Below are 56,634 nucleotides of genomic sequence, written 5' to 3' on the forward strand. Positions count from 1 at the left end.
TCCTCGAGCGCGGCCAGGGTCCCCTCGCTGACCCGCATGCCGGCTGCGTCGTGATGAGCCCGTGCCGTGGTGGAGTCCACGCTGACCAGGGACATGTCGATCTCGTCTCTGCGGGCCGCCTCGGCGATCGCCTCTTCGAGCAGGGCCTGGAAGACGCCCGCTTCCCGCCATCGCATGAAGCGGTTGTAGACCGTCTGCCAGGCGCCGAACCCCCTCGGGCATCTCGCGCCACTGACTGCCGGTGCGGAACCTCCAGAGCACCCCCTCGAACTGCTCACGCAGCCGCTCGGGGTAGGGGCCGAACCTGCCGACCGGGAAGAACGACCCGATGAACTCCCACTCTCTGTCCGTAAGTTGCGCACATGTCACACGTCACAACTACAGACAGTCCCTAGGTCAACGTCGACTCCGCCACCAAGTCGGACAGTACATCCCACGATCGTGTCCCACCGGGAACCCATCCATGCCACGCGCCGGCTCCGGCTACCTCCAGTCGGCGCAGCTCGACAGTCAGCGGGCGATTGAGATCGCGAAGGGTGTGAATCCGGTGGAACGGATGACGTGAGGTACGAACAGGATCGCGGCCTCTGTGGCGCGGGCGGTCTGGATCCCGCCGAGGTCGGTGATCCATTCCTTTTGCCAGCCGAGGTCGGTGAGCAGGTCGCGGACGCTCTGCTTGGCCTGCGCGTCCTCGCCGGAGAGGAACACGGTCGGTGTTTGGGCGAGCGTGTCCGGCGAGGTCATCACCGGGAAGAGCATGGTGTTGAGTGTCTTGACGACGCGCGTTTCGGGGAGCGCCTTCTGGAGCTGTTCGGCCAGGCTCGAGCCGGGGTAGATCAGATCGGCGGGCAGTCCGTCCGGTCCGTCGGTGGTGGCGTTGGAGACGTCGACGAGGATCTTGTCCCGGAGTTCTTCGCGCAGAGCAGCGAGCCGGTCCAGCGAGCCGGCGCCCGGGGTGGCGTTGATGACGATCCGGGCAGTCCGGGCGGCGTCGGCGGCGGCGCCCGGCGTGCGGTCCGCCACTGTCACTTCGTGTCCTGCCCGGGCGAGGGCTGCGGCCAGGTTGCCGCCGACGCGGCCGTTTCCGAGAACTGCGATCTTGGTCATGATGATCTGGTCCTTCCGTGGGCGTGCGGGTTGTAGTGCGCGCTCAGCGCGAGAGCGTGGACACGGCCTCGGCGTGGACGCCCGGCGCGGCGGCCACAAAGCTCTGGCTCTGGGGGGTCCAGGGGCGGCCCTCGGCGTCGGAGATCCGTCCGCCGGCCTCGGTGACGAGCAGCGCTCCGGGAAGCAGGTCCGCGCGGGCGCCGGCGAACTGCCAGAAGGCGTCGATCCGGCCGGCGGCTACGTTCAGCAGGTGCAGGGTCGCGGGCACGGCGACGCGGACGACGAGCGCGTCGAAGAGCATCGCGGTGATCGAGGAGCCGACCCGCCGCACGACCCTTTCGTCCTCGTCCGGCCGGGCCTGGCTGGTGGCCACGATGCTCAGGCCGAGGTCGGCGGTCTGGGAGACGTGCAGCGGCCGGCCGTCGAGGTGGGCGCCCGCGCCGGTGAGCGCGGTGTAGGTCTCGCCGGTCAACGGCAGGTGCACTGCGGTGAGCACCGGCTGGTTCTCCCGCACGAGGGTGGCGGTCACCGCCCACTCCGGCAGGGCGTGCAGGTGGTTGACGTTGCCCTCGGCCGGATCCACGACCCACCACTCGCCGGCCGGCAGCGCCCCGCCGTCCAGTTCGTCCTCCACCCAGCCGGCCTGCGGGCGCAGGCTCGTGAGACGGGGACGCAGGATGTCGAGAGCCGCGTCGTCGTTGACGGCCAGCGCGCGCATCAGCTCTTCGCGGCTCTGGTAGCGGACCACCTCGCTGAAGCGCTCGCGCAGCGCCGAACCCGCCTCACGTACGGCGATCGCGGTCTGGGCGAGCAGGTCGGCGTCGGAGGCGGCGACGTCGGTGGTCTGGAGCGTTTCGGACATGGCGGTATTCCCGTCTGAGGAGGGGTGCTGGGGCCGGTCGAGGGCCGAACTGCGCGTTACTTCTTGCGCTTTCGCCTCAACGGTAGGCAGCCCAGCGATTAACTTCAAATGCATGTCAGGCACAGCTAGGATTACTCACATGCAATTGGATTTGAACCTGCTCGCCGCGCTCGACGCGCTGCTGGAGGAGGGCAGCGTGGCCGGGGCGGCGGCGCGCCTGCATGTCACCGCCCCCGCGATGAGCCGGAGTCTGGGCCGGATCCGGCGCACGACCGGGGATCAGATCCTCGTGCCCACTGGCCGCACGATGACCCCGACGCCGCATGCGATCGCCGTCCGGGAACAGGTGCACGAGCCGCTGCACCAGGTCCAGGGGGTGCTGGCACCGAGCCGTGAACTGGCGAGACGGTAGAAGTCCTCGCGGGCCTTGTAAGAAGGACGGTTCTCCTCGTACTGAGTGACGACCCTGCCCTCGACGGATGCCCGGGTGTGAACCTTGTAGCGCCGTATCACCGACTCCAGGGTCGGCCAGCCCTGCGCCGTGATGTAGTCCCGCGTTTACTCGAGGTCAGCCTTGCCGTCGCGGGGGTCCCAATTAGTACTGCAACGACGTCTGTCTGATTGCTGGGCAGTTTTCAGGGACTGTGGCCTCGCCGTTTGTAGTGACTGACGCGGGCTTGGTGTTGGCGTCTTCTGCGCCAGGTCGACCAGTGCAGGATGTGGCCGACCGGGGTGGGTTGGCGGGTGATCAGGCGTCGGATCTCGGCGAGGCTGAGGTGGATGAGCTGGGAGGATCCGTTGCTGCTTTCTCCGTGTCCAGCTCTCTGGCGCGCAGGACGGTGAGGCAGGCGTGGGCGGCCATGGCGAGGGTCATGTGGCGGTGCCAGCCGGGGTAGCGGCGGACCTGGTAGTCGTCCAGGCCGCATTCCTGCTTCGCCGTCTGGAAGCATTCCTCGACGGCCCAGCGGCTGCCCGCGATGCGGATCAGCTCGTCCAGCGTCGTGTCGGCGGGGCAGTAGGCGATGTAGTAGGAGATCTGATCGGGCCGGCTGACGCTGCGGCGGGCGGGAACCCAGTGCCGGCGGTCTTCGCGGTGCCAGGGCCTCACTTCGACGCGGGCCCAGTCGTAGATCCGCCGGCCGTGGGCTCCCTCGCCGCAGGAACGGCGTTTCCACTTCTGCCGGGGCAGGCCGGGGAACAGGTCGTGGACGGGATGGTCGAGTGCCCAGCGGGTGACGACGGTGTCGTGCCTCGTTGTGGCCATGACGTGGAAGACGTCGGTCTGCTCGAGTTCGTATCGCCAGCCCTTGCTGAAGCCGTAGGCGGCATCCGCGGTCACCCAGGTGAACGGGATCTTCTCGGCGATCGCCTTGCGGACCATTGCCTTGGCCATGGCCACCTTGGTCTCGAACACGACCTCGTCGCCGATGCCCGCGCGGCGACAGCGTTCCCGGTCGTCCGTCCAGGACGTGGGCAGATACAGGCGCCGGTCGATCAGGGTGTGTGCGCGGCCGGTGGCGTAAGCCAGGAAGACGCCGACGCGGCAGCGACACGGCGGCCCGTGCGCCGACCGCCGCCATGGCCGTGGCCGGGGACTCCTCGGCCACAGGCGCGGCAGCAGCTTCCGGCGCCCGGCCCGTGGGCTCAGGGCCGTGCTGCGGGCGCTGCGGGGGTGACGGTCTGCGCCGCCGCGACGTCCGTGTCCTCCTGTGGGGCGCCGGTGCTCTCGGGGGCGGGGTAGAGCGCGGCGAGCTGCTGGAGCATGCGCGCGTACGCCTCCCGCTCCGGCGGCCGTGGCTCGGTCCTGCCCGACTCCCAGCCGCCGACGGTCGCCCGCCGCACGTCCAGGGCAGCGGCCACTTCGTCCAAGGTGAGTGCGTGCACCTGGCGCAGCCGCCTGCGCTCGGCCGGCGGCGGCAGCGGGGAGCGGGACGCGACCAGCGCGTCGACCGCGTCGAACAACTCGGACATAAGACACCTCCGCCCCTCACCCTACCCTGAAACGCCCCTACAGCGTACGAATCGCGTACGAACAGCGCCCGGGTGATAAAGTCCGGTCACCGAGACCTGGGCTGTGTGCCAGCGGTGGAGAGCGTATGTGCTCGTGCCGTTGCCCTGTTCCCGGGCGGGAGCGTGCATGCGACGTGTTCGAGGGGGAGCGGGTGGCAGCAGAGAGGGATGGCTGGGCTGGCATGAGCTGGGACTGGACGGATGCCGACGACATCCGCCGCCGCCTCGACGAAGGCGCCGATCCAGAGAAATGGAGCGGAGGTCGGCCCCTGCATCGGGCAGCGGTGTTCGGCTCCCCGGAGGCCGTCGCGGAGCTGGCCCGCCGGGTTGCGGATGTGGACGCGCTGGAGCACGGGGTGACGGCACTGTGGAAAGCCGTCATGTCCAGGAACCCGGAGAACGCACGAGCGCTCGCCGCCGCCGGGGCCGATCCCTGGCGGCTGTCACTCGGCGGCTGGTCACCGGGGCGACTGAGCCTGGCCGGACCGACGCCCGAGCTGTTCCCGGTACCGGAAGGGGTATCCCTGAGCGACACCGAGCGTGCGGCAGCGCAGGAGGCCCATCGACTCACCACGGCATTGGGCGAGTTCTACTACGACGGCACGGGCCTGGCCTGCGTGGCCGATATCGACGCGGCTGAGGCGGTGCGCCGTCTTCACGCGACGCCGGTGGACGGCGAACTCATCGACGAGCTGCTGGAGGATCCCTACGCGTACGACATGGACGAGAGCCTGCAGATCATCGGCGTGACGTCCGTGCCGGGCGGCTGCGTCGTCACCCAGCCCTGGGGATACGCGCCGAGCATGCCGGGCGTGCTGGCCCGGTTGTCCGCCGGCACCCTCTGCTACGGCCTGTACGCCAATCCCAAGAGCGGCAACCAGGGCAGCATCGCCCGTCATGGAATCATCGAGGGCTCGGACCTGCACCCCGGCGGAGGACCGGACGAGAGCGACACCTCCGCGGAGGTGCTGGCCTCGTACCTCTACCAGCACAACGCCGTCGCCTACGCCTGCGCCTTCGCAGACCTGCGCCTCGCCGACAGGCGCGCCGTGGCCGGATCTCCCGATGCGTGGGTCGAACTGCCCCGCCGCGACTACTGGAGTCACGGACTCGGAGAAGAGCTGTCATGACTGTGGTGGAACGGCCGCGTCCCGGCCGCCCCGAGCGCGCGGCTCTTTCCCGACCAGGCGGAGGCGGTCAAGCGGCTGGCCGGGCATCTGCGGCGGGCGGGGACGCGGGGTCTGTTCGTGTCGGCGACGGGGACCGGCAAGACGTTGGTGTCGATCCGGGCGGCGGACGAACTCGGCGCGCGGCTGGTGCTGTTCGTGGTGCCCACCCTGGACCTGGCGGCCCAGACGGCTCTGGCGTGGCGGCGTGACGGCCATCTGGAGCACATGGTGATCGTCTCCTCCATGGACACCAGCGGCCGGGACGACCTGGTCGCGGCCCCCTCATGTCGACCACCGACCCGCACGCGCTGGGCGGGCTGATGTCGGTAGTGGGCCAGGGCGAGGACCAGATCCCTGCTTTGACGGTGATCTGCACCTACGACTCCCTGGACAAGATCGAACAGACCCAGAGGACGGGGTACGCGGTGCCGCCGTTCGAGCTGGCGGTCATGGACGAGGCGCACCGGATCGCGGGCCGGGCCGACAAGAAGTGGGCGCTCGTCAACGACGCCCAGCGCATCCGCGCTGACCGCCGCCTCTACATGACCGCCACCCCCCGCATCTTCGCCGCGCCGGAACTGGCCGAGTCCGCCGACACCACCCGCCCGCGCCGCCGTCCCCCGGCCGGCGCGGACGCGGAGGCCTTCGCCAACTCCATGGACAACGAGCAGGTGTACGGCAAGAAGGTCTTCGAGTACCCCCTCGCACAGGCCGTCGAAGACGGCCGCGCCGCGGACTACCGCATCGTGGTGCCCACCCTCACCGACGCCGACCTGCGCCGCCGCCTGAACCTCCGACCCCAGGCGCCACCGCCCCGGCCCCCGGGGAGGAGACGGACGGCGCGCTGCGCACCACCGCCCTGCACCTGTCCGTCCTGCGCGCCATGAGCGAACACCGCCTGAAGAAGGTCCTCGTCTACTTCAACCTCGTCTCCGACGCGCGCCGCTTCGCCCGCGAACTCCCGCACACCCTACGCCTGTTGCCAGGACCGACCCCGGCCTCGTCCCGGACATCACCCCCGAGCTGTTCTTCGCCCATGGCGAGCACACCCCCGCCCAGCGCGCCGGCATCTTCGCCGACTTCGCGGCGGCCGACTGCGCGGTCCTGGCCAACTCCCGCCTGATCGCCGAGGGCGTCGACATCCCCAGCGTGGATGCCGTCGTCTTCGCCGACCCCACCCGCAGCGTCATTCGCTGCGTTCAGGCCCTTGGTCGCCTGGACGTCTCCGGCAAGACCGCCTCACTGATCGTCCCCGTCTACGTCCCGCCCGGCGCCGACAGCGAAAAGATCCTCGGCACCGCCTACGAGCTGCTGGGCACGGGCCACCCGCATCAGAGCGCCGCGCACCCCTGCGGCCGCCGCGGCGAGGGTTTCGTCCGGCAGGCCTGCGGCAGGGCGCGGGACGTGCCCTGAGGGCGCCGTCTCGTCCACGGCGTACCTCTCCCTCAGCGCCCGGATCTGCCGCAGGAGTCTGCCGGTCAGGGCACCGTCAGCTGCGGTCACGGCGTCTTGGAGTTCCCGGAGCTTCTCCTCGCGGCATCTGGGTGACATGTGCGTCTGCTGGTGCTCGGCCACCAGACGCTGGCCCCTCAGCACCGCTGCCTGCTGCTGCCATCGCACGCGTGCGTCGTCTGCATCGGGCCGAGGCGGCATCACGGCTCCTGCGCGCGGCGGGGCCGGAGCGAGTCGGCCGAGCGCCTGGCGTCGACGGGCGGCCGTGTCAGGCGCCGGCTGGTGTTCTTCTCCTGAAGGAAGAGGCGAGCTTTCTGCAGCACCTGCAGTTCGGCGTCGCTGGCACCGCGCCGGGTCAGGGCGGTGGCCCGGTTGTAGTGCTCGCGCACATCCCAGGCACGCTTGTCGTCCACCGCGCGCTCTAGGTGTTCTGTCCACGGAGGTTGGTGACAGCGATCACTGAAGAGTGATCTTGAACGGGTGAGGGCCTTCCGGGTTCGGTGTGGATTGCTCCACCGAACGATCAGAAGGCCCTCATGCCCCACCGTAATGCACCCCTGTCCGAGACCGGCCGTCTGCGTCTGGCCCGCTGTGTCGTCGAGGACGGCTGGCCGCTGCGGCGGGCCGCCGAACGCTGCCAGGTCTCGCCGACCACCGCCCAGCGCTGGGCCGACCGCTACCGCCAGTTCGGCGAATCCGGGATGTGCGACCGGTCCTCCCGCCCGTGCACCAGCCCGCGCCGGACCCCGACCCGCACCGAGCGCCGGATCATCAAGGTCCGTGTCCTGCGCCGGTGGGGTCCCGCCCGTATCGCGCACCTGCTGCGGCTGGTGCCCTCGACCGTGCACCGCGTGCTGACCCGGTTCGGCCTGGCCCGCCTCACCCACCTGGACCGGGCCACCGGCCGCGTCATACGCCGCTACGAACGCGCCAAGCCCGGCGAGCTGGTGCACGTCGACATCAAGAAGCTCGGCAACATCCCCGACGGCGGCTGACACAAGGTCCTGGGCCGCCAGGCAGGCCGCAAGAACGCAAGAACGCCGGCTACAGCTACCTGCACACCGCCGTCGACGACCACTCCCGCCTCGCCTACAGCGAGATCCTCGGCGACGAGAAGAAGGAAACCGCAACCGCCTTCTGGACCCGAGCCCAGGCGTTCTCACCCAGGCCGGGATCACCGTCGAGCGCGTCCTGACCGACAACGGCTCCGGAGGCCGCTTCGGACCCGGGCAACGCGGCAGGTTAAGGCCCTGTACGCGGCAACTCAGAGCGAACGAGTCCACGGATAGTCCACGGGTGGCTGAGCACAGCACTAAGAGTTCGATCATTCCCCGGTACTCTCCGGGAGTCACTTGGCCATGCTGCCCGTGTCAACCGTCCAAGAGCGCCAGCGTCCGGCGCCGTTGATGTCAGAACGGCTCATCCGTACGCACTCGCCTCCTCATGCGACCCGGCGACGTCCCAGCCACCGGAGCCTCGAGTTCGGTCTCAAACGGCGCCAACTCCGGCCGGGCCGTCCCCGTCGTCGGTGCTCAGGGTCGTGTCCCTTGTCGTGGTGTAGCCGATCATCCGGCGGTCGTGTTGGTGGTGTTGGGTAGTGCGGGGGCGCTTTCGGGGCGCTCGGCGGGGTAGAGCTGATCCATGCTTCCCTCGGGCAGGTAGCGGCGGGGGAAGGCGATCCACTCGTCGTGCAGTTCGAAGAGCACGGCGGTGGCCAGCCGCAGGAGTGCGTCGTCGTTGGGGAAGACCTGGACGACGTCGGTGCGGCGCTTGACCTCGCGGTTGATCCGCTCCAGCGGGTTGGTGGACTGGATCTTCTTCAATGTCGCTCGGGGAAGGCGGCGAAGGCGGTCAGGTCGTCCTTCGTCTCCAGCAGCATGTCTTTGACCTTGGGGAACTGTGTGCCGAGCATGTCTGCGACGGTGTCGAGCTGGGTGCGGACCGCATCCGCGGTGGGCTGGGCGAAGATCGTGCGGATCGTGGCGGCGGCCATCTCGGCCGCTTCCTTGTTGATCACACTGAACACGTTGCGCAGGAAGTGAACCCTGCAGCGCCGGTACGCGCCCCCGAGCATGACCTTGCGGATGGCTTTGACCAGCCCCAAGTGGTGGTCGCCGATGACGAGCCGGACCCCGGTCAGACCGCGTTCGCGCAGGTGACGCAGGAACTCGGTCCAGAACACCTCGGTCTCGCTGTCGCCGACCATCACGCCCAGCACCTCGCGGCCGCCGTCCTCGGTGATCCCGGTGGCGATCACCACGGCCCGGGACACGATCTGGTGCTCGACCCGCGCCTTGCAGTAGGTCGCGTCCAGATAGACGTACGGGAAGCGGACGTGGTCCAGTGGCCGGGCACGGAACGCGGTCAGCTGGCCGTCCAGGTCCTGGCAGATCCGCGAGACCTCGCTTTTGGAGATCCCGGTGTCCGCGCCGAGGGCCTTGACCAGGTCGTCGACCGACCGCGTGGACACGCCGTGGACGTAAGCCTCCATGATGACGGCATACAGGGCCTGGTCGATGCGGCGGCGCCGCTCCAGCAGGGCGGGGAAGAAGCTGCCCGACCGCAGCTTGGGGATCGCGAGGTCCAGGTCGCCGGCCTGGGTACTGAGCGTCTTGTCGCGGTGGCCGTTGCGAAGCGCGGTGCGCGTGTCGCTGTGCTCGTTCCACTCCGCGCCGATCCGGACCGTGGCCTCGGCCTCGATCAGCTCCTGGAGCATCCGCTCGGCCACATTGCGGACGAGTTCGAGCCCGTCCGCCGAACGTAGTGACTCAAGCAGCCGGAGTAAGTCATGCTGAGACAGGGCCATCCTGCACCTCCCGCGTTGAACTGCCCGTTCACTACGGAGAGTTGCACGATGGCCCACCTTGCGGGCAGGGAGCGAAAACCCATCGACATACGCCCCCGGCGCACTCCCTCACCTTGATCGGCTACACCACGTCAAGGGACGCCATCGTGCTCAGATAAGCAGGGCTTTCCTTCGGCGCCTCGGGGCCGACCTCTCCTGGAGCCTGCTCGATCTCTGCGCGTAGGCAGTGTCGCCCCAGCGCAGTAGTTCGGAGTCGTCGAACAACCTAGTCGACTCGTCCAATTGAGAGGAAGCCTAGATCAATGCAACTCGCTTCGGCTATTTTGTGGGTCCGGCATAGTTCCTAGAGGAGTGCTTGCTTGACATATGGGAATCATGAAAAAGGCTCAGGCCGATGTTGGTCGAATCAGTCGAACCATCTGAACGTGCTGCTCATCGCTAATGGCGATAGATCGGACCGGATCGCGGAAATCCTTGCGTCCAATCCATTTGTGTCCAGAGTCGAGCGAAGTGAATCGGCGGAGTATTCATTCGGGTTGATCCGTCGACTGCAGAGCCGCGGCGTTCCTGTAGATGCCGTATTCATCGACCCATTCGCCGATTCGTACGACCCGCACCAATCATCCCTCTTCATTCTTTCGACTCGTGGCCAGTACCCGCGGGTCGTGTTCGTGCTGATCATCGATTCGGCGCAGTTCGCGATCCGGTCGCACGAGTTTCTTCCAGAGTTGCGTCAGCGGGTGAAGCACTATTACCAACTCGACTGGACGATTTCTGATGGCCAGCTCACAGGCGAGGTGGAACGAGCGCTCCGCGGATGTCTGGAATGGCATGGCGTTCCAGCCCTACAGCAGGACCGAAGAGGATACGAGTTCGATGTGGCCATATCCTTCGCGGGCGAGGACAGGGGTTTTGCCCGGGTTCTTGAAAGGGAACTCGCTGCGCATGGTGTGCGCGTATTCTATGACGAGAATGAGCGGCCCCATCTATGGGGGCGAGACCTCTACAGCGACCTGTTGGACATTTACTCGCGTCGGTCTCGGTATTGCATAATGCTGGTGTCTCATGCTTACAGAGAGAAAGCTTGGACGGTGCATGAGAGAAGGGCTGCCCAGTCCAGGGCGCTGGAGATGAGGGAGGAAGAGTACGTACTTCCTGTTCGCCTTGAAGACTGCGATATACCGGGACTGCCCTCGACGATCGCTTACCTGCCCGGAGAGCTAGGGCCCACCAAGGTCGCTGAGCATTTCCTCAGGAAAATCGGAAGCACTGGATCCGGTTGAGGTTGTCCGGCCCTAAAGGCATCCGATTTGATGGCAGAGGTACAGAACAAAAGCGATTGCTTTGGCGAGCAAACGCTACTAGGGCCGCGACACTGACCAGAAATTCCATATGTAACAGCGATTATACGCGCCGCACAAGTCAAACAATCACCGAAGCAGTCGCGCTAGAGGCGGGGGCCTTCAGTGGAAATGCGAACCAACATGCTACTAAGGGGCACCGAGAAGACCCTGTCGCTAGAGTCTGCGCTCGCCCAAAGAAGGGCGATTAATGTCGCTAACGATACAAGCGACATCTTTGCAAAGAATATCGCCACTGTTTCCGAAGAGCAATTGAGAGCCATTCATTCCATCGATGGCCCCAGCGGCTTGTTCAGGCTATTCGAGCTGGCCAAAACTAACGGCTCGGGTGATTTTCGTCATTTCTTTCGGTTAATTGCCGAAGATATAGACCCCGGGCAACACGCTGCGCGCGAAATACTGCTGCAGTTTTTGGTAGCCGTCTCGGATATGGCATCACAGCCACAAGAGCTTCGGTACGATAACGCCAGACTTCCGCAAGGGGAAGATCTTGACAGGTTCAACTCAAATGTGCTCTACCCGTCACTCTCGGAAATATTTTACCACCCCGGGTGTAATCCGGGATATCTGGTCTACGGCTTGGGAGGGCCGAAGATACTTATCTCGCACCCCTATAGAGGCATCAACGGTCAAATTTACAATCTTTACGCGAACTCGGTCGATGTCGTAACCAGTCTGACGATGCGTGGCTACAAGGGGAGATTCCTTTTCCTGGACTACTTGCCTGGCCTCAACAACGAGAAGGACGGAGTGAAGGCCTGGGTATTACTATTCTCAATGATGGCCGCACACTCTGATGTTGTATTTTTCATCAAAGAATACGATGGGGGGTTTAGCGAGTCGCAGAAAATGGAGATCACATTCGCGCCGGACAGGGTTCAGAAGAAGATCATTGAAATACCTCACTCGGAGTTGGTGTGGGCAAAGAAGCCCGAGATTGGCACCGTGGACTTCTATTTCACCGGCAAGCCCGACTCTTCGAAGGAGGCATTTGAGGCTCTGGAGGCTGAGCACGCTACTCCGCTAATTGGATTATACTCGAGACCCGGCTTCCCTCGGAATACCCTGCTCCGTGTAGACGAATCAGGGAGCTTCTCCTCCTACCCGTTGGATTTCCCTATCTATGGCGTCACGCAGTGATGCACGAGACCCCGCGCAAAGACACCTTTGCCGCCCGCCTGCGGGAGCAGTCGGGCGAAGACAGGTGCCCAACCGCCGCTGAGGCGGGCCGACCCACTTGGGCACGAGCCACTCGGTTGCCGTCAAGTCGATGGATGTCGTTCCGTCCCATCGGAGGGCTTACGCCGGTTAAGGGTAGTTACAGTAGCGCCCTGATGGAATGGGGAGAGTTCTACTGCGCTCTCATGGACCTGCTATGTCTGGTCCCGGGAGCTGCTTGACACTTCCCACCTGGTGCAAGCCCAGGACCGCACGCCGCCGAGATCCCGCACAGTCTTGGCTGGGACCGAGTACTTGTCGAAACCGTCACGGTGCCGCAAAGTGTCCCATTAGAGGGCAAGTTGGCGTCGGGAGGCGTCGGCTCGGTCGATGACGACCACCAGCCGCGGAGAGCCCCCTCAGGGGTGTGGCTCCGACGACGCGCCCGCGGCATGCCATCTAGGGACCGAGCCCATGCGCCAGGCACGGCCCGGAGGGCGATCCCACCTACGCGAGGCACTGTTGCGGCGCGGCAACGGACGGCATGGTGCCGTGATGCAGGGTAAGTGATCAATGACGACAGACCCGTTCACGCAGCGTGTTCGGTACACGCGCATCGCGAGGTTCTGCGGAATCGTAGCGATCATCTCCATGCTCCTTTCGACGGCGGACCTTGGACTGGCCCTGGACGGTGACTGGGGGTACCTGCCGATCTCTCTCATGTGGGGGATCGGTTCTCTGATGTGGCTGTGGCACGCCCGCCGGTACATCACGAAAGCCAGGCGGCAGAAATCGTCCGAGCTGAGCTCGCTCACGGAGTGCCGCGCCCTGACCTACTCGCTCTATCTCCGCCCGTTCGCCGAGGACGACAGGCTCGCGGAGACAGACCCTCTCGTGCGTGGCAGGCGGAGCCTCCCCTACGGGCGCTTGCTGGGGTTCGCCGACTTCGCCGGGGCCGAGGACAGTTGGGAGGAGCAGATCGTCGGGCTCTTCCGCCCGTGCGGCGAGGTCATCGCCGTGGGCCGCCCCGACATGCGGCTCGCCCTCCCCGGCGCGAAACGCTTCCTCCTGCCACGAGGCGACTGGCAGGGACCTGTCAGCGTGGGGGTGGAACGCGCGCGCCTCGTCCTGCTGGCGGCCGGCATCGGCGAACACACCGGGAGCGCTCGGGGCACCCTGTGGGAGTTCACCGAAGCGGTACGGCTGTTGCCGCCCTCCCGTCTGCTCCTGCTGGTCTGCGGTGAGCCCGAGGACTACCGGTGCTTCTGCGAGGCGGCCGCCGCGACGTTCGAGGAGACCTCCGAGCGCTTGTCGGGGGACGACGGAACGCGGCTCTCGATGCCGGTGATGCCCCGTCACCCCGTTTCTGACAAGGCCGAGTGGGGGCATCCGCTGCGAGGCGTCGTGCAATTCGACGACACGTGGACGGGCCACTTCATCGCTTTCGATCCCGCCGCCGAGAAGGGCGGGGCGCGGAGGAGAAAGCGTGCCGTGGTCCGCCACCAGATCGAACCGTTCATCGCGAGGCTGGAAGCACGCTTGCCCGGCGAAGCTCGCAGCGCCGGCACGTTCCGCCACGCGGACGTCGCATACACGTTGCTGACCTATGCGTTGTCCTTCGGCTTCGCAGGCTGGACCGTGGCACACACCCAGGCGCCCTACGCGGCGACGGTCCTGGCCATCGCCGCCCTGTCCTCGGTGTTCCTCGGCGAGGTTCGCACGGCGATCTCGACCGAACGTGAACGGGTCCGCAGGGACATCGAGGTCCACCCACCACCCTCGGCACCGGCCGCTGGGTGAGCCCGCAGGAGCTGACGACGCGCGCATGGAATCGTTGCGGGGACGCAGTTTCATTGCAACGATTTCTGCGCCGCTGGCTGCAACGCCGCAGCGCAATAAAGAAGATGCGGGCGCGCCTTGGTGAGGCGGTCGGATCGTTTCCCGTGCCGCTACCGTGCCGGGCCGCGGAGCGCTGCTTGCCGTCCGCCGTTGCCGTCAGCGTTGCCGCCGGACACGCCGTGTGTGGCCCTGACATGCCGATCTACTGATCAAGGGTCTCGCCCACCAGCGAGGCTGACGAAGCCCACGGCTCTGAGCTGCTCAGATGCCGTGGGCTTCTGTCGTTGTTGGTCGGCTCCGAGCAGCCTTGCGCGGCCCAGAGGCGGCCCGCGTGCTGGCGGCTGACCGTGAACCCGCAACGAAGCGGTCTCGTAGGGATCGGTTTCGTTGCAACGAAGCCGCCAGTCCTTTTGAAGCCTTTCGTTAGCCCGGCGATTTTTTCGCATTCATGGCTGACTCGCTCGCTGTCCAGTATCATCTCTCCAAGCCGTAGCAGTATATGGCAAAGAGGTGGGGGGCGATGGTTGCTGCGGAGGGGCGGAGAGCCTACGAGTCTGTGGCTGCAGTCGTGAAAGACTACGCAAATGGACAGCGGAACTTCCCGAAGGCCAGGCTCGAAGGTGCCGACTTTTCGGGATGCAACCTAGAGGGCGCCAGGTTCTATGAGGCCTCGCTTGCTGGCGCGAATTTTGAAGGGACATATCTGCTCCATGCGCAATTCAAGGGCGCTGACGCATCCAATGCGTGCTTCAAAGATGCAGTGCTCGGCAGTACAGACCTGATTTTCGCGAACTTTCAGCACGCGGATTTCACGAACGTGGACTTCACTGGCGCTTCACTCGACATGGCCAATTGTGAGGGGGCGAATTTTCAGCGCGCCCGCTTGAGCAATGCCGATGTTTGCAACGGAATCTTCCGTCGAGCAAACCTTGAGGGAGTCAGTCTGAGTAGTGCCAATCTCTGTGACGCAGATCTTTGGGACTTTTGTGAGGCTGACGACGTGCGCCATCAAGGGCCCTCTGATGTCGATGCCCGTGCTGTTATGAAGACGTATCGGCACCCCCGCCTAAAATCATTTCTCGTCGATTGTGGAGTGCCTCACCTTTTCGCTGAGTACATGATTGAATGTGCACGGGCCCTGGGGGACTCGCTGGCAAGGAGACTTATGCAGAGCACATTCATTAGCTATGGCACTCCCGATGTCGGCCTCGCCAAGCGCCTTTACGACGTCCTTAGGAAGCATGGTGTAGTGGTATTTTTCTTCCCTGAAACTGCCACATTTGGCGAGCGGATTGATACGGAATTCTACCGTCGCCTGCATGAGCATGACCGCGTGATTCTAATCTGCTCGAAGGCCTCACTCAATCGTCCTGGCGTGCTACATGAGATCCAGGAAACTTTTGATCGGGAATCCCGAGATGATGGGGGCAACCTATCTCCTTCCCGTCATGCTTGACGACTACGTACTGACTGACTGGAAGCGGCACCATCCTGTCCTCGCGGAAAAGATTAGAAGGCGGGTGGTTGGTGACTTCCGGGGAGGCGCTGACAAGTTCGGATGCCTTTGATGTATCTGTCGGTCGACTGCTGGATGCGCTGAAGGCGGAGCGGCCGACACTCTGAATTTATGACGTCGCGTCAAGTAGGCTGCATCCCCAAAGCAGAGAGGTGGAGATCAATGGCAAAGCAACGCGTTTTCGTTAGCTTCGATTATGACAATGATGCTACGCTCAAAAATTCCTGGTGGGTCAAGCAAAGCTTCCGGACAGTCCTTTCGAAATTGCAGATTGGTCCATCAAGGTGGCCTCTCCTGGATGGAAGGCCGAGGCGCGCCGGCGTATCAGGGCGAGTGACGTGGTCGCAGTGATCTGCGGTCGATTTACTGACACGACCGTTGGTGTTGATATCGAAGTAGAGATTGCGCGACAGAAGAATATCCTTTGCTTTACGCTGAAGGGATATTCTTCTGTTCCATGCGTGAAGCCTAAGGTGGCGAAGTCGACCGATAAGTTGTATGCATGGACTTGGAAGAACTTGAAACTCCTGATTGGTGTAGCGCGATGAGTCAGGCGCAATCGCGGGATCCTCGAGTGATTGAGCTGTATAAGCTGTCTGTCGAGATGGCTGACCGCGTCTCGGCTAGGCGCGGAACGGCCAACGCCTTCTTCTTGTCAGCCCAAACCGCCATGGTTTCTGTGCTCGGTTTGGCGCAGCGTCAGTTGGCGCAGATACACTGGCTGGCCTATCTCGCAATTTCAGTGGCAGGAGTAACCATGTCCCTTTCCTGGTGGCTGCAACTCAGAAGCTACAGGGATCTCAACGCCGCAAAATTCACTGTCATCAATAATATCGAAAAGAACCTACCTGTTAAGATATTCACGGAGGAATGGGAGGCTTTGAAGAGGGACCCGCTGCCGCCCCTGAGGAAGCGGTACGCGGAACTCGGGCTAGTTGAAAGGGTCGTTCCTTTCGTCTTTGCGGCCCTTTACTTGCTGCTTTTTGCTGGTAGGGTTGCGCTGTGACAAACTATCTAGAGGCTGAAGCTCGCCTGATCAGAGAGCATCTACCTGCGGGCGCCTCGATCCCCGAAAATGCTGATTTGCTGTTCCTTATTTATGCTGTACTGAAGCGTGCTAAGGGCGACGCCGTGACTAATTCTGACGTCCACGACGCCTGGGCCGCCTGGATGACCTACACCCGAGGCGAGCACCCCGCCATCGTTCCTTATGAGGATCTGACACCTTCTACGCAGCGGGAGGATGCACCCTTCAGAGCGGCGATTCGAGCAGCGGGGCGTGATTAGGTTGGCGGAGCGGCTTTGGGCTGGAGCTGCTTTGGGGCGAGTGATCATGGCCCCGTAAGCTTCCGGCGCGTCGGGCAGTCTGTGGACCTGCCCGGTAAAGCACGACGTTGGGGCCATGATCTTAGAGGCTCGCCCCAAAGTGGCTGCCTAAGGGCCCGTAAAGAATCAACACGTTGCTTCACGGTCTGCCTGTCGTTGGTGTGGTATGTCTATACCGAACGAGGTTCGTGATCAACTTGCCCTGAGGTTTGGGGTGTTGTTACCTCATCTGAATGAGCGCCAGCAGCGGCTGGCGCTGGCCGCCGAGGCCCGGCTGCTGGGGCACGGCGGGGTCCGGGCTGTCGCTCGTGCCGCGGGGGTGAGCGAGACGACGGTGCGGAAGGGTGTCTTCGAGCTGGAGGGCGGTGAGGACCCGCTGCCCGATGGCCGGGTCCGCCGGGACGGCGGCGGCCGCAAGAGCGCCGAGGAGCTTGACCCGCTGCTCGTTCCGGCGTTGTTGGCGCTGGTCGAGCCGGAGGAGCGGGGCGATCCGATGTCGCCGCTGCGGTGGACGACCAGGTCGCTGCGGTCTCTGGCCGGGGCGCTGACGCGGCAGGGCCATGCCGCCTCGGCGCCGACCGTGGGCAGGCTGCTGCGGGAGAACGGTTTCAGTCTGCAGGCCAATACCAAGACCTTTGAGGGAGCTCAGCACCCTGACCGGGACGCGCAGTTCGGGTACATCAACGACCAGGTCAAGGACCATCAGGCGGACGGCGAGCCGGTGGTCAGTGTGGACACGAAAAAGAAGGAAGTCGTCGGAGAGTTCAAGAATGCGGGACGTCAATGGCGGCCGGCCGGTGAACCCGTGCGGGTCGACGTCCACGACTTCCCCGGTGACGCGCTGGGTAAAGCCCTGCCCTACGGCATCTACGACCTGGCGGCGGACACCGGCTGGGTGAACGTCGGTACGGATCACGACACCGCAGCCTTCGCGGTCGAATCGATCCGCCGTTGGTGGAACGGGCAAGGACGTCTCGACTATCCGCAGGCCAGACGTCTGCTGATCACCGCCGATGCCGGCGGCTCCAACGGCTACCGCACCCGGGCCTTCAAGACCGAGCTGGCTGCGTTCGCCGCCCGGACCGGCCTGGCCGTCACGGTCTGCCACATGCCGCCGGGCACATCGAAGTGAAACAAGGTGGAACATCGGCTGTTCTCCGCGATCACCATGAACTGGCGCGGCAGACCGCTGAACAGCCACGAGGTCGTCGTGCAGTCCATCGCCGCGACCACCAACCCGCACCGGTCTCACCGTCCACGCCGAACTCGACACCGGCGCCTATCCCACCGGTGTGAAGGTCAGCGACGCTGAGCTGAACGCAGTGCCGGTCACCGGACATGCCTTCCACGGCGAATGGAACTACACCGTGCACCCCCACCCCGCCGGCCCGGCAGGCCCCACCGGACCAACGCCCGGGCCGACGGCGGTCTTCGACTGCGGTGCTCTGTCACATCCCGCGCTGACCGGCATGACCTGCACCGCACTGACCGAACTGACCGAGACCCTGACCGCCGACTGGCAGACGCTGCAGAAACAGGACCCCGCCGCCCGACGTGACGGCGGCGAGCGACGCCGGGCCCCGGGCGGCGGCCGCAAAGCCAAACTCGACCTGGCCGACCGGGTCCTGGTCACCGTGCTGCAACAAAACCTCGCCCTGCCGCCTACCGTGCTGGCCCACCTCTTCGCCGTCAGCAAGGACACCATCCGCCACACCACCAGCGAGATCCGGCGACTGATGGACCAGCACGCACACACACCCCGGCCCCCAGCAGCACACCTCAACACCCTGGCAGGACTCCTCATCCACGCCGATACACACGGCGCGACCCTCACGACAAGACCAAACCAACGGGTTGATTCTTTACGGGCCCTTAGGCCGGAGTTCGCCGACCAGTTCGGTCTCGATATCGTGGGACCGAGACCCCGGCGTCACACGGGGCCCAGTTGAGGCTCGTCGAAGGCGGCAGACCTTGCGCCATCGTGACGCGTGCACGAGCCGGTCGGGATCCCGTCTCCACTGGCTCGGCCGTCGGCTGCCGTCGCCAACAGCAAGGACTAGAACAACCCGGGCATCGCGCCAGCGAACCCGGCCATGACACAATCACAACTGATCCGTGGTCAATGTCCGCCACGGTCGCTGAGGTACCCGACGACGCGCTGCTGCGCCCCATGCCCGCCCACCCTCTCCTGGGCGAGCCGACTGTACGGACACGTACGGTCCCTGCGTGGACCGCCGCCCAGCGCGCCGCCCCACAACTCGGGTATCGGAACGTCCAAGCAAACTACCCCTGGCTGGGAGCTCGTAATGGCGCGGATAGTCCTGCGTGACAAGACCGCGAAGGATCCTGGGGAGTGGGTTCCCGGAAAACCTCCCCTGTCTACGTTCGGTCGGGTGCTGGCCATGATGCTGGCTTTCGCGGGGACGGTCGTATTTGCGGTGGTTCTGGCCCGGCTGACTCTGGAACCCTCGGCAGCATCCGTGCCGCTGACGCACAATAACCTGCGCCCTGGCGACTCCATCCGTGCGTACCTCGCGCATCCCATGGCCCCGGACACAGTCAAGCAGCTCGGCGGCAATATCGTGATGGGGATACCGTTCGGTGTGCTCCTGCCGGTACTGGTACCCCGAACGCGAGGACTGGTCCGCGTAGCGGCGGCCACCGCTCTCGTGATGATCCTCGTCGAACTCGTCCAAGGCGCCCTCATTACCGGGCGCGCCTTCGACGTCGATGATGTACTGCTCAACACCACGGGTGCCCTCATCGGTTACCTGCTGATCGGCCGCCGGATGGGTCTCGCAGTGCATCCCCGACGCCGCCACTGGTGGCACCGGTTCACCAAACGCCAGGTGGCTGCTGAAGACCCGGCGTAGGTGCGCCACGCCCCCTGTTCCGCCACCCTTCGCCGGGCGCACCATGGAGTTTGATGCTCGGGCCCGGCCCGGGGGTGGGGGCGACGGCGGGATCCTCAGCCGGCTCGCTCCTCCACACAGCTCCCTACCTGTTCGCTGGCCGGGGTGCCTGCTACGCCCGGCCGATCGCCCTACGGTGGGCCCCGCCCTGAACGTCAGCCCGGAGCACGCGGTATTCGTCGGGGACAGCCCTACCGACATGACCGCGGCCTGCGCCGCCGGAGTCCTTGCGCTCGGTGCGGTCTGGGGCTGGCACCCTCCCGCCGCTCTCCGCGCGGCCGGAGCCGACCACCTCCTGCCCGAGCCCACCAGCATCGGACCGTCCCTCCTGCGCCACCTGCCCCTAATCATCGCCCACCTGGACGGCCCGCACCCCGATCTCTCCCCGGCCTCCGGCGACGCCGAACAGACCTGGGCGCTGCTGGACAAGCTCACCTCCAGCCCCGCCACGGCCCCCTACGCCGCGGCAGTGAGCACCACGCCCTCCACCACGGCGGCCCTGCACGGCTGGGACGAACTGCTCGCCGATCCGCCGGCCGACCTCGCCCCCGCCGCCCGCGCACACCTGCCGCAGCTCGCCGCACTGGAAGCCGCCTGGCCCGCCCTCGCCCACGGCAACCGCATCGTCCACGGCGACCTGCGGGCCGACAACATGGTCCGCGACCACCACCTTGGCGTGACCTTCGTGGACTGGGCACACGCCACCACCGGTCCGGCCTGCATCGACGCCGCCTCCCTCGCCCCGCAGCTCATCCTCGCCGGACAGACGCCCGCAGACATCGCCCGTCTGCTCCGCGACCACCCCGCCACCGCCGGCAGCCCCGAGACCACCACAGCGTTCCTCGCCGCACTCACCGGCCACTGGCACCGCAACGCCCGCAAGCCCGCACCCCCCGGCGCCCCAGGACTGCGCGCCTACCAGCACCGCGCTGCGGCAGCCGGTCTCGCGCTCCTCGGCTACCGCCTGAGCTGAAAGCGCAGCTGCCTCGCTCTCGTGTCAGTGGCTGGTCGACCCCGTGTCAGTGACGTGGGCCTCTCGCGTCAGCAGAAAACCAGGCGTCAGCCCACCCACCCGATGTCCCGGACCTCGATCGCCCCGGCGTGCGGCATGAACTGGATCCAGCAGCGCCGTCCGAACGCCTCCCGGATCTCCTCCACGGAGCCCGGGTCACGGACATCGGGCCAGGCCCGCGGATCCATCCGCGCGACCTCCACGAGCGCCATCACCTCCCGCCGGGCCCGGTCGTCCGGCAGCTGCGCCAGGACCTCCACCGCGAGCTCCTCCACCACCACGCCGTAACGCATCCGCACCCCGGTCTGATCGACTCGGGCAGCAGCGTACGAACCGCCGATCACGTTCCGGCCTGTGGATAAACTGATCGGGCGGCGAGGGGTACATCCCTGGACGACAATCAGCCGTACCGGAGTCGGTGGGCTGACCGCCTCCGACCCCGGTACGCACGCGGCGGACGTCCTACCGGGCGACCGCGCCGGTCGCCTTGCTCACCGCCGAACCGTCCAGATGTCCGGTACGGCGCGCGACCACCTTCACAGTGATCTTCTTGCCCTTCTGTGCCGACTTCAGCACCAGCGAGGACTTGGTCGCCCCGCTGATCGCTGTGCCGCTCGCGTACCACTGGTACACGTACGACGTGGCCGCCGGGCTCCAGGTACCGTTGGCGGCCTTCAGCGTCCTGCCGACCTTCGCCGTGCCGCTGATCACCGGCATCCTGGTCGCCCTGGGCGCGTCACCCTTGGCGACGGTCACCGCCGCGGAGGTCCCCGACGCGGTCGTCCAGCCGCTGCGGGCCGCCGTCACGGTCACCGTGAGCTTCTTGCCGAGCAGCGCCGCGGGCAGGGTGTACGAGGAGGCCGTCGCTCCCGCGATCGCCTTGCCGTCGGCGTTCCACTGGTAGGTGTAGGAGGACGGCGCCGTCGACCAGCTGCCGGGAGCCGCGGTGACCTTGGCGGCCACCTTGGCCGTGCCGGTCACCTTGGGGACCGCGGTGTTCGCCAGGGCCGGCGGGGTCACCGTGAACGACCCGCACGGGTACTGGATGCCCCGCTGGATCACGCTGACGCTCCACGTCGTGCCCGAGGCGACGCCCGACAGGTCCACGGTCGCGGTCAGTGTCCGGTTGTCCGCGGACACCGATGCCGTCGTGGCGACCAGCCTCGTAGCGCCGTTGTCCAGCCGGACCACGGCGTCGGCGCCGAGCGCGGTACCGGTCACCTTCAGAGTGACCTTGCTGCCGGCGGTACCCGTCTGGGGAGTCACCGCCGTCGCGCTCGGACGGTCCGTGCCGCACAGTGACGCCGTGCAGGTCAGATTGGTGCTGTAGGAGGTGGTGGACGCCTTCTCGGGAAGGCCGAGCAGGAACACCGTCGGACTGGCCGCGGTGTCCGTGCCGGCGGCACAGTTATAGGAGGTGGTCCACAGCTGGCAGCCGTTGACCCACTTGCTGCTGTAGAGGGCGGGCACCGCCGTCGTCGTGGCCCCGGACGTGTCCTTGATGTCGGCGGTGAAGCGGTCGAACCAGGCGGTCGGCAGCACCGCGCACACCGCGCTGTGCGCCTCGTCGAGGGCGCCGGTGACCGGCCCGTAGCCGTAGGCGACCGACGGGACCCGGGTGCACTCGGGCGCCGGACCCTCGGCGGTCGCGATCCGCAGGGCGTCCAGCCGGTACTCGGGTGCGGCTTTCAGCGTGACCGGGGTCTGCACGAGCACCTGGTGGGTGGTGAAGCCGGTGACCGCGCAGGAGACGTTGCGGAAAGCGCATTCCAGCACTCCGTCGCCGCCTATGACGGCCGAGTTGGCGGTGCCCAGGGCGTCCCGCACGTTGACGTGCACGACGTCGGTGGCCGCGCCGGTGGTGATCTGGTGGCAGGTGAGGGTGCCGGGTACGCCGGCCGTGCCCGGCACGGACGGCCCGCCGACCTTGGCCGCCGCGGTCTTCGCGCAGCCCGCCGAGGATGCGGTGGCGGTGACGTCGCGCCGGGCCAGCGTGTACGTGGCCGCCTGGTCCCGGCCGGTCACCAGCACGGTGTGGGCCTCGCCCGGTGTCAGCGGGCATACCGTCCAGCCGTTGGTGGTGGCCAGGCGCTCGCAGACCTTCTTACCGGCGGCGTCAACCACCGAGAAACCGGCGCTCGCGGTTCCGGAAGTGGCGACCAACTGAAAGACCTCGGCGGCCGTGTGGGCGTTCGCCGGGATGCCCAGGCACTGGGAGAAGACTCCGTCGCCCGTGCCGAACGTGGCCTTCGCGCCGTTGGCGGTGAAGCCACCGGCGGGCAGCACGGCGCAGCCGTCGGAGGTGTCGGTGCGATGGAGGGCCAACGTGTACGCGCCGATGGCGTCGTCGCCGCCGTCCTCGGTGTGCACCAGCGCTCGGTAGGGGGCCGTTCCGGTCAGCGCGCAGTCGCCACCGGCGAGCCTGCCCGCGCCGCACTGCGGGGTGCCTTCCCGGTCGACGACCTCCACGTCGGCGTCCACGCCGGGCGAGGAGAGCGGGGTGAGGGCAGCGATCCGCGCGCCCTGCGGATAGGGCAGCGTCAGGCAGTCGTACTGCCCCGCCGTGGTCAGCTCGCCCCGGTACGAACCGGTCCCGACGGCGACACACCCGGCGTCCGACGCGCGGTCGAGGACGACCAGCCCGTCCCGCAGGTCACGGAAGGGGTAGGACCCGTCGAGGACGGCGGTGTAGGTTCCCGCGGCCGGGAGGGCGCAGGGGCCGGCCGCGGCCTGGCACACCGTCAGCCCGGCGGCGTCGTACACCCGGACCGGGCCGGTGTCCTGGTTCTCGCTCAGGTAGTGCACGTCGTACGGGCCGGCCCGGTCGGCGGTGAACGTGAAGCAGGGGTTGGTGGTCGCGTCCTGCGCGGCCAGCGGCCCGAACGGCCGGACCGGGGCGGTGGTGCACCCCTGCGGACCATCGAGCCGACGGGCCTTCACCGCGTACTCGGCGGGAAAACCCCGCTCCGTGTAGGAGACGCGGGAAACGACCCGGTAGGGACCGTCACCGGGCAGCGCGCACGTGTTCTCGTCGTTCTCGGGAAAGTGCGGGCAGATACGGGTGCCGGTCTCGTCGGTGATCCAGGCGATGGACTCGCCGTACACCTTCGAACCCCGGGTGAGCCGGATCCGCTCGCCGGGCGCGGCCTCGAAGGGCTGACAGTCGACCTCCACGGGGCTGACCGTCGTACGGGCGAGGTCCGGCTGGTCCCAACGGGTGCCGACCGGGTCGGCGCAGCCGCGGGTGGAGGCGAGCGACACGAAGGTGACGGCGGTGTCCTGAGGCTGCCAGTCACGGTTGAAGACCGACAGCGTGTACGTGCCCGCCGCGGGGACCGTGCACATCTCGTAGATGGTCCAGCTGTCTCCGTCGCAGTCCACGGGGGTGCCGTCCGCGGCCAGGAGGCTGGTGTATCCCTGGTAGCTGCTGTCGTTCAGCGACACCTGGTAGAGGCCAGGCGTCTCGGCGGTGACGGTGTAGCAGGTGCTCGCGTCGCCCGCGACGGTCGCCTCTCCAACGGCGTCCCCCGGGTCACCGAACGGCGCGGTCGCGAGCGTCGCGCACGCCGGGTCGACAGGATCGTCGGCCTGCGCGGTGCCCGCCACGGTGAGGCCGAGCAGCGAGGCGAGCAGCGGGACGGCGGCGAGTAGCGCGACGGCCCGCCGCCGTCTCGCCGGCGGACAGGAATCCGCTTCGGTCATCTGAATCCCCCCTGTATCAGCGGTCATTGAGGCGATGGTCGCACACAGGTACGACACAGCACTCGCGGGTTTCCCGGGGGGAGAGGGAGCCGAGGGTGGGGTGGGTGCGCTGCCGCTTCAGCAGATGACGACGAGGGGCAGCGCCTGCTGCGGATCATCCGCCGGGGCAGCGGGTCGGTGGTGACGTGGCGGCGGGCGCAGATGGTGCTGCTGTCCGCGCAGGGCGTGCCCGTGGCGAAGATTGCCGAGGTGACGTTCACCAGCGCGGACCTGGTCCGGGATGTGATCCACAACTTCAATGCCGATGGCTTCGACTCCCTCTACCCGAAGTACAAAGGCGGTCGGCCCAGGACATTCACCCTGCCCGAGCGGCGCGAGATCAAGAAGATCGTCAAGTCCAGGCCGGCCGAGCACGGCCTGCCGTTCTCGACCTGGAGCCTGGCCAAGCTGGCCGACTTCTTGGTCGCCGAGGGGGTGGTCGACGACATCAGCCACGAGGGCCTTCGGGTCCTGCTCCGCGAGGAGGGCGTGTCGTTTCAACGCATAAAGACCTGGAAGACCTCCCGTGATCCCGACTATGCCGCGAAGAGAGCTCGCGTCGAGCACCTCTACGCGATCGCCGACGGCGAGGTCATACCCGAGGAAGGCGAACCCGAAGTCGTCTTATGCCTGGACGAGTTCGGCCCGCTCAACCTCCAGCCCCACCCCGGGCGGCAGTGGGCCGAGCGCGGCGGACGGCACAAGGATCCCGACCGGGAACCGAGGCCCCGCAGGCGGGCGACCTACACCCGTCCGCACGGGGTCAGGCACCTGTTCGCCGCCTACGACCTCGGCAGGGACAAGCTCTACGGCCACATCAAGCCGAAGAAGAACCGGACGAGGTTCCTGGAGTTCTGCCGCTACCTGCGCAGCCTTTACCCGCCGGAGATCCGCATCGTGATCGTGCTCGACAACTTCTCCCCGCACCTGACCACGAAGAAGGACAGCCGGGTCGGCGACTGGGCCGCGGCCAACAACGTCGAGTTCGCCTACACGCCCACGAACAGCTCGTGGCTGAACCGCATCGAGGCCCAGTTCACCGCCCTGCGCTACTTCACCCTCGACGGCACCGACCATGCCAGCCACAAGGAGCAGGGCAGCATGATCCGCCGCTACATCATCTGGCGAAACCGCCACGCCGACGATCAACGGCTACTCGCCGTGGTCGACAGGGCCAACGTTGCCTGATGCGGCACTAGTCTAGTGACGTGCCGGGCGCCGCGACACGATGAACCATTCCGGTCACGGCACTAGCCACCCCGGCCACCCCCGAGTTCACGAGGGAACGGCCCGCTCCGGACCCAGAGTGCCAGCGCGCGTTCGGCCGCCGTGTTTCGCGGGCGGAGTGCCGGTACCCGGGGGCGGCGCGTCCCACGGGTTTGTCAGGCGTCGGCGAGGAGGGGGTCATACGGGGTGTTCGTGCGGCGGCCTGCCATGAAGGAAAGGAAGTCCCCCACGAAGGCGCTGCGGCCGTAGGTGCCGTCGGTGGTGGTGAGGTCGCGATGGAAGGCGGTGCGGAAGAGCGCCCGGTGCTCGTCCGCGTCGATGGTCCCGCTGCCGTCTTTGTCGGTGGCGTCGAAGAGCACCTCAGCGACGCGGATGAGCGCGGGCCCGGCGAGGGAGGGGACGGCGGCAGCGTACTCGTCGGCGCTGACGCGGCCGTCGCCGTCCGTGTCGAGGGTGGCCTGGAGTTCGCGCCACCAGGCGGCGAAGGCGTCGTAGAGGCGGGTCTCCTCGGGTTCGTCCAGGTCGAGGCGGGTGGCCATTTCGCGTGCCATGGCGGCGAGGTCAGGCCAGTCAAGGTGGCCGTCGCCGGTCTGGTCCAGCACCTGACGGAAGAACTCCTCCGCCGAGCGCCGGCCCTCTCCCATGACCCGCGAGGCGGCCGGGACTGGGTCGGGGCCGGTCTCATCGCTCAGTGGTGTGAGGAGGCGGAGCAGGGCCAAGGCCCGCTTCGTGCGGGCGCGCAGCGCGGCCACGGTCCGGGCGCGGGGGTCGTCGCTGTCGGGTGAGAGGGAGAGGGTCTCGATGATGGTTTCGGCATCGATCCAGCCCTCGGGCAGGAATCGAGTGAGCCCGGCGGCCAGGTAGGCGCCCTGCATGAGGGTCGGCGCGCCAGGCATCTCGGGCAGGCCGGCCCTGCGCCGGTAGGGCTCGGGGAGCGAGGCGACGGTGATCGCGCCGAGAAGCGGACCGACGACGGCCCGGCCCGCCGCCCACAGTGTCGGTGCGCCGGCGAGCAGCGCGGGGGCGGGCAGGTGGTCGAAGAGCCGGTAGAGGATAACGCGGGCCGCCTCGGTGTTCTCCAGCTCCTCCTCGACGACCCTGTCGAAGTACCGCCAGAAGTCGTTCAGGTCGTCGGGGAGTTCTCCGGCGTCACCGTCTAGCGCGGCGAGGAACACGCGGTACTCGGCGTACATGCGCTCCATGGTGTCCTGGTCGAGCGGCTGGCCGCTCAGTCGGCACATGGTGACAGCGCTCTCGAAGAGGGCGGCGACCACCCAGGCGCGGGTCGCGCGGTCCATGGCGTCGTAGGCGCGGCCGCGAGAGTCGGAGCCGCTCATGCGGGCGTGCAGTCTGTTGAGGCGGGCCGCCTCCCGTTCGCGTACCGCCGGATCGGCGTCGAACATGCGCCGCATGCTGAGGAAGGTGTTGCGCAGCCGACGCCAGGGGTGGGCGACGAAGGTGGAGTTGTCGGCGAGGGCGGCACCGATCTGCGGGTGGGCGGCCTCCAGCACGGTGGCGCGGATCATGGCCAGCGCCCAGCGCGGGTCGTCGAAGAAGGCGCGGAACTGCGACTCCGGCCCAAACAGAGGTGCTTCGTCGGCCGTTGTGGTGGTTCCAGTCGTCATGACGGGTCTCCGTTCGTCTGGGGCGGCACGCCGCCGAAGCGGCGGTCACGGCGCCGGTAGGTGTGCAGGCAGGCGAGGAAGTCCGGGGCCCGGAAATCCGGCCAGAGCGCCTCGGGGAAGACCCACTCGGCGTAGGCGACCTGCCAGAGCATGAAGTTCGAGATGCGCTGCTCGCCGGAGGTGCGGATGACGAGGTCCACGTCGGGGGTGTCGGGGAACGGCAGGTGATCCGCGAAGAGCCGCTCGGTCACCTCCTCGGCGGGCGTCCCGCTTCGGATCAGCGACCTAGCGGCGTCCACGATGTCCCGGCGTCCGCCGTGGTCGAAGGCGACGGTCAGCGTCATCCCACGGCTGTCGGCGGTCAGCGTCGCCAGATCCTCGAAATCCTGAGCCAGCTCACGTGGGATGCGCGGGTCCGCAGCCCCGAGGAAGCGGCAGCGGATGCCGCGGGCGAGCAGCAGCGGCGCGTGCTTGCGCACAACCCGGCGGACCAGGCGCATCAGGTAGTCGACCTCAGAACCAGGACGGTTCCAGTTCTCGGTGGAGAAGGCGTACAAGCTGAGCCACTCGACGCCGGCCGCCCGGGCCGCCTCGATGATGTCGATGACGGTGGTCTCCGCAGCCCGATGGCCCGCCGTCCGGGGAAGCGAGCGCCGCTGAGCCCAACGGCCGTTGCCGTCCATCACACAGGCCACGTGCCGCGGCACCGCACGCACCGGCCCGTCGACTCGCCGCTGCTCGTCGCTGTCCTGTCGCCCACCCGGCCGGTCCCCCGTCGCCGCGCGTGCCCGCTGGACGCCCTGGTCCCTCACACCTAGCCCCGTTTCACCCGCAGCGGCACGGTCGGCCCTACCGCGCTCGGTCACGCCCACCCCGTATCGCCCATACGCCCCACCGGAGCGTCCCTCTCCAGGAGTCTGGCGTGAATGGAAGGGTCCTGACCGGCCAAACGAGGGCCCGTCACCCCTGACTCATCTGCACGATTCCCTTCGGCATCGGCTCCCGACCCCGGAGTCGTCTGCGCGGACGACGGCCCGAAGTTCACCGCCCTGCATGAACAGGCCCGGGAGACGTTCGAGAAGAATTCCGCAAGAAACCCAAGATGCCCCGACACAACGGCCGTGCGCTGTGCGACGGCTGCACCGCCCACAGTTGACATCCGCGTGTTCCGGGCGGATCTGTTCGGACCCGGCCCGGCACACGTCGTTTCACAGTGGATGAAGGAGATGACCATGGACACCAACCCCACCGCCCTGCTTCTCGACCTCGCCGCCAGCGCCCAGGATGTGAGCGACCGGGACGCGGTGCAGGACCTTCTCGCCAGGGGCCACCGCGCCTGGTGCGAGGGCCTCGCCGACGTCCAGTCCGGCATCCGCCGGAAGGCCGCGAACCTTTCCGACGCCCAGCTCGCCGAGTGGTGCGCTGCCGCGGGTACGCCGTGGGAGCAGGGGATGACACGCGGCGAGGCGCTCTCCGCGCTCGCGTTCGCGACCTGGGATGCCGCGCCGGCCGCCATGGCCTATACGGAGCTGGAAGAACGCGCCGCGCTCTTCGGTGTCTGCCTTCTAAAGTTGTCCCGTAAGTGGGTTCCGTGGTCGGTGGGCGTCAGAAGGAGGCCAGCGGGATGTCCTTCTCGATGCAGAGCCGCAGGACGCCCGCCAGCTGGCGGGCGTCCTCGATGTGCTGCTGGAGGAGCTGGTCGCCGCCCTCCCGTGCCCAGTGGTCGGTGATCGCCTCCAGCCGGACCAGAATGGACGCGCACTCGGCCGGCGAGAGGTCGTCAGCGCTGTCATCCGGATGATGGAGGAGTGGCTTCAGAGCGGTGGACACGTCGCTCCAGGGGCGCTCGCCGCCGAAGCCCCACATCTCGGAGAGGACGAACCCCTCGGTCTCCGCCAGACGCCGCCGGAACGCGGCAATGCCGCTGTAGGACCAGGAGACATCCGGACTTGCTGCTGTCTCCGTCGCCCGGGAAAAGAACCAGCCCCATGTGCCCTCCCTGCTTGCCGCGCACACAGGATCGAGGACTTGGGGCAGCGTTCAGAGCACGAACCCGTGCTCTGACGCCGCGGAAGACGCGTCTCGGCTCAACTATGCCGAAGCGCGATGATTGTCATCGTCGGCCCGCATCGGCCTACGGTTCCTGCAAGGCAAGGCAACGTGGTTGTCACGGGGGCGGCGAGCTACTTGTCACTTGCAGCACAGAAGCACTGTTGTTGTCATTGGCTTGGGAGACCGTCGACCGCCTGAGCAGCACGGGGAGCTCCAGGCACTGTGCGGCCATGTGTCCGTGAATTCTGCAGAATGCGTCCAGGAGCCATGACGACCAGCCGGATGATGTGCCCCCGCTCCAGGCCGCCCCCGACCCGGCGCCCGCCCCTGCCGGGAAGATCTCGAAGAACGGCACCCGGGCGAGGTGCCGATGAGCGCGCAGCCGAACAAGCCCCCGCCCCGCCGCCCCCGGCCGCCGCCGCCCAACTGCGCGCCGACCGCCGCGCCGACACCTGGGTGCCGGCGTTCGAGCGGGACTGGGCGAAGGCCCTGGAGGACTCCCGCCACAGCTACAGCCTCACCCCCCTGCACGACGTCGTGCGTGCCTGGCAGCTGCGTGTCGCCGCGGCCCCGGCCATCGACGCCTACATGGGCTCCGGCCGGGACGAGTCCGGCTTCGTAGACCTGGACGACGTCCTCGGCGCCCGCCGGTGACCGCTCAGCCGTGGACGGTACGCCTGTCCCCGCAGGCCGGGTGCTCCCCGAGCTCCCTGCGCCCGCCAACTCCGCGACGTCCTGGACATCACCGTGCGTTCCCCGTGGGGCTGACCCCAGTGGAACGCCGGGGACCCGGAAGGTGAGGACGTCCGCGCCGCCACCATCGGGCAGCTGTCCGTCGTCTACGTGATCAACCGGCTGACCCGGCGTCTGTCCGTCCTGGATGTCGAACCTCCTGCTGGCCACCACCTGATTTCTCGTCAATGCCGTCTGGCTCCGAGCCCTGCGGTTCAAAAACACCTACTGAGCTTGTTCTTTATCTACCAAGATCTTCCGGGCTTGCCGATGGCCTTGAGGGTCTCGGGGCGCTTGACGGTTTTACCGACGTCGTAGCGGGGTGCCCGGTGCTTGTTCTTGGTGCCGGGTGGCCGTCCGGGGCCGGTGCCTCGGGGTTTGGGAACACGGGCCGGGCAGGCAAGGTGAGGGCGGATGTTCCGGAACCCTCTGCGGACCCGGGCCGGAGTGAGCCGGTTGAGCAAGGCAGGTTTCTCCCAGGGCCGGCGGAGGTCTTCGGCGGGTGGTCGGGCGAGCCGGAGCTGGGTGTGGGCGATCCAGGTCCAGCGGTCCGCCGCCTCGGGAGTGCGCAGTTTCGGGGTGGTCCATCCGAGGGTCTGCTTCGCGAAGCGGAAGGTGTGCTCCAGATCGAAGCGGCGGAGAAAGACCTGCCGGAATCGGTCCACGTCGTCGGGGGGTGGCACCGGTCTTGGAGGACCATGACCACACTGGCGGGGCATCCCGTTCTTTCGACAGGTACTCGACCTTCAGCCTGATCAACATCCCCTCAACCAGGGGAAGTTCACCGTCGTGGTCGAGCGGCGTCGATGGTCGCAGTTCCGAACGGCAGCAGCAGCGCGCTGGTCCTCATGCGGCTGCAAGAGTGACCGTCGGTGCTCGGTCTGGCGGCGGGGGCGGGCCAGGCGGGACATGAGGGTGATGAATACCCAGATCGCGCCCATCTGGGCCATGACGGTGCGAATATAGGGGTCGTGGGGGGTCTTGGTCTGGTGCGGTAGGAGGATCCCGGCGATGAAGTTGGCAACGCGGTGGTGCACGGTGCCGAAGAAGGCCCGCTCGTAGCCGATCCACACCTCCGGCGCGTCGTCCAGCAGCCGGTATCCCCACTTCCGGTCCCAGGTCACGGGCGGCAGACCGCGCGCGGCGGCGACCTGGCGCAGGTGCGCGAGCCCGGTGTGGATCTGCGCGCGGGTGCGTTCGGTGGCGGCCATCAGCTGGGTGACGGTCAGTCCGGCGGGGCGGGCCTCCTGCACGGCGCTGAGGATCGCTTCGGCGTGGACGTGAGCGGGGACACCCCGCCCCATCGCCTACTCACCCGAGCCCTTCAGCAGCTTCTGGAGCTGCTCGTCCAGGTCGACCTCGGAAACCGTCAGAGCGCACGGCCCCACGGTGAAACACTATGACAGCCGCCGTATACGCGGGCTCACAACCCGGCGTCCACCGCGCGCCGCCTGTGCCAGGCCGCTTGCGGCAGGCGGGAGAGCAGTACGTTGCCGAGGCAGGATATTCAACCCCGACCGTCCAGGACGCCCCGCACTCCGGACATCTGGACGTCACACCGACCTGGACTGCCTCGGCCCTCGCCCGCGCCCGCCGCATCCGCCGCCAGTGCCGCGACCGGCAAGCAGACGAACAGAACACCGCCGTAGCCTTCGCCGAAGGCATCAGCGGGCCACCGCACCCGCGACACGATCGCGGCCCCGAGTCGTCGTCCGTGGTCACGACCAGCCGCAGCCGGGGCACTCCGTCCCTGCACATGCCCGCTCCGTACGACTGGTGCGGATGCCTGCCGACCACCCGATGACCTCAGCGAAGCGGATCTCCGCGTGCACCACTGGAAGACCCGACGAGCGTCGTGGTCAGCGAGTGCCCGCCTCGGCGCGCGTGTAGAACGCGGCGAGTTCGTGGGGGTTCTTGGTGTAGACGTCGATCTTGCGGACCATGCCGTCCTCGACCTGGTGGATCTCAACCATGGTCAGCGGGAACTTCTCACCGGTGGTGTGGGCTGTGAGCGTTCCGGTGAGCGTTCCGATGACGCCGGCCGGGCCCTCGAATACCTCGGCATCGGTAATGGCGACGTTGGCGTAGCCCATCATCGCGCCGAGGATCGACTGCACGAACACCTCGCGGCCCTGGTGCACGCCGCCGTAGGGGAGCTGGTTCGGCTCATCGACGATCACCTCGGGGGCGAGCTTTGCCAGGACACCCGGCACATCGCCCTTGCTCAACGCGTCATACAGCCCTCGCACGACATCCGCGGGGCTCTCCGTCACCATCTCGATCTGGTTGCTCATCTGGTGTGTCCTGTCAGTGTTCAGGTGCTGCCGACCGGGGCGCGTGCGTCCTCGCACCGGTCGGGCCCCGGGAGGACCGGGGCACGCACCATGCAACGCGAGACGGCCGTGACGGGGGAGTCCTTGCTGTGAGGGGTACTGGCAGGGCCCCCCACCTGTCACGCAGCCTGCCTACCCTGGCCTCATGGACAACAGGGACGCAGTCAGCGCATTCCTCCGCTCCCGACGCGACAAGATCACCCCGGAGCAGGCCGGTCTGCCGACGTACGGTCAGCGCCGGGTGCCCGGACTGCGCAGGGGAGAGGTCGCCACACTCGCCGGCGTGAGCGTCGAGTACTACACGCGCCTGGAGCGCGGCAACCTCCAAGGGGTCTCCGACAGTGTGCTCGACACCCTCGCCCACGCCCTGCGGCTCGACGACACCGAGCGCATGTACCTGTACGACCTCGCCCGCGCTGCCGGACCGGCGCCGCAAACGCGGGCACCGCGGCGGGAGAGCCGACCGACGGTGCGGCCGAGTGTGGCGCGGATCGTCGATGGCATGCCGGAGCTGCCGGCGTACGTGATGAACAACCGCCTCGATACGCTGGCCGCCAACCCGTTGGGCCGGGCCCTGTACTCGGAGATGTATGCCGACCCGACATGCGGGGCGAACGTCGTCCGGTTCGCGTTCTTCAACTCCGCAGCCAGGCGGTTCTACACCGACTGGGAGCGCATGGCACGCTTCGCCGTGGGCGCGCTGCGCATCGAGGCGGGGAAAAACCCCTACGACCGGGAGCTGTCGAACCTGATCGGTGAACTGTCCACCCGCAGCGACGCCTTCCGCCTGATGTGGGGCTCGCACGACGTGCATGTCTTCCGCGAGAGCACCAAACGCCTCAACCATCCGCTCGTCGGCGAACTGGAACTCGATCAGGAGACCCTGAGCCTGCCGGACGAAAGCGGCCTGAGCGTTGTCGTCTACAGCGCGCCCCCCAGAACCGCCGCGGAGGACGGCCTGAAGCTACTCGCCAGTTGGTCCGCCACGACCGGACAGGAGCAGGACGCGCAATCCACGAGCAACCCGCCGCCCCGGCAGGCCTGACGGGGCCGTACTGGCCCCTTTCCGGCGCTCAGTCGAGACTGTCACCCGGCGCGAGCAAGCCAGTGAGTTCGGCGATCGCCTCCGGTTACGGCTTGAAATAGCGGCACCCGTTCCAAGTCGCACTGACCTGCACCGAAGGCACGCCCACCTTGTCATGTCAGGACCCGACACAGCGTCTCACCGACCTGCCGGGTCATGACCGGCCCGCCGACCCGTGTGACGACGGCGAGAATGGGCTGGTACTCCGGCGGAAGCGCAGACTCCTCCACGCCCGGCGCGCACTCGGGGACCATCCGTACTGTCTGCCCGGCCACAGACGCCGTCACCGGTGCGGCCGCCGCCCGCTCCTGGACCACCTGCTCGCTCATCCGCGCCAGGACCCGTTCGGCCACGGCGAGTTCGTCCCGCTCGGCACGCCGGTATGTAGCGACTCAACGCGCCGCCCCTCCATCTGAGTCCACGCGTGTTCCGTCATGAACGGATGATCGATGGCCACCAGAAAGATCGCTCGCCGCGGCAACCATTTCCGCGGCGGCGGCAACTTGCCGGTGGGCTCTGAAAGCTGACCCGGTGCTGGATCTTGGTTCCGTCACTGGACTTTTCAGAGCCCACTGACAGCAACTGGTGATTGGATCCGGCGCGAACGTCCCCGGGTCGCACATCAGGCGACCGTGACAACCCGGCTGACCTGCGTCCGGCCACACGTGCCGATGGCGGCGGCAGCGAGGAGGACTTCCCCATGAGCGACACCCCCGAGCACGGCACACCTACCCGCCGAAGAGAGCAGGAGACTCCGCGTAAGCGCGGTCGCCACCGCCGCCGCTGGATGGGAACCGGGCTCCTGCTGTTCGTCGCCGCTCTGGTAGTGCCCTCCTACTTCCTGCTCTCCCAGCAGAAGTCGCAGGCAGCAACGATCACCAGTGGCGCCTACTACCGGCTTGCGGCCGTACACAGCGGCAAGGTCCTTGACGTCCCGGGCTTCTCCACCGCGAGCGGCACGACCCTGCAGCAGTGGACCGACCAGGGCAGCATCAACCAGCAGTGGCAGCTCAAGGCCACCGACGACGGCTACTACGAGCTGGTCAACCGCAACAGCGGCTTGGTCATGGGCGTCCACGACGCCTCGACGGCGAACAAGGCGGCCGTCGAGCAGCAGACCGAGACCGGTGCCACCAGCCAGCAGTGGAAGATCGATGACGCGAGCGGCGACGCGGTCACGCTCACCTCACGAGCCAGCGGTAAGCTGCTCGATGTCTCGGCGAAGTCCAAGGCCGACGGCGCCGGGGTCATCCAGTACAGGGACACCGGCCGCACCAACCAGCGCTGGAAGCTCGTTCAGCAGCCCACGACCACCAGCGCCACGGGGACGTACGCCTGGCGCAACGCGCAGATCAACGGCGGCGGCTTCGTCAACGGGCTGGTCTTCAACGCCAGCCGTAAGAACCTGCTGTACGCGCGCACCGACATGGGCGGCGCCTACCGCTGGGACGCCTCGGCCGGGGTGTGGACGCCGCTGAGCGACTGGGTCAGTGCCGAGGACTGGAACCTGATGGGAATCGAGTCCCTGGCCACCGACTCCGTCGATCCCGACCGGCTCTACCTGGCCGCGGGCACGTACACCAACGACTGGGCCGGCAACGGCGCGATCCTGCGCTCCACCGACCAGGGCGCGACCTTCAAGCGAACCGACCTGCCCTTCAAGCTCGGCGGTAACGAGGACGGCCGCACGATGGGCGAGCGTCTGGTCGTCGACCCGAACGACAACAGCACGCTCTACCTCGGCACGCGCAAGAACGGCCTGTGGCGCAGCACCGACTACGGCGTCACCTGGAGCCAGGTCACCTCGTTCCCGGTCACCGACGGCGCGAGCAGCGGAGTCGGCATCTCCTTCGTCACCTTCGACCCGAAGAACGCCAAGACCGTCTACGCGGGAGTGGCCGACAAGACCACCAGCCTCTACCGGTCCACCGACAACGGCGCCACCTGGAAGGCCGTGTCCGGCCAGCCCACAGGCCAACTGCCGCAGCACGGCGTCTTCTCCTCCGACGGCACGCTGTACCTGTCGTACACGGACGGCACCGGCCCCAACGGCGTGACCGCCGGCTCAGTGTGGAAGTACACCTCCACCAGCGGGACCTGGAAGAACATCTCCCCGTCCAGTGGCAGTTACGGGTTCGCCGGGCTCGCGGTCGATCCGGAGCACCCGTCCACCGTCATGGTCGCCACCCTCGACCGCTGGTGGCCCTCCGACGAGCTGTACCGCTCCACCGACGGCGGCTCCAACTGGACCGCGCTCGGCGCCACATCCGAGCGTGACGACTCCGCGGCGCCCTACGTCGGCACCGGCATCGGCCACTGGATGGGTGCCCTGGCCATCGACCCCTTCGCGTCGGGCCACGTGCTCTACGGCACCGGCGCGGGCATCTGGGGCAGCGACGACGTGACGAACGCGGACAGCGGATCCGCCACCCACTGGACGGTACGGGCCAAGGGGCTGGAGGAGACCGCGGTCTTCTCCCTGATCGCCCCGCCCGGCGGCGCATCGGTGGTCAGCGGCCTGGCGGACGTCAGCGGCTTCCGTCACGACGACCTGACCGAGGTCCCCGACAGCGCGCTGAGCAGCCCGAAGTTCACCGCGACCACCAGCTTGGACTTTGCCCAGGACAAGCCCGACGTGATGGTCCGCGTCGGTCGCGGCGGCACCCAGGACGGCGCCTACTCCGCAGACGGCGGCAGCACCTGGACCGCGTTCGCCGGCGAGCCGGTCAGTGCCGCTGAAAGCGGCACTGTCGCGATATCCGCCGACGGAGCCACGATCATCTGGACCGAGTCAGGCCAGGACCCTTACCGCTCCACCGACAAGGGCACAACCTGGACCAAGGTCAGCGGACTGGGCACCGACGCCGCCGTGGTCGCCGACCGCTCCACCGCCGGCACCTTCTACTCCCTGTCCGGTGGCACCCTCTACGCGAGCACCGACGGCGGCGAGACATTCGGCGCCCGCGCCACCGGACTCGGCAGCGGCCAGCTCAAGACCGTGCCGGGCCTCGCCAAGGACCTGTGGATCGCCGGCGGCAGCAAGGGACTCCTGCACTCCACCGACGGCGGCACCAGCTTCACCACGCTCGGCACGGTCCAGGACGCCAACGCCATCGGCTTCGGCAAGGCCGCCTCGGGCGCCGACTACCAGGCTCTCTACCTGGTCGGCACGGTGAAGGACACCTTCGGCGTCTTCCGCTCCACGGACAAGGGGGCCACCTGGGTGCGGGTCAACGACGACCAGCACCAGTTCGGCAACATCGACGGCACCGCCGTCATCACCGGCGACCCGGACGTCTACGGCCGGGTGTACCTCGGCACCAACGGCCGAGGCGTCCAGTACGGCGACCCGTCCTGACCCGTGTGGGGTGGGGGCGGCTCACCCCGAGTGCCGCCCCCCCCCCCCCGCCGAGTGGTACCGCACTACCCGCAGCAGAAGACAGCCGGGCGGGCGGGGACGGTTCGGCAGGTGTGCTGGAACGCTGAACTGCGCCGATGACGATCGACGACGACTGGATGATGCCCGAGGGCCAACACGGTCCCGTTTCAAGGGCATTGACAACCGCGGTCTCGCCTTAACTACGCGGCCTTGGAAGTACTCGTTGGAGTTGCGTGAGCGTGCGGTGCGGATTTATCGCACCACGGACCCGAAGCCGCAGATCAAGAAGCTGGCCGTCGACCTCGGTGTGCATCCCGAGGCCCTGCGCGGCTGGATCCGTCAGGCCGAGGCGGACGCCGGGGAAGTGCGATGACCGGCTGACCACCGACGAGCGGGCCGAGCTCGCCGCGCTGCGGAAGGAGAACGCCCTGTCACCAGAACACGGTGGTCTGGGCCCTGACCTGATGGGGCCGCAGGTGTGTCGGACCTGGGTCCGCGTTGGCCGATCTTGGACCGAACGCCCGGTGACCGACCGCACCATCGGGCGATGACCGTGTTCAGCCCAGCGTCCATTGCTGGTTGCTCTGGCCGTTGTAGGTCCAGAGTTCGGCGAGGTGCCGTTGGCGGTGGAGGCGCCGGAGACGTCCAGGCACAGCGTGGTACCGGCCACTGTCAGGAAGCTGTGAGAAACAGGTAGGCCGATCTCGGCTGCATCGGCCTCAACGACGAGGCCGATGACCCCGTGGTCGTCACCGGCTTCAAGGCCACCCGCGCCCGCAAACTCACCCCAGGCCAGAAGGAAGCCAACCGGGTACTCGCCGCCGGACGGGCCCCGGTCGAACACGGCTTCGCCCACCTCAAGAACTGGCGGACGCTCACCAAGCTCCGCACGAATCCAGCCCGCGCCACCCACCTCCTGCGCGCCCTGCTTGTCCTGACGAACCTCGAAGTCAACCGCTGACGGACGATCTACACGACAGACTGCTGCCCACGACCAGCCCAAGCACCCCGAGCGACCGTCACGGAATCCCACCTGACCAGCCAACTTCAAGATGGCGGGGTCTCACTGAGTGGAGTCCACCGGCAGGAGTAGTGGACAGCATCGTGTGGGAGTGCGCGACATCGACGGGGGCGATGCCGCGCAACCACTCGGTGCGCGCCCGTCGCGTTTCTCCTTGACCTCGGCTCAGGTCAAGGAGAAACGCGCCGCCCTCAACCGGTCCACTTCACCGCACAGACCCCACCCGATGCGCACCACTGAGCCTCCGCCAACTTGAAGTCGCAGGTCAAAGGGCTGGTGTGACCGGCTCTCGGGGGTGCTCACGCTGGTCGTCGGCGGCTGTCTGCGGAGTAGATCATCTGGCGGAGTTGTCTCGGGGGCGGATCAAGCGTCAGGACAAGAGCGTTGGAGGTAGCGATCGTGCAGGGTGGACGGATGTCTGAGTCGTTTTTGCCTGGAGGTTTTGTCAATGCGGTTGTTCGTGTCGGGGAGACGGTGCGCCGTCCAGCGTCGGCTCGCACGAAGTTCATGGGTGATCTGCTGAGGTTGTTTGAAGCCAGTGGCTGGAGTGGTGCTCCGCGGTATCTCGGTGTGGACGACGAGGGCCGTGAGGTCCTCAGTTACCTCGATGGCCATGTGGCATGGGAGCCGCAACAACCTGCCGCCGTGTCATCGGACGAGAGTCTGGTGACGGTCGCCCGGCTCGTGCGGGAGTTCCACGACCTGTCGGCCGGCACCCCGCTGGCCGGAGACCAAGAGGTCGTGTGTCACAACGACCTGTCGCCCAAGAACACCGTCTATCGCCAGTCCAGTGGCGAGCTTCGCCCGACGGCATTCATCGACTGGGACCTTGCTGCGCCTGGCGCGCGGATCCACGACATCGCTCATGTCTGCTGGCAGTACCTCGATCTGGGCCCTTCGGTTACCGACGTCGAGGAGACAGCCCGGCGCATGAGACTGATCGTTGACAGCTACGTGCTGTTGGACCGGCACCGTCTCGTGTCCACGATCTTGTGGTGGCAGGACCGGTGCTGGCGGGGCATCAAGGCCCAGGCCGATGCGGGTGACGTCGCCATGGCCCGGCTCCGGGACGCAGGGGCGGTGACGCAAGTTCAGACGGCCTATCAGTGGGTTTCCGATCATCGGGCTGCATTGGAACGCTCAGTGCGGTGAGCGCGTGGGCAACGGCCGCAGCCGGTTCGCTGATTGCATCCCGTGGCAGTCGGACGGCCTTCTACGATCCGACGCATGCTGGATCCCGAACTCCTGGAACGGATCACCGCGCGCCGTGCGGAACTGGACGAACTCGAAGAGCAGCTGGCCAAGCAGCTGGCGGAGGTGCGGGCCGAGCGGGACGAACTCGCCGTCGCCGAACGTGTCCTTGACCGGGTGAGCGAGCAGCTCGCCGACGAACGCGCCTCGGCCGCGCCGGCGCCCGGGCAGGTGGGCGGCCGGGCGGTGATGCTGATCCCGCACCGCACGCCGGATGTGGAGGAGACCATGCTCCCGCCGGACTACCAGCGCATCCTGGCTGCCGTGCGGCAGGCCGCCGGACCGGTCATGGCCCGCCAGGTCGGCGAGATGCTGGGCGTCGACGTCACTGTGCGGGCCAGGCTGGAACCGCTGCGGGGGAGGCCAGTCAGACTCGTTGATCGCGGCTGGCTGCGCAAACTGCCCGACGGTCGCTTCACCACCCGCCTGTGACCGGGGACGCCATCGCCCAGGGTGCTGCGCCACGGGCGTAACCGCGGTGCCCCCGGCGGCCGTTGGAATTGTGTGACGAAAACCAAAGAACGCGCCGAGGGCACCTGCCCGCTTGTCTACCAGTGCCGTCTGCCGCTGTCCACGCGGACCGTCAACCACCTCGCCGGTCTGCTGCGTCGCCATCTGAAGGCGATACGGTCCAGGTGGCGGGTCCTGCCGCCCGGACGGATCGCGGTGATCGTCCTGGCCGTGCTGCGCCACGACCAGCGCCTGGCCGACATGGCCGCCGGCAACAACGTCTCCGAGTCCACCGTCCGCCGATGGCGCGACGAGCTGATCGCCCTTCTCGCCGCTCAGGCACCGCGCCTGAACCGCGTCCTGAAGAAGGTCGCCAAACGGGGCGGGGAGGTGGTCCTGATCGACGGCACCCTCATCCCCACCCAGCGCCGCACCAGGAAGGCCGACCGGCGGAACTACTCGGGCAAACACCACCATCACGGCCTGCACTTCCTCGCCCTGACAGACGAGAAGCGCCGCCTGATCTGGATATCCGCCGCCCGGCCCGGCCGCACCCACGACATCACCGCCGCCCGCCACGACCGCATCCTGGCCCACCTGCGCGCCGCCGGCCTCGGCGCCCTCGCGGACCTCGGCTTCCGCGGCCTGGACAACGACGTACGCGACCCCGTGATCATCACCGGCTTCCACGCCAGCCGCACCCACAAGCTCACACCCGGCCGGAAGACCGCCAACCGCGTCCTCGCCGTCGGACGCGCACCGGTTGAACACGGCTTCGCCCACCTCAAGAACTGGCGGACCCTCACCAAGCTCCGAACCGACCCCGCCCATGCGACCCGCCTCCTGCGCGCCTTGCTCGTTCTGACGAACCTCGAAGTCAACCGCTGACAGACGATCTACTCCGCAGACAGCCGCCGACGACCAGCGTGAGCACCCCGAGAGCCGGTCACACCAGCCCTTTGACCTGCGACTTCAAGTTGGCGGAGGCTCACTCCCGCGCCGCCGGCCGCACCGGTGCGCACCACCCACCGAGTGGATGCGCCCCGGATGGACGGTGGTGCGCATCGTGGTGCGCACCGGATGGACTCGGTGCGCACCCACCCGCACGGTGGTGCGGTCACCGGTGCAGAGCCACCACGGTCTCCACTGGGAGTCCGGGAGGATCAACCGGACATGCCCTGTGGGTGCTGGGACGGCTGCTGGTCATAGCCACTCGTTGATGGCTGCGACCAGTACGGTTGCCTCGTAACGGACGGCGAGCTTGTCATATCGCGTGGCGACGGATCGGTGGCGCTTCAGCCGATTGATCCCGCATTCCACCGCGTGGCGCTCCTTGTAGTCGGCCGTGTCGAATTTGGGCGGTCGGCCGCCTCGGGAGCCGAGCTTCTTGCGGTTGCGGACCTGGTCGGCCTTCTCCGGAATGGTGCACGCGACACCTCGTCTGCGCAGGTAGGCGCGGTTCGCGCGAGAGCCGTAGGCCTTATCGGCACGGACCTTGTCCGGCTTGGTGCGGGGCCGGCCCGGGCCAATGCGGGGTACCCGGATGCCCTCCAGCACGGGCTGGAACTGCGGGCTGTCGTGCCTCTGTCCGGCGGTCACGAGCAGGGACAGAGGCTTCTGTCCCTGCTCGACCGCAAGGTGCAGCTTGGTGATCAGTCCGCCGCGCGAGCGTCCGAGGCCGTGGTCGTCAGGCTCGGCGTCGACGCCACCAGGAGGCTCCTTCTGCAGATCCCCCTTTTGCGAGCCCCGGCGGCGTGTTGGTGCACGCGGGCGATCGTGGAGTCCACGCTGACATCCCACGTGATCAGGCCCTTCGCATCGGCCTCGGCCTGCAGTTGCTCGAAGATCCGCTTCCACGTGCCGTCGCGTTGCCACCGCCGGAAGAGGTCGTAGGCCCGATCCCACGGCCCGTACCGCTCGGGGAGATCCCGCCACGGCGCACCAGTCCTGGTCCGCCACCGTATGCCGTCGATCAGCTGCCGACGGGGCCACGTCGGCAGCCGTCCTGGCTTCTTGCCCGTCGGCAACAGCGGTTCAAGCCGGGCCCACTGGCCATGCGTCAGATCACCACGCCTCACGGCAAGTGATCATTTCACGACCTTGATCCACTTTCGCAACAGACCCTAGTTGGCCATCGGCAACGCCAGTGGGCCAACCACACGTCATTCGGACATTCGGACACTGCGACTTGGTTACGGATCTCCCGCGTTCTGGTGGCTGTGCGGTGAGCTGGTCATGATGGGCGCATGACGTTGGCCGCGCATGCGTTCACACAGCTGGCGACTTGGCCCGATCTCGCTGAGGTGGAGCCGAGCTGCGGCATCGGTCGTGCACTCGCCTCAGCCCATGGCGAGATTGCGCACTTCCATTCCGGCATGGACGTTGACCTGTACCTCACGGCAAGGGCCATCCGGCAGTTCGAAGACCACCTCACGGGCGCCTCCGCCGTCCGGCTCGTGCCTGGCTCACATTGGGTGACGCTCCACCTGGATGTCTCCGCAGACATCGACCTGCTCATGACCTTGGTCAGCCTTGCCTTGCAAGCTCAACAGGCATGGCCGGTTCCAGGCGACGGCCCACGCACACGATGCAATGATCAACACAGCGGGACACTTCCGCATGAGAATCTCAGCGGAAACTGAGCAGCGCCCTTCCAGACAGGTGGCACCGTGGCAGACAAGGCACGCGAAGAAGACGCCATTCGCGCAATCGTGGAGCGCCTGAACAACGCCTTCAAGGCGAGCCACAGCCCGGCCGAGGTCGAAGCAGCCGTAGCCAAAGCTCACGCCTCGTTCACCGACCGGCCTGTACGCGAGTTCGTCCCCGTGCTGGTCGAACGCCAGGCACGGAGCATCCTCAACGATCATTCGGCTGACGAAGCGTAGCCAGAAAGCTGTACGGCTGACCACCAGAGGGTCGCCCCTTGCGCACCCGCTGGCCATCTATCGGTGAACACAATGGCCAACCACGAGCGAGCGCCGGCCGCCCACCTGCCGTTCCACGCCCCGGCCTGGGCAACTATCACTGAGCTTGCTCTTTAACCTTTGGCGGAGCCTCAGTGACACCGGTAGGTTCTCCGCGGTGACCTTGATGGAGACGCAGGGCCTCACGTCGATGACCGACGAGGCGCAGTTACGTTGGATGGCGCTGGGGGACACGACTCGGCAGCCGGCCGTGATCCTGCTCCATGGCGGTCCGGGGCTGCCGGATTATCTGGGCGATGTCGCCCCCATGATCGCGGACCTCGCGCCCGTGTACCGGTACGACCAGCGTGGCACAGGCCAATCCCCGTGGCAGGGCCGCCATGCCTTCGCCCGGCATATCGACGATCTTGCTGAGCTGCTCGACGCATGGGGCGTGCCCAAGGCCGTGCTGATCGGGCACTCCTACGGCACGGATCTGGCGAGCCGGTTCTGTCTGACGCATCCTGACCGGGTTGCCGCGATGCTGCTGATGTGCGGGCCGTTCGCCGGTGATTGGCGTACCGGGGACCGAGCGGAGCGCGGCCGCCGCATGTCCGCAGCGCAGCAGGAGCAGCTCCGTGCCTTGGAGGAGTTGCCGCACCGCACGGAGGAGCAGGAAGTCGAGCTGCTCACACTGGCCTGGTTCACCGACCACGCCGATCCCGAACGGGGGTGGCACTGGGCCGCGCAGGGTGCCCGGCGGCGGCGCCCCGTCAACTGGGCTATGAACAGCGAGCTCGGCAAGGAGGGCCGCGCGGACCCGCTCGATGAGCATCTTGCCGAGCTCCGCGCATGCCTGCCCGCGCGGGCGGAGCTCCTCGGTGGGGCCGACGACCCCCGTCCTGTGTCGGCGCTTGAAGCACTCGCGCTCAGGCTCGATCTTCCGCTGACCCGGGTCGAAGACGCTGGGCACGAGCCCTGGCTGGAGCAGCCCAACACCGTGCGTGCGCACCTTCGGCGCTTCGTGCAAGGCACGGTGGGCTCATAGGGCTTCGACCGGATTGCCGGCCGGCCTCATCCCCGGCTGTCGGCACCGCGGCAGGGCCGGTGTCGAAATGGTCCTCGAACTAGGTCGCTCACCTGGGTGTTCGCCGGACGCCGAGGCGGCCTTCATCTGATCATGTGCTCCGACCAAGGACACGCATGACCACGACGAAGGCCGTTGAAGGTGAGTTTGCTGCCTGATCATGTTCCGGGGGAGGCGTTCGCGAAAGCGTCACGCTTCCGGGAGAACTTATTCGACTGCCTGACCGCGCGCGGGGACGAACTGTTCGACCTCGCCGACGCGTTGCTGTGCGCGGACGGACCGGTGACGGCGCCGGTCGACCCGACGCTGGTAGCTGAGCACCGGCGCGGACACGGCGCGATGTACGACGCGCTCAACAGCGGAAACGTGGACGCGCCCCGGCTGCGGCAGGTGCTGGCCGGCCTGCCCATGCCGCAGGCCGCCGACGGCCGCCTGGTCCTCGCGGTCGACGTGAGCAACTGGCTCCGCCCGGACGCGCCGACCAGCGCGGATCGTCTGTTCTGTCACGTCTACGGCCGCAGCGGACGGTCCTCGGATCAGTTCGTGCCCGGCTGGCCGTACTCGTTCGTCGCGGCCCTGGAATCGGGCCGGACGTCGTGGTGCCAGCTCCTGGACGCCGTGCGTCTCGGGCCGGACGACGACGTCGCCGAGGTCACCGCCGCCCAGGTCCGCCGGGTGGTCGTGGATCTGATCGAGATGGGCCGCTGGCACGCGGGTGACCGCGACATAGTGATTGTCTTCGACGCCGGCTACGACGCCCCGCGCATGGCCCACCTCCTCGACGGCCTCCCGGTCGAGGTCCTGGGACGGATGCGCTCCGACCGCGTCATGCGACGGCCGACGCCCTCGCTCAAGGAGTACGCCCTGTCCTGCCCCCAGGGCGGGCGACCACCGAAGCACGGCAAGGAGTTCCGCTTCGCCAAGCCGGAGACCTGGGGCGAGCCGGATGCGGCGACGGTCCAGGTCACCGATCGGTACGGCACTGCCCGCGCAATGGCCTGGGACCGCATCCACCCGAGGCTGACCACCCGTTCCGCCTGGATCGACCACACCGGTGAACTCCCCATCATCGAGGCCACGTTGCTCCGCCTCCAGGTCGACCGCCTGCCCGGTGGTGGAGACCCGCTGCCCCTCTGGCTGTGGTCGTCGGCCACCGGGCTGAGCGGTGAGGACGTCGGCGTCCGCTGGCAGGCGTTCCTGCGCAGGTTCGACATCGAGCACACCTTCCGGCTGATGAAACAGACCCTCGGCTGGACCCGGCCGAGACTCCGCACCCCCGAGGCCGGAGATCGCTGGACGTGGCTGATCATCGCCGCCCACACACAGCTCCGGCTCACCCGTGAAGCCGCGGCGGATCTCCGCCGCCCCTGGGAGAAGCCGGCCGAGCCCGCACGGCTCACCCCTGCCCGAGTTCGCCGAGGGTTTCGGAACCTCCGCCCGCACCTGCACTGTCCGGCCAGTGCAACGAAACCCTCAACACCTGGACCATGAAGGCCACTTGGCTCCAAGAACCGCCGCCCCACGACCCGCTATGACGTCGGGAAAACGACCAGGCGCCCTGAGAGCATCATCGAGCGCAACAGCCGCAGAGGTTAAGACGTCGTCTCATTTGGCGAGTCGGCGGTAGCAGATGAGGCTGCAGGCGATGGCGGTGAAGGCCAGGAAGTGCTCGGCCTTGCGTTCGTAGCGGCGGTGCAAACGGCGGCAGCCGCCCAGCCAGGACATCGTGTGCTCGATCGTCCAGCGATGCCGGCCCAGCCGGGTGGAGGACTCGATGCCCTTGCGGGCGATGCGGTGCCGGATGCCTCGCTTGCGTAGCCATCGGCGCAGGTGGTCGTAGTCGTAGCCGTTGTCCGCGTGCAGCTTGGCGGGCCGTCGTCTGCGCGGGCCGCGGCGGGAGCGGATCGGCGGGATGCCGCGCACGAGCGGCTCGAGTGCCTGGCTGTCGTGCAGGTTCGCGCCGGAGATGCCGATCGAGAGGGGTAAACCGGTCCGCTCGGTGATCAAGTGGACCTTTGAGCCCTTCTTGCCCCGGTCTACAGGATTCGGACCTGTCAGGTCCCCCCTTTCAGGGCCCGCATGTTCACCGAGTCGATCGCGCAGCGCGACCAGTCCAGGTCTCCGCGCAAACCCAGCTCGTCGAGGATGACGCGGTGCAGCTTCGCCCAGACCCGGGCGGCGGTCCACTCGGTGAAGCGCCGGTGCGCAGTCGGCCCCGACGGGCCGAAGACCGGCGGCAACTGCCGCCAGGTGCAGCCCGTCGTCGCCACGAAAATGATCGCGGCCAGCACCTCGCGATCCCCGTACCGGCGCCGACCGCCGCCCTGCGGCCGCGATGGAGCGGGTGGGACCACCCGCTGGAACAGTTCCCACAACTCGTCCGGCACCATGCGCTCAACCATCACCACACGGTGCAGACTACCCAGCACTCCAAATGAGACGACGTCTTAGCGTCTGGAAGCGTCCTTGGGGTACCCCGAACTCCGCAGCCCGGGCCGCCACCGGCAGTGACGACATCGACGGCTGGGAATTCTGGCGGCTGACCATTGCCGGTGTCGAGCAGTCGCTCGCCGAGTTCCGCGCCGCACACACCTCGCCCGACCCACCGGCCTGAGCGGCTAGCCCCGCTTGATGCTCGCCCGGACGCTGCGCTTGCCGGAAACCCCATCCATGCAGGTCACGCAGCATGCTGGTACTCGTGAAGGGGGCCGCCGAGTCGGTCGGTTCGATGTATGTCGAGGCGGGCGACTTCGTCCGGATCGGTGATCGGTTCGGGGAGCGGGTGCAGCGGGCGGGCGTTCGCGATGCCCTGGTGCGGCCGGTGCGTGTTGTAGAACTGCTCGAACTCCCGCAGTGCGTGGAGGAGATGCCGCTGGTTCCAGATCAGGGTGCGGTCCAGCAGTTCACGGCGGCAGGTCTGCACCCATCTCTCCATGATGGAGTTCATGCGGGGGATCCGGATGCCGCTGAGCACGACCTCGATCCCCGCGTCGGCGAGGATCGTGTCGAACAGTTCGGGGAACTTCCCGTCCCGGTCCCGGATCAGGTAGCGGGCCTGGCAGCCGGCGTCCTGGAGGTCCATGACGAGATTCCTCGCCGCCTGCGCCACCCAGGAGGCGGTCGGGTGCGCCGTCGCGCCCAGGATCCGGATGCGCCGGCCGGCGTGCCCGATCACCGCGAACACGTACAGCCGCGCCCCGGACAGGGTGACCGCTTCGAAGAAGTCGCACGCGAGGAGCGCGTCCGCCTGGGAGCGCAGGAAGTCCGCCCAGGTACTGGACGTCCGCTCGGGTACCGGGTCGATCCCCGCCTCCTTCAGGATCTCCCACACCGTGGAGGCGGCCACCTGCACGCCCACAACCAGCAGCTCGCCGTGGATGCGCCGGTAGCCCCAGCCGGGATTCCCGCGCCAGACGCAGCACGAGAACGCGGATCGAGCGCACCGTACGCGGCCGACCCGCACGCCCCGGCCGGGAACGGGCCGCGTGGCGGCGCGAGACCAGGTCGCGGTGCCAACGCAGCACGGTGTCGGGCCGCACCAGCAGCCGCATCCGACGCAGGGCCTCGGGCGGCAGACCCTGGAGCAGCGCTGCCAGGAACGCCCGGTCGCCCGCGTCGAACCGCACCCGCTGCCCGTTCAGCTGCCGCTCCAGCACCGCGATCTGATGGCGCAGAGCGAGGACCTCCACGTCCTTGTCCCGATCGCTCATCGGCAGCAGCCGCAGCATCGCGAAGGCGCCCGCCATGCCCAGGTACACCTGTCGCAGCAGCATGGTCGGTCATCATGCCTGGGTGATCGCCAGTCGTGCCAGAGTGGTCGACGTCGGCGAAGCGGCCGACATCCCGCGAACCGTCGCGCACTGGCTCCAACCAGCGCGGATGACGTTATCGGCAAGGGCAGGGCGGAACGTGAGGCACGGCGGTCCGCACAGGTTCTGCGGACAGTTTCGATGTGTTGCCGCTCGTCGCTGACGCTACCAGGACAAGGCGCCCGCGACCGACGAACGCTTTCCAAAAACGTCCTGTCGTCCGCGAGCTTTGCGCGAGGGATCGTGTGGCACGGATGGCTTCAGCGGCGCTGCCACCCGGCTCGTGTCAGCGTTTGACGCGGTTGCGGATGGCCAGGACTGCCAGGCCCAGCAGCACGGGCTCGGTTATGCGGGAGCCCATCTCGATGTAGGTGCCGGCAGTGGTCAGGTCCTGGCCTGCAGAGCGGAACACCACCGAGTTGAGCGTGACGTTCAGGGCCGTCTCGGGGGTACGGTGCCGGTCGCCTCTTGCTTCGGGTCCTCCTTCGGGAGCCCGACACCCATCAGCAGCACGACGGTCAGGATGACGGTCCGCGCCGAATCGGCGGCCTGTGCCATACGTCTCCCACCCCGAGAGGCTCGTCACTCACGGCGGCACGGCGAAGCCCGCGCCGGCTCCGCCCATCCTATGTTCGATCGCCCCGGTCCGCTCCGGGATGAGCGCGGACCGTGCGCTCTCGGGTCAGGGCAGGGCGCACGCCGTCAAGACGGGCGCCGTTCCCCCAGCACGCAGAACTCGTTGCCCTCGGGGTCGGCCAGCGTCACCCACGGCTGCTCGCCCTGGCCGACGTCCGCGTGGCGGGCGCCCAGGGACAGCAGACGGGTCACCTCGGCGAGCTGGTCGTCGGGGCGGAAGTCCAGGTGGAGCCGGTTCTTGACCGCCTTCCCCTCCGGCACCGGTGCGAAGAGCAGACCGGGCAGCCGGTCCGGCTCCGACCGGATCTCGTACTCGTCGGGGGCGTCGTTGATCACGACCCATCCGAGGGCCGCGGCCCACCAGCGTCCCAGCGCCACCGGGTCGGCCGCGTCGACGTTCACTTGTTCCCACTCCAGAGCCATACCCGAAGCGTAGTGAAGACTGGGCCCCGACGGATGTGATCACGACATGAGGAGGCGACGGGATGACGGGCCCGATCACGGCAGGGGTCGACGGAACGGACGAAAGCCTCGCAGGGCTCGCCTGGGCGGCCCGCGAGGCCGTCCGGCGGGACCTGGAACTGCGGGTGGTGCACGCCTGGCGGTTCCAGCCCGACGCGGCGGCCGACGTGGCGGACCGGGAGACGCAGGAGCGCTGGGTTCGGGACTCCGTGCGGCAGGCCGTCGCGACGGTCACCGAGCGGCACCCGGGCCTGACCGTCACCACCGACGTCCGGGAGGGCCGTCCGGTGGACACGCTGGTCGCCGCCGCGGCGGACGCGGAACTGCTGGTGCTCGGCTCGCGCGGGCACGGCCCGGTCGTCGGGTTCCTGCTGGGTTCGGTCGGCCAGCAGGTGATCGCCGAGGCCGCGCGCCCGGTCGTGCTGGTCCGGGCCGGTGACCAGCCGTCGTCCGAGGTGGCCTGTCACGAGATCGTCGTCGGCCAGCAGGGCGAGCCCGAGGACAGCGCCCCCGCGCTGCGCTTCGCGTTCGAGACGGCGGCCGCCCGGGGCGCGGGCGTCCGTGCGGTACGGGCCTGGACGCTCCCGCCGGTGTTCGCCTACAGTCCCGGCTCGCTCAAGCTCCTCGACGACGCCGGTGGCCTGGAGCCGTACGAGAAGAAGGCGCTGGCCGAGGCCCTGGCGCCGTGGCGGGAGCGGTTCCCCGACGTGCCGGTGGTGGAGCACGTGGAGATGGGCAGCGCGGGGCAGGTCCTGCTTTCGGTGTCCGGGCGGGCCCAGCTGATGGTGGTCGGCCGCCGCGCCCACCGCACGGCCGTGGGCGCCCGGATCGGCTCGGTGGCGTACGGCGTCCTGCACCACGCGGACTGCCCGGTCGCCGTCGTGCCCCACGACTGACTCACTCCCCAGGGCGGGCTCGTTCCAGGGCGGGCCTGCCCCACGAGCGACCTACTCCGGGATGGTCGGTTCCAGGGTCTCCCGGGCCTTGGGCAGGATCTTCTTGATGTAGTCCTCGACCGCCGTGTCGAGCCCGATGTCCTGCTGCGCGTGCTCCGAGAGGTACCAGCGGTGTTCGAGGAGCTCGTGGTAGATCTCCGCCGCGTCCATGGAGCCGCGCAGCTCGAGCGGGACCGCGCGCACGGTGGGCCGGAAGACGTCCCGCACCCAGCGGTGCGCCAGCACCTCCGGGCGGGCCGCGAGGGGGTCGCCCGGGGCGTAGTCGTCCTGGGTGGCCATCCAGCTCTCGAGGTCGTTCAGCAGCCGCCGGGCCTGGTTCTCCTCGGTGTCCAGGCCGGTCAGGCGCAGCAGCTGGCGCTGGTGGTGACCCGCGTCGACGACCTTCGGCACGAAGGTGACCGTGTCGCCGTTGGAGGAGTGCTCGATCTGCATCTCGGCGACGTCGAAACCGAGCTCGTTGAGCCGCCGGATGCGGCGCTCGATGTAGTGGTACTTGCCCGCCGGGTAGACGGAGACCCGGGTCAGCTCCTCCCACAGGGCCCCGTGGCGGGCGCAGATCTCCGTGCCGAACTCGATCGGGTCCACCGAGGGGTGCAGCGCCCCGGACGCCTCCAGGTCGAGCAGCTCGCCGCTGATGTTGACGCGGGCGAGGTCGAGGTCGTAGTCGCGCTGGCCGGGGCTCAGCTGGGGGTGCAGGTCGCCGGTCTCGGCGTCGACGAGGTAGGCGGCGTAGGCGCCCGCGTCCCGCCGGAACAGCGTGTTGGACAGCGAGCAGTCGCCCCACGCGAACCCGGCCAGATGCAGGCGCACCAGCAGCACGGCGAGGGCGTCCATGAGCCGGTGCATGGTCGCCGGGCGCATCGTCGTCTCGAACATCGAGCGGTACGGCATCGAGCCGCCCAGATGCCGGGTGACCAGCACCGACTCCAGCGGCACGCCGTTGCCGTCGGCGCGGCCGGTGACCACGGCCAGCGGGTCGACGGCGGGGATGCCGAGCCGGTCCAGGTCCCGCAGCAGCTCGTACTCGCGCAGCGCGGGACGTTCGGCGAGCTCCTTGACGGCGATCACCTCGTCGCCGGCCTGGGCATAGCGCACCACGTGGCGGGAGATGCCCCGGGGGAGCGGGACGAGGACCTCCTCGGGCCACTCCTCCAGGGGCAGGTGCCAGGGCAGCTCCAGCAGGAGTGCCGGATGCTCCGGATTGGTGGCGCTGATCTGCAAAGCCATGGCCTGACCTTAGACGGCGCGTTCGCGGGCCTGCTGGGCCGCCGCCTTCACGGACCCCCGGTGCAGCGGGCCGTGCCCGGGCAGCAGCAGGTCGGCCGGCAGCCCTTCGATCACGTCCAGCGACGTCACCGCGCGGGCGCGCTCGTGGTGGAACATGTCCGGCAGCAGCTGCGGCCCTTTCAGGCGCGAGGTCGGGTGGCCGCTGACCAGGGCGTCGCCGGAGACGACGACGCCCGCTTGCGGGAGGTGGAAGACGGCGTGGCCGGTGGTGTGGCCGGGGGTGTGCACCGGGACGGGCCGGCCCGGCAGGTCGAGCGGGCCGTCGGCGGCCGGGAAGGCCTCGGGCGCGGTGACCGGGTGCTGCTCGGTGCCGCCGGAGCGCAGCGCGTGCACCATCCAGGGCAGCACCCCGGGCCGCCAGGCGTTCCTCAGCACCTCGCCCACGGTCACCTGCTGGAGGAACTCCCGGCGGGCGTGGGGCACTTCGGCCTCGTGCAGATACACCGGGGTGCCGTACGTCGAGCGCAGGTGCTCGGCGGAGCCCAGGTGGTCGTTGTGGGCGTGGGTGACCAGTACGGCCGTGACGGCCTCCGGTGAACTGCCCACGGCGGCCAGGGAGTCCAGGACCAGCTGCCGGTCTCCCGGGTAGCCGGTGTCGATCAGGGTGACGGCGTCACCCTCGGCGAGTATCACCCAGTTGGTGTTGCTGCCGTGCACCAGGTAGGTGCCGTCCGCCACTTGCCGTACGTCTGCCCGCATGGCCGTCCCGTGTCCCGGATGTTCGTGATCGAGGTCGATGCTCGGGGTTCGTGCTCGACGGGGACAGCAAAGCAGATCACCGGGTGGATTCGGACGCCGGGGCACGGGGCCGGAACCGTACCCCGAGGGTTTCGGACAGGTACCGTCGGCTCCGTTTCACCGCACTCCGCGCGGGCGGAACTGGACGCTGATGCGCGGTCCGGCGGCGCGGGCGGACTTGGGGACGCAGTGTTCCCAGGTCCGCTGGCAGGAACCGCCCATCACGATCAGATCGCCGTGTCCCAGCGGTCGCCGGACCGTCTCGCCCCCGCGTACGGGGCGCAGCAGCAGGTCCCGCGGGGAGCCCACGGAGAGGATGGCCACCATGGTGTCCTCCCTGGCGCCGCGCCCGACCCGGTCGCCGTGCCAGGCGACGCTGTCCCGGCCGTCGCGGTAGTGGCACAGGCCGGCGGTGACGAAGGGCTCGCCCAGCTCCCCGGCGTAGTGCGCGGACAGCGCCCCACGCGCCCGTGTCAGCACCGGGTGGGGCAGCTCCTCGCCCGCTCCGTAGAACGCCAGCAGACGCGGTACGTCGATGACGTTGTCGTACATCTTCCGGCGCTCGGCGCGCCAGGGCACCTCGGTCGCCAGCTGTTCGAACAGGGTGTCCGATCCGGTGAGCCAGCCCGGCAGCACGTCGATCCAGGCGTCCGCGCCGAGCGGGGTCCGGCGGATGACGTCGAGGGACCCGAGGCGCAGTTCGTCGGTCTGGTCGAAGAGGGAGCCCTGGAGGTGGTGCGCGGTCATGGTTCCAGCCTACGCCTCAATCGAATGTTTGTTCCCTCGCGCTGCCCGGCGGCACGGGGGGCCGGGAGCCGAGGTGCTGCGTCCCGCTTCGGCAGGGCTTTCGATACAGCGGTGTATCGGATACATTCCCGTATCGAACGGGGGTCCGAGATGGCGACGGAACAGCCGGGGCAGACGGCTGAGCAGACCGGGCGGGTGGCCGAGCAGACCGGGCGGGTGGCCGAGCAGACCGGGCGGACGACGGGGCGCGTCACCAGGCGGCGGGTCCGCACGCGGGCCAATCTGCTCGACGCCGCCTTCGAGGTGTTCGCCGCCAAGGGCTTCGGACGGGTCTCCATCGAGGAGGTCTGCGAGGCGGCCGGCTACAGCAGGGGCGCCTTCTACTCCAACTTCGGCAGCCTGGACGAGCTGTTCTTCGCCCTTTACCGGCTACGGGCCGACCTGATCGCCGAGCAGGTGTCCGGGGCCCTCGCCCTGGACGGACCCGACCTCGACGTGCCCGCCGCCGTGGACCGGGTCACCGAGGTGCTCCTCCTCGACCTGGACTGGCTCCTGGTGAAGACGGACTTCCTCGTGCACGCGGCACGCGCTCCGGACGTCGCGCAGACGCTGCTGGAGCACCGCGCGCGGCTGCGGCGGGCGATCGCCGACCGGCTCGCCCGCGCCCGGGGGCTCGCCGTACTGCCGGCCGTGCTCGGGGACGTCGAAGGCGCGGCGCACGCCGTGGTCGCCGCCTACGACGGAGTCACCACCCAACTGCTGCTGGACAAGGACGTCGAGGGTGCCCGCGTCTGGCTGAAGCAACTGCTCACCGCGCTGCTGACCGACGGCAGCGGCACCCCGTAACGACATCCTCAGCAGAAAGGCAGCGGACGCCATGGACGCGGACGTCATCGTCGTCGGAGCCGGCCTCGCGGGTCTGGTCGCGGCGCACGAACTCACCAGCAGGGGCAGGCGGGTCGCCCTGGTCGACCAGGAGAACGCCGCCAACCTCGGCGGCCAGGCGTTCTGGTCCTTCGGCGGGCTCTTCCTCGTCGACTCCCCCGAGCAGCGCCGCCTCGGCATTAAGGACTCCTTCGACCTCGCCTGGAACGACTGGCAGGGCAGCGCGCGGTTCGACCGCACCGACGACGAGGACTCCTGGGCGGTGCGCTGGGCACGCGCCTACGTCGAGTTCGCGGCGGGGGAGAAGCGGACCTGGCTCGCCGGGCACGGGATCTCCTTCGTGCCGACCGTCGGCTGGGCGGAACGCGGCGATCTGCGCGCCGACGGCCACGGCAACTCCGTACCCCGCTTCCACGTGGCCTGGGGCACCGGCACGGGTGTCGTCGAGCCCTTCGCCCGCTACGCCAAGCAGGCCGCCAAGGACGGGCTGCTGACCTTCTACCACCGGCACCGGGTCGACGAGCTGGTCCTCGAGGACGGCGCCGCCCGGGGTGTACGCGGCACGGTCCTCGCCCCCGACGACTCCGCGCGCGGCGTCGCCTCCAACCGCGACCGCGTCGGCGACTTCGAGCTGACCGCCCGGGCCGTGGTCGTCACCAGCGGCGGCATCGGCGCCGACCACGACATCGTGCGGCGCTACTGGCCCGAGCGGCTGGGCACGCCGCCCCGCGAGATGGTCACCGGTGTCCCCGCCTACGTCGACGGCCGCATGCTCGGCATCAGCGCCGAGGCCGGCGTCCGGCTGGTCAACCGCGACCGCATGTGGCACTACACCGAGGGCATCCGGAACTGGGACCCCATCTGGCCCGGCCACGGCATCCGCATCCTGCCCGGCCCGTCCTCCCTGTGGTTCGACGCCCTCGGCCGCCGGCTGCCCGACCCTTGCCTGCCGGGCTACGACACCCTCAACACGCTCAGGCACCTGCGGACGACCGAGGACATCGCCGGCCACGACCACTCCTGGTTCATCCTCACCCGCAAGATCGTCGAGAAGGAGTTCGCGCTCTCCGGCTCCGAGCAGAACCCCGACATCACCGCCAAGGACCGCAAGGCCGTCCTGCGCGACCGGCTTCTCGGCAAGGGCGCCCCGGCCCCGGTGCAGGCGTTCCTCGACCGCGGCGCGGACTTCGTGATCGCCGACACCCTCGACAAGCTCGTCGAGAAGATGAACGGGCTGACGGAGAAGCCGCTGCTCGACGTGGACACCCTGCGCCGGCAGATCGAGGCGCGCGACCTCCAGATGGCCAACCCGTACAGCAAGGACGCCCAGGTCCAGGGCATCCGCAACGCCCGCCGCTACATCGGCGACCGGCTCGGCCGGGTCGCCACCCCGCACCGCGTCCTGGACCCCGAGGCGGGCCCGCTCATCGCCGTCAAGCTGCACGTCCTCACCCGCAAGACGCTCGGCGGTATCCAGACCGACCTCGACTCGCGTGCCCTGGGCGCCGACGGGCAGCCGGTCGAGGGGCTGTACGCGGCCGGTGAGGTGGCCGGCTTCGGCGGGGGCGGGGTCCACGGCTACAACGCCCTCGAAGGCACCTTCCTCGGCGGCTGCCTCTTCTCCGGACGCGCGGCGGGACGGGCCGCGGCGAAGCAGACGGGCTGACACCCACGCGTCGTCAGCGCTGGTCCGCCTCCAGCAGGCGGACCAGCACCGCCGTGTGGCTCTGCTCCGAGGACTTCGCGGACGTCAGCAGCGTCACCGGGCCCTCGCGGACCAACTCGCGTACGTGGTCGAGGAGTTCTGCCGCCTCCGGGGCGGTCAGCTCCGCCTCGTAGCGCCGCGCGAACTCCTCGTACGGTCCCTCGCCCGCGTGGTACCAGCGGCGCAGTCCGGTGGACGGGGTGAGGCCCTTGGGCCATTCGTCCACGCGGGCCGCGGCCTTGGACACCCCGCGCGGCCACAGCCGGTCGACCAGGACCCGCACACCGTCGTCGGGCTCGGGCGGGTCGTAGACGCGACGCACGCGGACACTCATGGGCGGGCCGTCCTCGGGTTGGCGGGTTCCGTCCGAGCGTAGGCCCGGACACCCGTCGGCACCGCCGGGCATGACCTGAACGGGGAGAACGGGCGGATGACCGGGGGCCAAGTCCCTAGTCTGAGGACGTCCGACCAGCCGCCACCCCCCCCAGGAGCGCACGTGAGGCACCCCCGCAGACGCACCACCACCCTCCTACGCCGCGAAGCCGTCGCCGCCACCGTCCCTGTCGCCGTGGCGGCGCTGCTCGCCGCGGCCGGACCCGCCACCGCGGCCGGACCGGGCACCGCCGGGGTCGGCGACCCCTACTTCCCGCTCGCCGGCAACGGCGGTTACCACGTGGCCCATTACGACCTGACCCTCCGCTACGACCCGGGCACCCGGCACCTCGACGGCAAGGCGGTCCTGACCGCCCGCGCCACCCGGCGGCTGGCCCGCTTCGACCTCGACTTCCAGGGGCTGAAGGTCACCGGCCTGAGCGTCGACCATGTCAAGGCGGGCTACCGGCGCGACGGCCAGGAACTCGTCGTCACCCCGAAGCGCGCCCTGCGCGCGGGCGAGCGGTTCCAGGTCACCGTCACCTACAACGGCACCCCCGGCCCGGTCACCGACCCCGACGGCTCCGCCGACGGCTGGATCCCCACCGACGACGGGGCCTTCGTCGCCGGCGAACCACAGGGCGCCATGACGTGGTTCCCGGCCGACAACCATCCACTGGACAAGTCCACCTACGACTTCACGATCACCGTCCCCGAGGACCGCGCCGCCGTCGCCAACGGCGTCCTCCTCGGACAGCGCACCACCAACGGCAGGACCACCTTCCGCTGGCACCAGGCCGAACCCATGGCCGCCTACCTCGCCACCGCCACCGTGGGGAAGTTCCAGGTCCAGCAGTACACGACCCGCGACGGCCTCCAGGTCTACGACGCCGTCGACCCGCGCGAGGCCGCGGCCGCCGCGCCCGTCCTGAAGCAGCTGCCGTCCGTGCTGGAGTGGGAGAGCGCGCTGTTCGGGCCCTATCCGTTCCGCGCCGCCGGCTCCATCGTCGACCACGCCCCCGACGTCGGCTACGCCCTGGAGACCCAGTCGCGGCCCGTGTACGACCGGGCCCCCTCCCTGGGCACCCTCGTCCACGAGAACGCCCACCAGTGGTTCGGCGACTCCGTCTCCCTCACCTCCTGGAAGGACATCTGGCTCAACGAGGGCTTCGCCACGTACACCGAGTGGCTCTATGCCGAGCAGCACGGCGGCAGCTCCGCGCAGAAGACCTTCGACGCCCTGTACGCCCGCCTGGCGACCGACGGCCTGTGGGAGTTCCCGCCCGGTGATCCCGGCAGCGGCGCGAACATCTTCGGCGCCCCCGTCTACGCCCGGGGCGCCATGACCCTGCACGTCCTGCGCAGCACCGTCGGGGACCGCGCCTTCTTCCGCATCCTGCGCGCCTGGGCCGCCGCACACCGCTACGGCCACGGCACCACCGCCCAGTTCGAACGGCTCGCGGAGCGGGAGTCCGGGGCCGACCTCGGCGCGCTCTTCCGGACCTGGCTGTACGGCCGGGGCAAGCCCGGTACGCCGTAGAGCCCCGAACGGGCCCGGAACCTGACGGGTTCCGCACACCTGTCGGCGAGGATCGAACGATGGTCACATCGCGACCCCGGGC

48 protein-coding genes and 10 pseudogenes are annotated in these 56,634 nt (G+C 68.3%); 33 read left to right on the forward strand and 25 right to left on the reverse strand.

The features are described 5' to 3' along the window. The 3 genes and pseudogenes from ACFWBB_RS15410 to ACFWBB_RS15420 all read right to left on the reverse strand — a co-directional run. Positions 1–369: pseudogene (locus tag ACFWBB_RS15410) on the reverse strand (transposase); the annotation flags it as partial. 141 nt (positions 370–510) lie between these two features. Next, a complete protein-coding gene (locus ACFWBB_RS15415) occupies positions 511–1,107 on the reverse strand; it encodes an NADPH-dependent F420 reductase (protein WP_385271345.1) in 597 nt (198 codons plus the stop codon). 43 nt (positions 1,108–1,150) lie between these two features. Then, entirely contained in the window at positions 1,151–1,969 is an 819-nt protein-coding gene (locus ACFWBB_RS15420) for a 3'(2'),5'-bisphosphate nucleotidase CysQ (protein WP_385271348.1), read from the reverse strand. A 139-nt stretch (positions 1,970–2,108) separates the two neighbouring features. Here ACFWBB_RS15420 and ACFWBB_RS15425 point away from each other — a divergent pair. Continuing rightward, positions 2,109–2,369, forward strand: a pseudogene (locus ACFWBB_RS15425) (LysR family transcriptional regulator); the annotation flags it as partial. A gap of 348 nt (positions 2,370–2,717) precedes the next feature. Here the strand turns inward: ACFWBB_RS15425 and ACFWBB_RS15430 are convergent. Further along, positions 2,718–3,512: pseudogene (locus ACFWBB_RS15430) on the reverse strand (IS701 family transposase); the annotation flags it as partial. 101 nt (positions 3,513–3,613) lie between these two features. After that, a complete protein-coding gene (locus ACFWBB_RS15435) occupies positions 3,614–3,940 on the reverse strand; it encodes a helix-turn-helix domain-containing protein (RefSeq protein ID WP_385271351.1) in 327 nt (108 codons plus the stop codon). A 221-nt stretch (positions 3,941–4,161) separates the two neighbouring features. On the opposite strand from ACFWBB_RS15435, the gene ACFWBB_RS15440 reads away from it, so the two are divergent. The 4 genes from ACFWBB_RS15440 (at position 4,162) to ACFWBB_RS15455 (ending at position 6,561) form a co-directional block, all read left to right on the forward strand. Beyond that, a complete protein-coding gene (locus ACFWBB_RS15440; protein WP_385271354.1) occupies positions 4,162–5,109 on the forward strand; it encodes an ankyrin repeat domain-containing protein in 948 nt (315 codons plus the stop codon). Positions 5,110–5,196: 87 nt separating this feature from the next. After that, complete coding sequence (locus ACFWBB_RS15445) at positions 5,197–5,469, forward strand: DEAD/DEAH box helicase family protein (protein WP_385271580.1); 273 nt, start codon at positions 5,197–5,199, stop codon at positions 5,467–5,469. Further along, the gene (locus ACFWBB_RS15450; protein ID WP_385271357.1) at positions 5,433–6,035 is read left to right on the forward strand and encodes a DEAD/DEAH box helicase family protein; all 603 of its coding nucleotides are present in this window, start codon (positions 5,433–5,435) and stop codon (positions 6,033–6,035) included. Before ACFWBB_RS15445 ends, ACFWBB_RS15450 begins: the two co-directional genes overlap by 37 nt. 181 nt (positions 6,036–6,216) lie before the next feature. Further along, positions 6,217–6,561, forward strand: a complete 345-nt coding sequence (locus ACFWBB_RS15455) for a helicase-related protein (protein ID WP_385271583.1) — start codon at positions 6,217–6,219, stop codon at positions 6,559–6,561. Positions 6,562–6,800: 239 nt separating this feature from the next. Here ACFWBB_RS15455 and ACFWBB_RS15460 read toward each other — a convergent pair whose 3' ends face one another. Then, positions 6,801–7,013 carry a hypothetical protein gene (locus ACFWBB_RS15460; RefSeq protein ID WP_385271360.1) on the reverse strand — a complete coding sequence of 71 codons (213 nt, stop codon included), beginning with the start codon at positions 7,011–7,013 and terminating at the stop codon, positions 6,801–6,803. Between the two features lie 123 nt (positions 7,014–7,136). Between ACFWBB_RS15460 and ACFWBB_RS15465 the strand changes: the two are divergent. Further along, positions 7,137–7,809 (forward strand): annotated as a pseudogene (locus tag ACFWBB_RS15465) (helix-turn-helix domain-containing protein); the annotation flags it as partial. 356 nt (positions 7,810–8,165) lie between these two features. On the opposite strand, the pseudogene ACFWBB_RS15470 reads toward ACFWBB_RS15465, so the two are convergent. Next, a pseudogene (locus ACFWBB_RS15470) lies at positions 8,166–9,406 on the reverse strand (IS256 family transposase). A 425-nt stretch (positions 9,407–9,831) separates the two neighbouring features. Between ACFWBB_RS15470 and ACFWBB_RS15475 the strand changes: the two are divergent. The 9 genes and pseudogenes from ACFWBB_RS15475 to ACFWBB_RS15515 all read left to right on the forward strand — a co-directional run bounded on the left by ACFWBB_RS15475 (position 9,832) and on the right by ACFWBB_RS15515 (position 20,491). Further along, on the forward strand, positions 9,832–10,689 hold the full coding sequence (locus tag ACFWBB_RS15475) for a TIR domain-containing protein (protein WP_385271363.1): 858 nt from the start codon (positions 9,832–9,834) through the stop codon (positions 10,687–10,689). Positions 10,690–10,872: 183 nt separating this feature from the next. Then, entirely contained in the window at positions 10,873–11,907 is a 1,035-nt protein-coding gene (locus ACFWBB_RS15480; protein WP_385271366.1) for a hypothetical protein, read from the forward strand. A gap of 669 nt (positions 11,908–12,576) precedes the next feature. After that, complete coding sequence (locus ACFWBB_RS15485) at positions 12,577–13,725, forward strand: hypothetical protein (protein ID WP_385271369.1); 1,149 nt, start codon at positions 12,577–12,579, stop codon at positions 13,723–13,725. Between the two features lie 559 nt (positions 13,726–14,284). After that, complete coding sequence (locus tag ACFWBB_RS15490) at positions 14,285–15,220, forward strand: toll/interleukin-1 receptor domain-containing protein (RefSeq protein ID WP_385271372.1); 936 nt, start codon at positions 14,285–14,287, stop codon at positions 15,218–15,220. A 562-nt stretch (positions 15,221–15,782) separates the two neighbouring features. Further along, the gene (locus tag ACFWBB_RS15495) at positions 15,783–16,286 is read left to right on the forward strand and encodes a hypothetical protein (RefSeq protein ID WP_385271375.1); all 504 of its coding nucleotides are present in this window, start codon (positions 15,783–15,785) and stop codon (positions 16,284–16,286) included. Then, the gene (locus ACFWBB_RS15500; protein ID WP_385271378.1) at positions 16,283–16,567 is read left to right on the forward strand and encodes a hypothetical protein; all 285 of its coding nucleotides are present in this window, start codon (positions 16,283–16,285) and stop codon (positions 16,565–16,567) included. The genes ACFWBB_RS15495 and ACFWBB_RS15500 overlap by 4 nt, the downstream gene beginning before the upstream one ends. A gap of 205 nt (positions 16,568–16,772) precedes the next feature. Next, a pseudogene (locus ACFWBB_RS15505) lies at positions 16,773–18,555 on the forward strand (ISAzo13 family transposase). A 357-nt stretch (positions 18,556–18,912) separates the two neighbouring features. Continuing rightward, positions 18,913–19,479, forward strand: coding sequence for a VanZ family protein (locus tag ACFWBB_RS15510; protein WP_385271381.1), 567 nt, complete (start codon positions 18,913–18,915; stop codon positions 19,477–19,479). A gap of 175 nt (positions 19,480–19,654) precedes the next feature. Further along, entirely contained in the window at positions 19,655–20,491 is an 837-nt protein-coding gene (locus tag ACFWBB_RS15515) for a phosphotransferase (protein ID WP_385271384.1), read from the forward strand. A gap of 86 nt (positions 20,492–20,577) precedes the next feature. Here ACFWBB_RS15515 and ACFWBB_RS15520 read toward each other — a convergent pair whose 3' ends face one another. After that, complete coding sequence (locus ACFWBB_RS15520; RefSeq protein WP_385271387.1) at positions 20,578–20,823, reverse strand: hypothetical protein; 246 nt, start codon at positions 20,821–20,823, stop codon at positions 20,578–20,580. Between the two features lie 169 nt (positions 20,824–20,992). Then, positions 20,993–24,232, reverse strand: a complete 3,240-nt coding sequence (locus ACFWBB_RS15525; protein WP_385271390.1) for a Tat pathway signal protein — start codon at positions 24,230–24,232, stop codon at positions 20,993–20,995. A 180-nt stretch (positions 24,233–24,412) separates the two neighbouring features. Between ACFWBB_RS15525 and ACFWBB_RS15530 the strand changes: the two genes are divergently transcribed. Then, a complete protein-coding gene (locus ACFWBB_RS15530) occupies positions 24,413–25,459 on the forward strand; it encodes an IS630 family transposase (RefSeq protein WP_385271393.1) in 1,047 nt (348 codons plus the stop codon). A 194-nt stretch (positions 25,460–25,653) separates the two neighbouring features. Here the strand turns inward: ACFWBB_RS15530 and ACFWBB_RS15535 are convergent, their stop codons facing one another. The 3 genes from ACFWBB_RS15535 to ACFWBB_RS15545 form a co-directional block, all read right to left on the reverse strand. Then, on the reverse strand, positions 25,654–27,123 hold the full coding sequence (locus ACFWBB_RS15535) for an oxygenase MpaB family protein (RefSeq protein WP_385271396.1): 1,470 nt from the start codon (positions 27,121–27,123) through the stop codon (positions 25,654–25,656). Next, positions 27,120–27,839, reverse strand: a complete 720-nt coding sequence (gene uppS, locus ACFWBB_RS15540) for a polyprenyl diphosphate synthase (RefSeq protein WP_142270741.1) — start codon at positions 27,837–27,839, stop codon at positions 27,120–27,122. The genes ACFWBB_RS15535 and uppS overlap by 4 nt, the downstream gene beginning before the upstream one ends. Before the next feature lie 889 nt (positions 27,840–28,728). Beyond that, positions 28,729–29,139, reverse strand: a complete 411-nt coding sequence (locus ACFWBB_RS15545) for a hypothetical protein (RefSeq protein ID WP_385271399.1) — start codon at positions 29,137–29,139, stop codon at positions 28,729–28,731. Between the two features lie 303 nt (positions 29,140–29,442). On the opposite strand from ACFWBB_RS15545, the gene ACFWBB_RS15550 reads away from it, so the two are divergent. After that, entirely contained in the window at positions 29,443–29,829 is a 387-nt protein-coding gene (locus ACFWBB_RS15550) for a DUF6247 family protein (protein ID WP_385271402.1), read from the forward strand. Between the two features lie 323 nt (positions 29,830–30,152). Here ACFWBB_RS15550 and ACFWBB_RS15555 read toward each other — a convergent pair. The 3 genes and pseudogenes from ACFWBB_RS15555 to ACFWBB_RS15565 form a co-directional block, all read right to left on the reverse strand. Continuing rightward, a pseudogene (locus ACFWBB_RS15555) lies at positions 30,153–30,705 on the reverse strand (transposase); the annotation flags it as partial. Then, positions 30,663–31,160: a hypothetical protein gene (locus tag ACFWBB_RS15560; RefSeq protein WP_385271405.1), complete on the reverse strand. Its 498-nt coding sequence runs from the start codon at positions 31,158–31,160 to the stop codon at positions 30,663–30,665. The pseudogene ACFWBB_RS15555 and the gene ACFWBB_RS15560, both read right to left, overlap by 43 nt. A 606-nt stretch (positions 31,161–31,766) precedes the next feature. Continuing rightward, positions 31,767–32,201, reverse strand: coding sequence for a nuclear transport factor 2 family protein (locus ACFWBB_RS15565; protein WP_385271408.1), 435 nt, complete (start codon positions 32,199–32,201; stop codon positions 31,767–31,769). Positions 32,202–32,385: 184 nt separating this feature from the next. On the opposite strand from ACFWBB_RS15565, the gene ACFWBB_RS15570 reads away from it, so the two are divergent. Beyond that, on the forward strand, positions 32,386–33,285 hold the full coding sequence (locus ACFWBB_RS15570) for a helix-turn-helix transcriptional regulator (RefSeq protein WP_385271411.1): 900 nt from the start codon (positions 32,386–32,388) through the stop codon (positions 33,283–33,285). A gap of 152 nt (positions 33,286–33,437) precedes the next feature. Here the strand turns inward: ACFWBB_RS15570 and ACFWBB_RS15575 are convergent, their stop codons facing one another. Then, positions 33,438–33,677, reverse strand: a complete 240-nt coding sequence (locus ACFWBB_RS15575) for a hypothetical protein (RefSeq protein WP_385271414.1) — start codon at positions 33,675–33,677, stop codon at positions 33,438–33,440. 347 nt (positions 33,678–34,024) lie between these two features. Between ACFWBB_RS15575 and ACFWBB_RS15580 the strand changes: the two genes are divergently transcribed. From ACFWBB_RS15580 to ACFWBB_RS15605, 6 genes are all read left to right on the forward strand, one after another. Then, positions 34,025–36,682, forward strand: a complete 2,658-nt coding sequence (locus ACFWBB_RS15580) for an RICIN domain-containing protein (RefSeq protein WP_385271417.1) — start codon at positions 34,025–34,027, stop codon at positions 36,680–36,682. 10 nt (positions 36,683–36,692) lie between these two features. Next, the gene (locus ACFWBB_RS15585; protein WP_385271420.1) at positions 36,693–37,076 is read left to right on the forward strand and encodes a transposase; all 384 of its coding nucleotides are present in this window, start codon (positions 36,693–36,695) and stop codon (positions 37,074–37,076) included. A gap of 369 nt (positions 37,077–37,445) precedes the next feature. Continuing rightward, entirely contained in the window at positions 37,446–37,664 is a 219-nt protein-coding gene (locus tag ACFWBB_RS15590; RefSeq protein ID WP_385271423.1) for a transposase family protein, read from the forward strand. 474 nt (positions 37,665–38,138) lie between these two features. Continuing rightward, positions 38,139–38,876, forward strand: a complete 738-nt coding sequence (locus tag ACFWBB_RS15595) for a phosphotransferase (protein ID WP_385271426.1) — start codon at positions 38,139–38,141, stop codon at positions 38,874–38,876. A gap of 75 nt (positions 38,877–38,951) precedes the next feature. Beyond that, the gene (locus tag ACFWBB_RS15600) at positions 38,952–39,407 is read left to right on the forward strand and encodes a hypothetical protein (protein WP_385271429.1); all 456 of its coding nucleotides are present in this window, start codon (positions 38,952–38,954) and stop codon (positions 39,405–39,407) included. Between the two features lie 72 nt (positions 39,408–39,479). Then, complete coding sequence (locus ACFWBB_RS15605; protein ID WP_385271432.1) at positions 39,480–40,313, forward strand: transposase family protein; 834 nt, start codon at positions 39,480–39,482, stop codon at positions 40,311–40,313. A gap of 315 nt (positions 40,314–40,628) precedes the next feature. On the opposite strand, the gene ACFWBB_RS15610 is transcribed toward ACFWBB_RS15605, so the two are convergent. Next, a protein-coding gene (locus ACFWBB_RS15610; RefSeq protein WP_385271435.1) for an IS5 family transposase occupies positions 40,629–41,503 on the reverse strand; the annotation gives its coding sequence in 2 pieces (ribosomal slippage) (positions 40,629–41,110 and positions 41,110–41,503; 876 coding nt in all). A gap of 168 nt (positions 41,504–41,671) precedes the next feature. Between ACFWBB_RS15610 and ACFWBB_RS15615 the strand changes: the two genes are divergently transcribed. From ACFWBB_RS15615 to ACFWBB_RS15630, 4 genes and pseudogenes are all read left to right on the forward strand, one after another. After that, positions 41,672–42,067 carry a luciferase family protein gene (locus ACFWBB_RS15615; RefSeq protein WP_385271437.1) on the forward strand — a complete coding sequence of 132 codons (396 nt, stop codon included), beginning with the start codon at positions 41,672–41,674 and terminating at the stop codon, positions 42,065–42,067. 27 nt (positions 42,068–42,094) lie between these two features. Next, positions 42,095–42,310 (forward strand): three-helix bundle dimerization domain-containing protein, encoded by a 216-nt coding sequence (locus tag ACFWBB_RS15620; protein WP_385271440.1) that lies wholly within the window; start codon positions 42,095–42,097, stop codon positions 42,308–42,310. A gap of 205 nt (positions 42,311–42,515) precedes the next feature. Next, positions 42,516–43,376, forward strand: coding sequence for an alpha/beta fold hydrolase (locus ACFWBB_RS15625; protein WP_385271587.1), 861 nt, complete (start codon positions 42,516–42,518; stop codon positions 43,374–43,376). Between the two features lie 180 nt (positions 43,377–43,556). Beyond that, positions 43,557–45,011 (forward strand): annotated as a pseudogene (locus tag ACFWBB_RS15630) (NF041680 family putative transposase). Between the two features lie 9 nt (positions 45,012–45,020). Here the strand turns inward: ACFWBB_RS15630 and ACFWBB_RS15635 are convergent. Beyond that, positions 45,021–45,817, reverse strand: a protein-coding gene (locus tag ACFWBB_RS15635) for an IS5 family transposase (RefSeq protein WP_385271443.1) whose coding sequence is annotated in 2 segments (ribosomal slippage) — positions 45,021–45,479 and positions 45,482–45,817 — 795 coding nt in all. Because the reading frame shifts where the segments join, the coding sequence is not laid out codon by codon here. 32 nt (positions 45,818–45,849) lie between these two features. On the opposite strand from ACFWBB_RS15635, the gene ACFWBB_RS15640 reads away from it, so the two are divergent. Next, positions 45,850–46,029, forward strand: coding sequence for a hypothetical protein (locus ACFWBB_RS15640; protein ID WP_385271446.1), 180 nt, complete (start codon positions 45,850–45,852; stop codon positions 46,027–46,029). A 63-nt stretch (positions 46,030–46,092) separates the two neighbouring features. Here ACFWBB_RS15640 and ACFWBB_RS15645 read toward each other — a convergent pair. The 3 genes and pseudogenes from ACFWBB_RS15645 to ACFWBB_RS15655 form a co-directional block, all read right to left on the reverse strand. Then, positions 46,093–47,188, reverse strand: a pseudogene (locus tag ACFWBB_RS15645) (integrase core domain-containing protein). Between the two features lie 322 nt (positions 47,189–47,510). Continuing rightward, positions 47,511–47,752 (reverse strand): annotated as a pseudogene (locus tag ACFWBB_RS15650) (hypothetical protein); the annotation flags it as partial. A gap of 174 nt (positions 47,753–47,926) precedes the next feature. Beyond that, positions 47,927–48,283, reverse strand: a complete 357-nt coding sequence (locus tag ACFWBB_RS15655; RefSeq protein ID WP_385271448.1) for a VOC family protein — start codon at positions 48,281–48,283, stop codon at positions 47,927–47,929. Positions 48,284–48,345: 62 nt separating this feature from the next. On the opposite strand from ACFWBB_RS15655, the gene ACFWBB_RS15660 reads away from it, so the two are divergent. After that, on the forward strand, positions 48,346–49,218 hold the full coding sequence (locus tag ACFWBB_RS15660) for a universal stress protein (RefSeq protein ID WP_385271451.1): 873 nt from the start codon (positions 48,346–48,348) through the stop codon (positions 49,216–49,218). Positions 49,219–49,269: 51 nt separating this feature from the next. Here ACFWBB_RS15660 and ACFWBB_RS15665 read toward each other — a convergent pair whose 3' ends face one another. The 3 genes from ACFWBB_RS15665 to ACFWBB_RS15675 all read right to left on the reverse strand — a co-directional run bounded on the left by ACFWBB_RS15665 (position 49,270) and on the right by ACFWBB_RS15675 (position 52,050). Next, the gene (locus tag ACFWBB_RS15665) at positions 49,270–50,505 is read right to left on the reverse strand and encodes a DUF4032 domain-containing protein (RefSeq protein ID WP_385271454.1); all 1,236 of its coding nucleotides are present in this window, start codon (positions 50,503–50,505) and stop codon (positions 49,270–49,272) included. 9 nt (positions 50,506–50,514) lie between these two features. After that, positions 50,515–51,264 (reverse strand): MBL fold metallo-hydrolase, encoded by a 750-nt coding sequence (locus ACFWBB_RS15670; RefSeq protein ID WP_385271457.1) that lies wholly within the window; start codon positions 51,262–51,264, stop codon positions 50,515–50,517. 156 nt (positions 51,265–51,420) lie between these two features. Beyond that, the gene (locus tag ACFWBB_RS15675) at positions 51,421–52,050 is read right to left on the reverse strand and encodes an alpha-ketoglutarate-dependent dioxygenase AlkB (protein ID WP_385271460.1); all 630 of its coding nucleotides are present in this window, start codon (positions 52,048–52,050) and stop codon (positions 51,421–51,423) included. A gap of 150 nt (positions 52,051–52,200) precedes the next feature. On the opposite strand from ACFWBB_RS15675, the gene ACFWBB_RS15680 reads away from it, so the two are divergent. Together ACFWBB_RS15680 and ACFWBB_RS15685 are read left to right on the forward strand one after the other, a co-directional pair. Continuing rightward, positions 52,201–52,896 carry a TetR/AcrR family transcriptional regulator gene (locus ACFWBB_RS15680; RefSeq protein ID WP_385271463.1) on the forward strand — a complete coding sequence of 232 codons (696 nt, stop codon included), beginning with the start codon at positions 52,201–52,203 and terminating at the stop codon, positions 52,894–52,896. 31 nt (positions 52,897–52,927) lie between these two features. Beyond that, positions 52,928–54,601 (forward strand): FAD-binding dehydrogenase, encoded by a 1,674-nt coding sequence (locus ACFWBB_RS15685; protein WP_385271466.1) that lies wholly within the window; start codon positions 52,928–52,930, stop codon positions 54,599–54,601. Between the two features lie 13 nt (positions 54,602–54,614). On the opposite strand, the gene ACFWBB_RS15690 is transcribed toward ACFWBB_RS15685, so the two are convergent. Beyond that, positions 54,615–54,974 carry a DUF488 domain-containing protein gene (locus ACFWBB_RS15690; RefSeq protein WP_385271469.1) on the reverse strand — a complete coding sequence of 120 codons (360 nt, stop codon included), beginning with the start codon at positions 54,972–54,974 and terminating at the stop codon, positions 54,615–54,617. Positions 54,975–55,136: 162 nt separating this feature from the next. On the opposite strand from ACFWBB_RS15690, the gene ACFWBB_RS15695 reads away from it, so the two are divergent. Further along, complete coding sequence (locus tag ACFWBB_RS15695; RefSeq protein WP_385271472.1) at positions 55,137–56,552, forward strand: M1 family metallopeptidase; 1,416 nt, start codon at positions 55,137–55,139, stop codon at positions 56,550–56,552. Positions 56,553–56,634: the final 82 nt, after the last annotated feature.

The sequence above is a fragment of the Streptomyces sp. NPDC060000 genome, from assembly GCF_042737375.1.
In the GTDB taxonomy this organism is placed as follows: domain Bacteria; phylum Actinomycetota; class Actinomycetes; order Streptomycetales; family Streptomycetaceae; genus Streptomyces.

What these genes read in the sequence shown, in the direction of transcription:
- ACFWBB_RS15415 (WP_385271345.1), bottom strand. Translation starts at nt 1,107, where the DNA reads ATGACCAAGATCGCAGTTCTCGGAAACGGCCGCGTCGGCGGCAACCTG.
- ACFWBB_RS15420 (WP_385271348.1), bottom strand. Translation starts at nt 1,969, where the DNA reads ATGTCCGAAACGCTCCAGACCACCGACGTCGCCGCCTCCGACGCCGAC.
- ACFWBB_RS15435 (WP_385271351.1), bottom strand. Translation starts at nt 3,940, where the DNA reads ATGTCCGAGTTGTTCGACGCGGTCGACGCGCTGGTCGCGTCCCGCTCC.
- ACFWBB_RS15440 (WP_385271354.1), top strand. Translation starts at nt 4,162, where the DNA reads ATGAGCTGGGACTGGACGGATGCCGACGACATCCGCCGCCGCCTCGAC.
- ACFWBB_RS15450 (WP_385271357.1), top strand. Translation starts at nt 5,433, where the DNA reads ATGTCGACCACCGACCCGCACGCGCTGGGCGGGCTGATGTCGGTAGTG.
- ACFWBB_RS15485 (WP_385271369.1), top strand. Translation starts at nt 12,577, where the DNA reads ATGCTCCTTTCGACGGCGGACCTTGGACTGGCCCTGGACGGTGACTGG.
- ACFWBB_RS15490 (WP_385271372.1), top strand. Translation starts at nt 14,285, where the DNA reads ATGGTTGCTGCGGAGGGGCGGAGAGCCTACGAGTCTGTGGCTGCAGTC.
- ACFWBB_RS15495 (WP_385271375.1), top strand. Translation starts at nt 15,783, where the DNA reads ATGGACTTGGAAGAACTTGAAACTCCTGATTGGTGTAGCGCGATGAGT.
- ACFWBB_RS15510 (WP_385271381.1), top strand. Translation starts at nt 18,913, where the DNA reads ATGGCGCGGATAGTCCTGCGTGACAAGACCGCGAAGGATCCTGGGGAG.
- ACFWBB_RS15520 (WP_385271387.1), bottom strand. Translation starts at nt 20,823, where the DNA reads ATGCGTTACGGCGTGGTGGTGGAGGAGCTCGCGGTGGAGGTCCTGGCG.
- ACFWBB_RS15525 (WP_385271390.1), bottom strand. Translation starts at nt 24,232, where the DNA reads ATGACCGAAGCGGATTCCTGTCCGCCGGCGAGACGGCGGCGGGCCGTC.
- ACFWBB_RS15535 (WP_385271396.1), bottom strand. Translation starts at nt 27,123, where the DNA reads ATGACGACTGGAACCACCACAACGGCCGACGAAGCACCTCTGTTTGGG.
- ACFWBB_RS15550 (WP_385271402.1), top strand. Translation starts at nt 29,443, where the DNA reads ATGACGACCAGCCGGATGATGTGCCCCCGCTCCAGGCCGCCCCCGACC.
- ACFWBB_RS15565 (WP_385271408.1), bottom strand. Translation starts at nt 32,201, where the DNA reads ATGAGCAACCAGATCGAGATGGTGACGGAGAGCCCCGCGGATGTCGTG.
- ACFWBB_RS15570 (WP_385271411.1), top strand. Translation starts at nt 32,386, where the DNA reads ATGGACAACAGGGACGCAGTCAGCGCATTCCTCCGCTCCCGACGCGAC.
- ACFWBB_RS15580 (WP_385271417.1), top strand. Translation starts at nt 34,025, where the DNA reads ATGAGCGACACCCCCGAGCACGGCACACCTACCCGCCGAAGAGAGCAG.
- ACFWBB_RS15595 (WP_385271426.1), top strand. Translation starts at nt 38,139, where the DNA reads ATGTCTGAGTCGTTTTTGCCTGGAGGTTTTGTCAATGCGGTTGTTCGT.
- ACFWBB_RS15600 (WP_385271429.1), top strand. Translation starts at nt 38,952, where the DNA reads ATGCTGGATCCCGAACTCCTGGAACGGATCACCGCGCGCCGTGCGGAA.
- ACFWBB_RS15615 (WP_385271437.1), top strand. Translation starts at nt 41,672, where the DNA reads ATGACGTTGGCCGCGCATGCGTTCACACAGCTGGCGACTTGGCCCGAT.
- ACFWBB_RS15625 (WP_385271587.1), top strand. Translation starts at nt 42,516, where the DNA reads ATGGAGACGCAGGGCCTCACGTCGATGACCGACGAGGCGCAGTTACGT.
- ACFWBB_RS15640 (WP_385271446.1), top strand. Translation starts at nt 45,850, where the DNA reads ATGAGACGACGTCTTAGCGTCTGGAAGCGTCCTTGGGGTACCCCGAAC.
- ACFWBB_RS15655 (WP_385271448.1), bottom strand. Translation starts at nt 48,283, where the DNA reads ATGGCTCTGGAGTGGGAACAAGTGAACGTCGACGCGGCCGACCCGGTG.
- ACFWBB_RS15660 (WP_385271451.1), top strand. Translation starts at nt 48,346, where the DNA reads ATGACGGGCCCGATCACGGCAGGGGTCGACGGAACGGACGAAAGCCTC.
- ACFWBB_RS15665 (WP_385271454.1), bottom strand. Translation starts at nt 50,505, where the DNA reads ATGGCTTTGCAGATCAGCGCCACCAATCCGGAGCATCCGGCACTCCTG.
- ACFWBB_RS15670 (WP_385271457.1), bottom strand. Translation starts at nt 51,264, where the DNA reads ATGCGGGCAGACGTACGGCAAGTGGCGGACGGCACCTACCTGGTGCAC.
- ACFWBB_RS15675 (WP_385271460.1), bottom strand. Translation starts at nt 52,050, where the DNA reads ATGACCGCGCACCACCTCCAGGGCTCCCTCTTCGACCAGACCGACGAA.
- ACFWBB_RS15680 (WP_385271463.1), top strand. Translation starts at nt 52,201, where the DNA reads ATGGCGACGGAACAGCCGGGGCAGACGGCTGAGCAGACCGGGCGGGTG.
- ACFWBB_RS15685 (WP_385271466.1), top strand. Translation starts at nt 52,928, where the DNA reads ATGGACGCGGACGTCATCGTCGTCGGAGCCGGCCTCGCGGGTCTGGTC.
- ACFWBB_RS15690 (WP_385271469.1), bottom strand. Translation starts at nt 54,974, where the DNA reads ATGAGTGTCCGCGTGCGTCGCGTCTACGACCCGCCCGAGCCCGACGAC.